The following is a 57,449-nucleotide window of genomic DNA, read 5'->3' on the forward strand; positions in this document are numbered from 1 at the left end:
GGAGTCCGGTTTGCAGTGACCAAATGGCGCTTTACAATGAAATGCTGAAATATTTTACAAAACAGGATGCTCAGATTTTTGGTATCTCCGTTGACAGCGTTTGGTGTCATTTAGCTTTTGAGCAAGACCGCAAACTACATTTTCCATTACTAGCTGACTTCGAACCAAAAGGAAAAGTATCTAAGGCTTATGGCGTTTACGATGAGGAAGTGGGCGAAAGCAAAAGAGCTTTATTTGTAATTGATAAAAAAGGCAAAATTGCCTGGAGTTATTTGTCGCCAACTGCGGTTAATCCCGGCGCTGATGGTATTTTAGATGCTTTAGAAGAACTTAACAAAAAATAATATGAGCACATTAAAACCTGCGGTTTCAGAAAAAGATCATTTTGAAGGCGGAAAATCTGCGTCGATAGAAATTGTTGAATTTGGCGACTATCAATGTCCGCATTGTGGCCATGCTTTTCCAATTATTAAAAAGATTCAGAAAATTTTTGGGGAGCAGATAAAATTTATTTTCAGACATTTTCCACTTCAGGAAGCACATGAATATGCTTTTCCGGCGGCTGTTGCTGCAGAAGCGGCTGCATTGCAAGGCAAATTTTGGGAAATGCATGATGGTCTTTACCAAAATCAAAATCAACTCGGAGAAAATCTTTTTAATGAAATTGCTGAAAAGATAGGCTTAGATATCGACCAGTTTAAAAAAGATTACAGCTCTGGCGATTTAACTGAAAAGGTCGAATCAGATTTTGAAAGTGGCATAAGGAGCGGTGTAAATGGTACGCCATCATTTTATGTAAATGGAAGTAAATTTGATGGTGGCGCCGAAGATTTATTAGCAATGCTGAAAGAAAGTGCGGAATAAAAAAACCTGATGTATTTTGCAATACATCAGGTATCAGATAAGGGTAACCGGAAAACTAAAAAACTAATTATGTTTTTAGAATTTAACAAAATAGAAATCGCTTCATGTTTTGTTATTTCAAAGGTGCATTTCAATTATGAAGTTTTAGTGAAGAAATATTTAGGATTAAAGATTAAGGAACAAAGAGTAAGGATATATTGCTCAACACTTTACTACAATTAAGCATTTTTTGTTCTTTTATCCTTGTTCTTTCATCCTTTTTCTTATCTACAAATTCCCTCTCAATTCTTGCTCTCTCTCTAATGATTCGAAAAGTGCTTTAAAATTGCCTGCGCCAAAACTTTGTGCGCCTTTGCGTTGTATAATTTCAAAAAATAAAGTTGGTCTGTCTTCAACTGGTTTGGTAAAAATCTGCAATAAATAACCTTCTTCATCGCAATCAACTAAAATGCCTAAATCTTCAAGAATTTTAATTTCCTCATCAATTTTGCCAACTCTTTCTGGCATCATATCGTAATAAGCTTCTGGTGGCGCACTTAAAAACTCAACGCCTCTGGATTTTAATTCTTTAACTGTAGTCACAATATCTTTCGTTGCAACAGCAATATGTTGTACGCCTTCACCTTCATAATATTCAAGGTATTCTTCAATTTGCGATTTCTTTTTACCCTCGGCAGGCTCATTAATGGGGAATTTTGAGAAACCGTTGCCATTACTCATCACCTTACTCATCAATGCAGAATATTCGGTGTTGATTTGTTTATCATCAAAAGAAAGAATATTTACGAAACCCATAACATCTTCATACCATTGTACAGCCTCGTTCATTCTATTCCATCCCACATTTCCAACGCAATGGTCAATGTACAATAATCCCGCATCAGCAGGTTTATAATCACTTTCCCAGGCACGATAACCAGGCATAAAAATACCGTTATAATTTTTTCTTTCGATAAACATATGAACTGTTTCACCATAAGTATAAATACCACTCATTTTCACTTCACCATTTTCATCTGTTAGTGTTTGCGGCTCTAAATAAGGTTTTGCACCACGTTTTGTCGTTTCCTCAAAAGCACTATATGCATCATCCACCCAAAGTGCCAAAACTTTAACACCGTCACCATGTTTTTTTACATGTTCAGATATTTGATGATCTGATTTTAAAGCGGTTGTTAATATCAGTCTGATTTTGCCCTGCTGCAAAACATAAGATGCTCTATCACGTACACCAGTTTCTGGCCCGGAGTAAGCTAAACTTTGAAAACCAAAAGCGGTTTTGTAGTAGTGAGCCGCTTGCTTAGCATTACCCACATAAAATTCTATATAATCAGTTCCATTAATTGGCAGAAAATCTTGTGCCTTGGATATTTTTTCTGCGAATGTTAGTGTTTCCATTTTTGTTGTAAAGTTGAATTTGTTTGAATGTTGTTAAGTTGAAATGCTATGCTCCCCAATCATGCAAATCCTAAAATCTTGTTAATCCTACTAATCTTGCTCTTTCCAGCTTTTATAGTAGTTTTCATCTTCAATATCTAATGCTTCTTGCGTTAACATTAAAGGTTTAAAAGGGTCAATCATTACGGCCAGTTCATCTGTTTTTTCTTTTCCTATTGATTTCTCTACCGTTCCGGGATGTGGACCATGCGGAATTCCACCCGGATGTAACGTTATTTGTCCTTTAACTACACTTTTACGGCTCATAAAATCGCCGTCAACATAATAAAGGACTTCATCGCTATCAACATTGCTGTGGTTATAAGGCGCTGGAATAGAATCGGGATGGTAATCGTATTTTCGAGGAACGAATGAACAAACCACAAAATTATGCCCTTCAAAAGTTTGATGAACGGGAGGTGGTTGATGCAAGCGTCCGGTTATCGGCTCAAAATCGTGTATCGAAAATGCATAAGGATAATGGTAGCCATCCCAACCAACGTAATCAAAAGGATGTGTTCCGTAACTGTAAGGGTAAATTAATCCTTGCTTTTTTATTAAAACTTTAAAATCGCCATATTCATCGTGTGTTTGCAAATTTTCTGGCAATCGTAAATCTCGCTCACAATACGGCGCATGTTCCATTAGCTGTCCGTATTGGTTTAAATAACGCTTTGGTGCTCTCAGCGGACTAAAACTCTCCACTATAAACAAACGATTTTCTTCTTTATCAAACTCCATTTGATAAATTGTACCTCTCGGGATGATTAAATAATCACCATAAGCGAACTTAATTTCGCCGAAGCCGGTTTTTAACTTGCCCGAACCTTCGTGTACGAAAATCATTTCATCAGCCTGACTGTTTTTATAGAAATAATCCGTCATCGATTTTCTCGGTGCAGCCAAAACAATATGCAAGTCGCTGTTCACTAAAACGGCCTTTCGGCTCTTTAAAAAATCATCTTCAGGTTTAATTTTAAAGCCAATTAAGCTGGTGTGTTTTAAATGTTTTTCGCGGGCAATTTTTGGCTCAACATCGTAAGGTTCGCCTAAATGTTTTACAATTGTAGGCGGGTGGCAGTGGTAAACCAACGAGTAAAGGCTTGAAAAACCTTCGGTTGATACCAATTCTTCAGCATATAAATTTCCATCAGGTTTACGAAAAACCGTATGACGTTTTGCAGGAATTTGCCCTAATTTATGATAAATAGGCATATTGATTATGTTATGGTTAGAAAAAAATCTCAAGAAATAAACAATTAAAACGGGAATGCGTTTTAATCAAAAAGAATTGTAAAAGAAATTACAAAGAATATTGAGCCATGATTAATTTAGATAGCATTTTATAGCGACGAGCAGCGATGGCATCGTTTACTAAATTGATATGTAATGCTTTTAAAATCATGGTTTTGATTCAGCTAAATTACAGATTTTATTTTGAAGATAAAATTTTACAACTTCAATAAAAAATAATTTATAGTTTTATTATACGGCTAATTATTAGCTTTACCACGTATTTTAACCAAATCGTATATGAAATTCGTATCCTACAAAACCGAAGACCAAGAGCATCTTGGCATTTTCAATAACGGGCATATTTATAATCTTAATAGTTGCGATAAGCTGATTCCAGATAATATGAAGGATTTTTTGGAAGGTGGCGAAGTATTAATGGAAAGAGCTAAAAAAGTAGATGCTGAAATTAAAAACGGTACAATAAATGCCAAAGAAGAAATTTTCTACGAAATTTTAGCGCCAGTTCCGCACCCTACAAGTTGCAGAGATGGTTATGCATTTAGACAACACGTTGCGGCGGCTCGCAGAAACCGCAAGGTTGATATGATTCCGCAGTTTGATGAATACCCGATTTTTTATTTTACAAACCATAATGCCATTCAAGGAACCGGAGAAATTGAGTGTATGCCTGACCATTTCGATAAGCTTGATTTTGAATTGGAACTGGCTATCGTAATTGGCAAAAAAGGCAGAAACATTAAGGCTTCAGAAGCTGATGAATACATTGCGGGTTACATGGTGATGAACGATATGAGCGCCCGAACTTTGCAAATGGAAGAAATGCTGTTGAATTTGGGGCCAGCGAAAGGCAAAGATTTTTCTACCGTTATTGGCCCTTGGTTGGTTACGCCAGATGAATTAGAGCAATACAAAGTGGCTGCAAAAGATGGTCATGTAGGTAATGCTTACAACTTAAAAATGACCTGCCGAGTTAACGGAATTGAAGTTTCTAAAGGTAATGCTGCTGATATGGATTGGACTTTCGCCGAAATTATAGAGCGCTGCGCTTATGGTGTGGATATTCTTCCTGGCGATGTGATTGGCTCTGGAACTGTTGGTACAGGCTGTTTTCTTGAATTAAACGGTACAGGTTTGCTAAACGATCCAAATTATAAAACCCAATGGTTGCAGCCAGGCGACGTAGTTGAAATGGAAATTACCGGTTTAGGCGCTTTAACGAATACCATTACAAAAGCAAATACTGATTTTTCAATACTGGCTTTGAAGAAATAAAATAATTTGAAAAGCAGGCTTCGGTTTTCATCGGTTTTGAAAGCCCTGCCATTCGCTTTACTTCATTACATTTCGTGCTCGCTGCTGTCAGGTTTAGGCTACTTAGGTTAACCTTAATATTATAAACCCGACAACAGCGATAATACTTTTTCAATGTAAAAACTTTCAATTGTCCTGTCATGCTGAGGAACGAAGCATCTGTAACCTATGAAATGGATACCTCTTAGCTCAGCATTTCAGAAGTTGAAAAAGATTGTAGCAAATGGCGGGGCTAACTTTAAAAGTAGCATCTGTCATTGATTTTCAAAATAATAATTTAAAAAAAATAATCGTGCTAACCCTTAAAACTGAAGATTTATCTGCTGTACAGCTTCAAGATTATTTGCAATATGCAATTGCACCCCGACCAATTTGTTTTGCATCCACAATTGATATTGATGGCAATATTAATTTAAGCCCGTTTAGCTTTTTTAATATGTTTAGCACGAAACCGCCGATTTGTATTTTTTCGCCGGCCAGGAGAGTACGAGACAATACAACTAAACATACGCTCGAAAATGTTTTGCAAGTAAAAGAATGCGTTATCAATATTGTTAATTACGATATGGTGCAACAAATGAGTTTGGCGAGCACGGAATATGCGAAAGGCATTAACGAGTTTGAGAAAGCTGGTTTTACAATGCTCCAATCTGATTTAGTTAAACCTCCTAGAGTCGCAGAAGCGCCAGTTCAATTTGAATGTATTATTAATCAGGTAATTCCGTTGGGCGAAAACCATGGTGCAGGCAATTTAATTTTGGCAGAAATAAAACTAATTCATATTAGCGAAAATATTTTAGATGCCACGGGAAAAATTGACCAGGAGAAAATTGATTTGGTTGCCCGTTTAGGTGGCGATTGGTATTGTAGAGTTACAGCAGATAATTTATTTAAAGTAGCCAAACCATTAGCAAAATTAGGCATTGGTGTTGATGCTTTGCCACAATCGGTTCGTTTATCAAAAGTTTTAACCGGAAATGATTTGGGCATGTTGGGCAATGTAGAACATTTGCCAACTGATGATGAAATCGATTTGGTGAGTCAACTGGCAGAAGTTAAAGAAGTTTTAGATGCTACGATTGGTGACGCAAAGAATAGAGAAAGAGAATTACATGAATTGGCTCAAACTTTTTTAAATAAGGGCGATGTAGCGCTTGCGCTAAAAATTGTTTTACTGTAAAATAACCCATCATGAAAACCATAGTTGCTGTAGACCACTATATTGCCAATGCTGCCACATTTGCCATTCCAATATTGGAGCATTTGCGAGATTTGGTGCATAGAGCGGATAACCGTGTAGAAGAAAGGATGAAGTGGAGTATGCCATTTTTTGAATATAAGGGTACGGTTTGCCACATGGCAGCTTTTAAAAATCATTGTGTATTTGGTTTCTGGAAGGGCTCTTTGATGGCAGACGAGTTCGGTATTTTTAAAGAACGAAATGAAGCAATGGGTTTCTTAGGTAAAATTAAATCGTTTAATGATTTGCCTGAAGATGATGTTTTGATGGCTTATATTCAGCAAGCGGTGCAACTAAATGAAGATGGAATAAAATTGCCTGCAAAACCAAAAGCAGCTCAAATAGAGTTAGTAGTGCCGCAATATTTTATCGATGCGCTGCAAGAAGAGCCAAAAGCTTTAGCGGTGTTCCAAAACTTTAGTCATTCAAATAAAAAGGAATACGTAGCTTGGTTGGAAGAAGCAAAAACCGAAGCAACTAAACAGCGAAGATTAGAAACCGCATTGGAGTGGATTGCAGATGGCAAACCTAGAATGTGGAAATATATTAAGAAGTAGGGGACTATAAAATACTTACAACTTTCATAAACCGGGTACGGTAATGTCCATCCAAATCGGTAATGGTTACGCCTCGTGATTTACCGGATGATGAATGAATAAATTTAATGCCATCATCATCAATAGAATAAATAATACCTACATGGCCAATTCTTCTCACTCTCGAGTTACTTCCAGTAAATAAAAGGACATCGCCAACTTTAGCATTGCTAAGTGTTGTGGTTTTACCTGTTGTGCTAAATTCTCTGGATGAACGCGGTACTTTAAATCCAAAATTGCTAAAAACATAACTTACAAATCCGGAGCAATCAAAGCCAACTTTTGGATTGCTGGTTGCATACCGATAGGGGATACCTAACATGCTTTTTGCAAAATCAATAAGACTTGTAGAGTTTGTAGAGTTGGGGCTTTTTTGAGCTTCCTCAAGGTTTTTTGGGAGATTTTCGCTTAACTTTTTAACCAGTTCCTGGTATTGGACTGGCAATTGGGTTTGGGCTTTTACTGCAGTTGCAGACAAAATGAAAAACGAAATTACTACTAATATTTTCTTCATATGTTGGTCGCAAATATATAAAAAATATTTTAGGCCGATTAAAATGTTGAAAATGAGTGTAAAAACTACACTCAGAATCTGACTGATTTAGAGTGTAGTTATGAGTAAATTATATGCTTGGGAACATTGCCTGCGCTCTTTCGCCAATAAATGGAATTGGTTTTTTTTCTCCGTTAATTGCGCCAATTAAACCAATAATCCACAAGATTAAAAATCCAATTTGGATGGCTCTTAACACATAATAGATTGAAAAACCTCCTGTGGTAAATATTAAAAGACCAAAAAGGATACCCAAACCCCAACTGATAACGGTTGTAGCAATATGAAATAATAGTGTTTGCCTTAATTGATAACGGGCCAATTCGGTTTTGTTATCTTTATACATGGCAAAATAGGCAATTAACCAGCCAATAAACCAAAAATAGCTTACAATTGAAGCCGTTTTACCATTATCTGTTGATACTGGATTTGTTTGAAAGGGATTATTTGTTTCCATAATTTAAATTATTGATTATCAATACTCTAAATAACAAATAATTTTCAATATTTATGCAATTAAGGAGTAGTTACTGCAACGGGCAATATCTTTCCATTAAAAAATTTATGTCCGGTTTTTGCAAAATCAGCTACATACTTACCCATTTCAAATGCCATAACCGGGCTTTCATAACCTGGAAAAGCTGCTTCTAACATTTCTGTTTGTGCCGAACCTAAGGCAAGACAATTCACTTTTATTCCTTTTTCGGCAAGCTCAAAAGCTAAGCATTCGGTTAAAGTATGTAAGGCTGCTTTACTTGCAGAATAGGCTGATAAACCCGGAAATTTAACGCTGCCTTGAAAACCACCCATACTGCCAATATTTACAATATGTGTTCCAGCCTGCATTAAAGGAATTGTATTTTGTATCATCCTGAAATGAGCAATTACATTGCTTTGAAGCATTTCGCCTAAATCTTCTTCAGTAGTTTCTAGAAACGGTTTGTTTATTAAAGCACCTGCATTGTTTATTAAAATATCAATCGTGCCTAAACGCTCCTTCAAAAAAGGAATTAATGCCGCGTAATCATCGTTCACAATATCGAATTCAACAGGAAACAAAATACAATCGGGATTAATGCTTCTTGCAATTTCTAAAAGTTTACGCAGTTTATCAGCTGTACGGGCAATTGCTACAATTTTATTGTTGTTTTGTAAACTAAGTTCTAATGCGGTTTCAAAACCAATACCACTGCTTGCACCTGTAATTATAATGTTCATCTTATTTCTTTATCGTAAAATGCAAAGTTAACTATTCGCCAATAAGCTGCGAAACTGGATTTTTAATAACATGCAAACCATCGTGAATTAATTTAGTAAGTTCTGGTTCTTTACCAGCTTTAATTTCAAGGTAAATGATAATTTCTTTTTCGAGTTGATGATAAATCTTTTTATGAAAAACCAATTCCAGAATTTCTAAACTACAAAGCCAGTCTTGTCTGTGCTGCGTTTTTAATTCTTCAAAAATTGAACCTAGCTTTTCTAAGTCGGTATTTGATGCCCTGATTGCTCTAACTTGTTTGTACAGTTCGTGGAGTTTAACGGTTTTATCATCGTAATAAACTATGTGCGTTTTCTCCTGACTAATCAAAGTAATTTCTTCGTATGCATCTTTATCCGCTGCACCATTAAAAACCGAGACAATTTTTTCGCCAACCGCCATATCGTAATTGCCCCATTCTGGTTTAAACAAAATGTTACCTTTTTCCTCTGTCACCGTGCAATTATCGAAAGTTATTAATATGATTTTACTATCAGTAGTTAATATGTTTTTTACAGTTCCTGTTAGTTTAATGCCACTTTCAAAAACTAAAATAACTTGCTGGTTTAATCGTATTCCTGCTGATTCTAAGTCCGCTTCTGTATAATCTTCTAATGGTTTTAAACTGTTTTTGAGCTTACCAACTGGCGATGAAAAACCATCAGCATGATAATTTTTACCATGGTTTTCTAACTGCTTACCATTTACCGATAAAGCACTTGCGCCTGTCGTTTTTATGAAAGTTAACTCATCAGTTGCATCTACACCAACATCAGTAAAAACACCGCTAACCTGCAAGCCAGAACTGTAAACAGCCGTTGCAATATTTTTGCAAGCGATGGCTTTCATAATACTTTCCGTGCCACCTCGTCTAAATGCCATTGTATCGGCAAAGCTTTCTAACACATCAATCAGGTTTTGGAAAGTTGGCGTAACAAAAAGCTGTGGTTGTGTTTTTGTAATATCATATTGATAATTTATTGTATCGATATTGTACAACAACTTTTTCACATTACTTTGCATGCACGAAGCACTTTCGCCGATTGATGAAAGCAAACCCGCCCCATAAATTTTCGGGTTTTCTAAAGTTCCGATTAAGCCGTACTCAACCGTCCACCAATGTAAGCGTCCAAGCAAAGCCATTTCTGAAGGTTCGCCCATGTTTTCGTTAATAAAACGCAATTCTTTTTCTGCTTTGGCAATTTGCGCATCATCCGCATCCGAAGCTTCTTTTAAAATCGAAAGTTTTCTAATGGCTTCGTAAAGCTCAAAATCTTTTGCCGAAAACATGGCTTTTGCGCCAATTGAGCCAAAATAACTTAAGTAATTATTATAATCGGTGTCGGCGATAATTGGTGCATGTCCGGCACTTTCGTGTATAATATCTGGCGCAGGTGTATATTCGATGTGGTTAATCTGGCGAATATCGGCAGCGATAACCAACACCCGGTAAGCCTGATATTCCATAAATGCTGCTGGTGGAATAAAGCCATCAACTGTAACAGCACCCCAACCAATTTTGCCCAAATTATCGTTCATGGTTTGCAAATCGGGGATGTACTCTATACTTAAACCAGCTCTTTGCAAGCCTTTTATGTAGGGGTAATACGCAACATTTTTAAGGTAACTATAATTCTGGCGCATTACATAACGCCACACAGCTTGGTCGATAGGTGTATATTTTTCGTAATTCTGGGCAACAATAAACTGCTTTAAATGATTGGGCAATTTTGCTACCTGCGCATTATTAAAATCGTTAAAATGGCTCATAGGTATTAAGAAAATAAGTTGGTCGGTTGCTAAGTTATGATGTTGATTTTATGTTATCAAGTAAGTTTAAGGCTAAATTTAACACCTTGAAGTAATAATGCTTGTTTAGGAGTTTTTGTTTTAGGAAATGCATGCCCGTAGTTCTTGGGCATTGCAGCCGGGCTGTTCGCTAAATCTTTTTCGCAAAAAAGCTCAAAAGGATACCGCTACCATCCCGTTTAATGTGAACGTTTGTGCAGTAGCCAAATAAACTTACAAAGTATATTTACTCAGTGCTCGGGAGAATTCGAAAGGTTTACTAGACTTGAAAATAAAAACGGAAATAGTAGCATTATTTGCGCCACTTAAACCCGACCGAAGTGAGAAAGCCCGCAAGGCGAGGTACGAGCCGCGGACTTGAAACGGGGGCGGGATTGCGCTTACCTAAAAGCTCAAAATTTGCTTTACTAATAAATTTAATGCTTCTTGTTTTTTTTCTTCTCGCCAATTTTTTTTACGCTAAATGTAAAGTAATGCTGATACAAATAGCTAAAACCTGCAATTAAAACCGAGACAGCAACTTTCGAAATTGTTGGATAAATGCCCAATATTTCGATAAAGAATTTTTGCATTACATAGGTTAGGAGAATGTTTACAAAATTCAAATTTAAAAACCTAAGTAGCTGAATGTGCGCCTTAACTTCGCTATGGGTAAATATTACGTATCGGTTTAATAAAAAACTGTAGGGAATAACCACCATAAAATCTACAACAAGCGCTGCGGTTTCCCTCTTTAGGGTAAAAAGTGCAAAGTTTACATCTTCTGTTAAAAAAAAATAGTGAAATGCCAACCAATAAACCACAATTCCTAAAAGCCAAGTGCTGCCTCCAGTTGCCAAATACCTAAAATTATGCTGAGAAATAAAGCCTTTAAATGGCGGATAAAAAAAATCGATAAAGGCTAAAATGAATTTACGCATTTGTTGTATTTGAGATTGCAAAGGTAATTTTTTTAAATTCTTATTATAATTTCAAAATAAGAAAGTCTTAGTTTTAGAAACCAAGACTTTCAAAATATATAATAATTAATTGTTTGTTTACAATTTTTATGAAGTGTAGAGACGTAAACTTTGATTAAGTTTTTATTTGCCATTTGTATAAGTTGGCGGTTCGGCTACAAAATCGATAACAGCGCACCAGCTGTAAGATGGATGCGGTTGAATGCTTATGCCAACGGTATTAAGCTTATACTTTTGGTCGAGGAGGTTTAATCTGTGCCCCAGTGAGGGTACGCCACAATCTAATAATAAATGGCAAACGATATCCAAACTGTTTGAAAAACCAAAATCTATATTCTCGCTTATTGCTTTTTTTGGGAAATGTTTTGATACTCTGCTGGCAAAAGATTCGCCATTGCTGCTTTCGTGTGTATCAATATTATTCCGGTTTAAATCTACAGCGTGACTTCTGCTAATTGAACTTAATTTTTCGTTAGGATAAAACATTGGCAGATTTTTAACTGCCTTTACCTGTTTAAGTAACGAAGTATAGTAAGAATTGTTTCGGGAAATTTTAAGTTCGTTGTAATTGCGGTACTTTTTAACTTTTTCGTTGTAATTATTAATGTAATCTTCTAAAAAAGTGTAGTAAAATTTTTCTCCATCTATACGAATCAGGTTCATATATAGAAGCGTGTTTTTTTCTTCGCTGGTTAAATATTCGGCATTTGCTCCGGTATTTGCCCTTCTAAATTCGGCATCTGTCCAGCGTTGTGCAATTGCTACGTTTGCAGTAATAAATGTTAACAGGGAGAATATAAACAGACGTAACATGATTGGTTTTAATCAATAACGCCATGAACTTTTATTTATTTTCTGTTGAGCGAAAACAGTATGCATTTTAATAAAAAACCTCATTTTATAATTTAAAAATGAGGTTTTCTAAAATTAATTCATTACAAAAACATACCGCCCGATGCTTCGATGCGTTGTGCATTAATCCATTTAGATTCTTCGGTACAAAGAAATGCCACAACCGGACCAATATCATCTGGTAAGCCAACTCTTCCCAGTGCAGTTTGAGATGCAATTCCTTTATTCATTTGTTCATTATCACGAACAACACCTCCGCCAAAATCAGTTTCGATAGCTCCTGGTGCAACAATATTTACATTTATGCCCCTTGCGCCCAACTCTTTAGCCTGATATTTAGTTAAGGTTTCCATTGCGCCCTTCATAGATGCATAAGCTGCGTAACCCGGCAATGCAAAACGAGCCAAACCAGTAGAAACATTTACAATACCACCGCCATCATTCATAATTGCAAGCACTTTTTGAGTTAAAAAGAACACACCTTTAAATTGAATGTTTAACAAGGTGTCGAATTGTTCTTCAGTAGTTTCTTCGAACGATGCATGAATGCCAATACCTGCATTATTTACTAAATAATCAACTTTATTAGCTTCGAATTGAGATTTTAAAACAGCTTTAACTTCGTTGATAAAACCGTCAAAACTTTTAGTATCAGCAACGTTTAGCTGTAAAGCGGCTGCATTAACACCAATTTTTTGAATTTCCTCTACAGTCTCATCTGCATCTTCTTTTTTTGATTGATAAGTTAGGATAACATTTAAACCTTTTTTAGCTAAATGAATCGCTGCATTTTTACCTAAACCACGACTTCCGCCGGTTACAAGTACAATTTTATTTTGTTTTTCCATTTTCTTTTTAATTTGATAAACAAAGTTAAATTGAAAATGGCTGCAAAAATGGTGATACGTTAAGGAAAAATGGTGAGCATTTAAGTTTTATATGGTGATAATTTCCTTTTTTACGGACAAAGACTGAAAATATGCTTCGCGGTATTGTTTTGGGGTTTGCCCAGAAAAGTGTTTGAAGAACTTAGTAAAGTTTGATGGGTCATAGGTTAAAATCCTTGCAATTTCAGAAATTGGTGTACTAACATTTTGCAACATCGATTTAGAAATTTCCATTAATCGTTCTTCGAAAAAGAAGCAAGGCGAATGACCAGTCGCCGATTTTATGGTATTGCTAAAGTGAGTCGGATGAACGTGTAATATTTCGGCAAAATTCCTAACTTCAAACATTTCTGTAGCTCTGCCTGAAACAATATCATCGAGATGTTTATCTAATTCTATTAAATAATCAGCAGCAATTTCGTGTTGACGTGCAAAGAATTTTTGAGGGATTTTCATATTCAATTCCGCTTAATGTAAGTCAAATATAATATGTAACCATATAAATCTAATCGCTTACTTAAATTTTTTACCTGTGCCTAACCAAATCAAACTGTTTAAAATCATTTGGTTTTGGGTTTCATTATCAAAAGTAAAAGAGAGCGTTTTATTTGTGTTGTCATATTTATGTTCATAATCCATATCATTATGTCCCATGTTTACGTAAACCATTTTGTATTTCTTATTACTCCAAGCTACAGGATAATAGCCCTCGTGCCATATTTCATGTGCTTTTGGCCCAGTTCCTAACGGAAAACTTGTCGAATCAATGGCTAATAAAATGTTAATGTCAGGATTTTTTCTTAGGTCATTTTGCCAGCGATACCATTCATTAGGTTGAGCCTTGAAGGTAATAGGTAAATTTTTAACCACAGGGTGATTTTTGTTTTCTACTCTGAGTATTGCCGAAGTAGGTCGCCAGGTATTACTGCCATAGGCACCAGAACCTAGAAAGGTATTATGGTACCAATCCCAATTCATATCGTATGCTGATTTGTTGAGCGCAAATGCAGCAAAATGAAAACCTATCCAGCCACCGCCATTTTCCATATATTTCTGGAAAGCTTCTCGTTGCGCTGGTTGTTCTGGTCTGGTATCTAAAAATAAAACTACCTGATATTTAGATAGGAACTCTGCATTGAGATTATCCCAATCAGAAGTAGATTCATAACTGAAATTATTTTGCAACGCCATTTCAGGAAAACGCTTATTCGCTTCATTTACAAAGCTGATATGAGCTAAATCACTTTTTGCCGTGTAGAATGCAATAACTTTAAATTTTGGGTTTTTTGATTGAGCAAAAACTGTAACAAAATAAATTAGGGAAAAAAGTAGCGTTAAAAATGTCTTTTTCATTTGGTTAGATTATGATTCTAATTTAATGAATGTGTCGACAATATTCTCACCGCTACTATTTAAAACCTAATTTGTTAGCTTTGGCGATATTTCAATCGATTGATGTTTTCTTAATATCTCAGAAGGAAAAGACTAAAGTTTAGAATACTTCATTTCAAACTCACCTTCAGTAACAGTTCGCTTTGTATTGATGCGTGAATCTTGATTTGGTGCAACAAACTCAAAGGTTCCCTTTATAGTAGTTGACGTAGCAAGTGTTACCGTGATTTTTCCGTTTACATCATCAGAAAATGAGCCTGTTGGTGTTTTATCCTGGCCATAATGACCTTGCCCCATACCTTTGCTAAATTCGTAAACACCCACGCCCTTATATTCAAACATGCCGATACCAATTGTTTTCTCACCATTTACACCTGTGATCGACATAAGGTTTCCAACAGAACTAATTAGCTCTGCCTGGGCAGTAAAGAGGGTTTTTGTTCCGTCAATTTTTGCACTCATGTTTGCGGTACTAACAATTGTTTCAGGAATTTTAACCGGTACTAAATTAATGCTGAATTTGCCTTCGGTAATAGTCTTTTTTGTTGAGTTAGAAAAATTCTCGGCTTCAAATTCAAATGTTCCGGTTATATTTTTATCTGCGGTGTAGCTGGTAATTTTTACAGTTCCTTTTTCAAAACCCATAAATGTACCCGTTCCGGTTACATTAGTTAGGTAAGTGCCAATGTTACGGTCTGAAATTGAATAGGTACCAACTCCTTTAAAATCATCAATTAATAAATTGAAACCAAACTCACCTTTGTTTCCTAAAATTTGTGCGGTTGTTTTTGTGCCATCTGGGAAGAAACTAGCTGTTGCGATTGAACATTCCAATAAAACACCATCAACTTTTCCACTCATTGATGACTTACTCCATTCAGGGTGATAATCGATTTCTTTTTTACAAGATGAAAGGGTTACACTGAAGATAATCAGCGCACATACAAGGAATTTAATTTTTTGCATAGAGGCGTTTTTTTGACGACCGAAGATACTAGAAAGTTCGAAAACAAAAAAGTCACAGGCTATAAACCTGCGACTTAAATATTTATTTCGTGTAATGATGCTGAACGAAATTCAGTGTGACGTTCACACTTAAGCCAATAAATTCTTCCAGCTCACTTGTTTATTTACAATATTTCCCAAATCAGCAATCGCAACACGTTCTTGCTCCATGCTATCGCGATGGCGGATGGTAACGGTATTGTCCTCTAAACTTTGGTGATCTACAGTAATGCAAAAAGGTGTTCCAATCGCATCCTGACGGCGGTAACGTTTGCCAATAGCATCTTTCTCTTCGTAAATACAGTTGAAATCAAATTTTAACTCATCCATAATTTCACGAGCTTTCTCTGGTAAACCATCTTTTTTAGTCAATGGGAAAACCGCAACTTTATAAGGGGCCAAAGCAGGGTGCAAGCGTAACAAAGTTCTGCTATCCTGTTTATCCTCGGTGCTTAAATCTTGTTCTTCAAAAGCATTAATCATCGTTAGCAAGAACATACGGTCTAAACCGATTGAAGTTTCGATAACATAAGGAACATAATTTCCGTAAGGTTTACCATCTTCATTCAAATCGTTATCAAAATATTGCATTTTCTTGCCAGAAAATTCCTGGTGCTGCGTTAAATCGAAGTCAGTTCTACTGTGAATACCTTCAACTTCTTTAAATCCAAATGGGAATTCAAATTCGATATCAGTCGCAGCGTTTGCATAATGCGCTAATTTAACGTGGTCGTGGTAACGATATTTTTCTGGAGAAGTTCCTAAAGCCTTGTGCCATTTTAAGCGGGCTTCTTTCCAATATTCAAACCACTTTTTATCTTCTCCTGGGCGAACAAAGAATTGCATTTCCATTTGTTCAAACTCACGCATACGCATAATAAACTGGCGGGCAATTACTTCGTTGCGGAAAGCTTTACCAATTTGCGCAATACCGAATGGAATTTTCATCCTACCCGATTTTTGAACATTCAAAAAGTTTACAAAAATACCTTGCGCCGTTTCCGGACGAAGATAAACCTCGTCACTTCCCTCAGCCATTGCACCAAATTGTGTGCTAAACATTAGGTTAAACTGGCGAACATCAGTCCAGTTGGAAGTTTTAGAAATTGGGCAAATTACTTTATAATCTACAATTAAATCTTTCAGCTGAGCTAAATTTTCAGATTTTAATGCAAGGTTCATTTCAACCTCTAGCGCTAAACCTTTTTTAACAAATCTCCAGCTGGCTTCATCAACAAACGGATATTTAGCATTATCTAATGCTTCATTTTCGTTTTTAAATCCTGAAATCCAACCAGACTGATTTTCATCGCTCCAAGAAAGTATATTTTGCTGAAATTCTTCAAATTTAGCTTTGTTCTCTGCTGAGAAATTAGCTAATTCAGAATATAACTCATCAATTTTGTTCTCTAATAATTGGTCGGCACGGTAGCGTTTTTTCGAATCCTTATTATCAATCATCGGGTCGTTAAAACCATCAACGTGCCCACTTGCTTTCCAAACTTTCGGATGCATAAAAATTGCAGAATCAATCCCAACAATATTTTCATGCATTTGCACCATGGCTTTCCACCAATAAGTTTTAATATTGTTTTTCAACTCAGCACCCAATTGGCCGTAGTCGTAAACGGCACTTAAGCCATCATATATTTCGCTGCTTTGGAACACAAAACCGTATTCTTTAGCGTGTGATATTACATTTTTAAATTGTTCGTCGTTATTCTTTTGAGCCATAATGGAAGCAAAGATAATTATTTTGAGCTTAAAGACTAAGGCTGAAAGATTAAAGTAAAATGCTAGGCTTAGATGCTCTTATAATCATTAGATGGTTCAAAAATTTTTAGAAAAGCAAATACAGTACTTATCGGTTTTTTCAGTCCCGCTTTACGCTTTATTTCGCTGCGCTACATGCTCGCTGCAATCGGGTTTATGTGGCACAGGCTATGCAATTATTAATGGTCATCTAAAGCCTAAAACAAAAAACGATGTTGCAGATTATACAACATCGCTTTAAAATTTATCAAAAATGGTTTAGGCTAAATGTTAACGTCCCTTTCTTCCTCAACACTTAATACGCCATTAATTTTTTTTACATCTGCTATTTTCTGGTTTGTTGGTACAATCATAATCACACCGATAGATTCAAGCGTTTCTACGCTTTTAACACCTAGTTTTTTCAGCTGATTTGTTACTGTTTCTAAGCTACCATCCTTAACAGATATTAACCATTTCGATTTCATCTAATTATTTTTTCAATAGGTCCAATTGGGTCGATAGGGAATCTTGGATTTACCAAAATCGGAACTTTTTCTAGTGGAAATCTATCAATCGGAATCCTGTCAATTGGAAATTTTATTAACCTGTTTTTTGTTGGTGCTTGCACTAAACCTGCGCCAACATCTCTTGCAGGCGAAGATAATGCTTTTGCAGTTGAAGTTAATTTTCTCCATAAGTTAATACCACGCAAACCCGATGCCTGTGCCCAAAGCGCCGCAATTCCTGCAACGTGAGGTGTAGCCATGCTTGTACCACTCCAGGTTGCATACTTAGTTGGCAGTTTTGTAGACGAGTAAACGCCAACACCTGGTGCAGCAATATCAACGGCGCCATAAGTAGGGTATAAGCCACCGTTTGAGAAACTGGCTACATTCATATTTACATCAACAGCGCCAACAGCCATTATTGATGGACAATTTGCTGGGTGCATGACTTGCCTTACAGTTCCTGGTCGGGCAGAATCGTTACCAGCGGCAGCAATAATTAAAGTGCCTTGCGCTAAAGCTCTTGCTGCAGCAGTTTCAAAAACAGCTGAGTAACCTGTTCCGTTTACAAGTCCTCTTAATGACATGCTTACCACTTCACAACGGTTCGCAATTGCCCAATTAATGCCTGCAAGAATACCTCCATCGCCACCAGAACCACCGTTGCTCAGCACTTTACCAATGTATATACTAGCCGCATAAGCAATACCGTATCTTTCAGATGCAGATGGCGAATTTAACGGGCCGCAAGCTGTTCCTGTACAATGCGTACCATGTCCGTGTCCATCTTGTGTAGCTTCACCAGCGATAAAACTTTGGTGTACAACCGGGCGACCAGCAAAATCAGGGTGTGCAAAATCAAATCCTGTATCTAAAATTGCAACTTTGATACCCGCACCATTGTAAGGATTGTATTTTAAAAAGCTTGTTGGTACAACATTGGTTGCCTTTAAACCCCAGGTAGCACCAACAGATTCAACTTCAGATTCTTGTTCAGTGTAACTCGATTCATCAATTTCTTGTCCAACTAAAACATTTGCAATTTGGTTTATCGCATCTCTGTAGCCTTCAACATAATTTTGGGTACTTTCATCAAGCATACCAATTGCATAAACAACAGTTTCTTTTTCTACAATCATTTGGTTTTCGCCAAAACTGCTGATGTTATTTTCAAGCTTTGGTTTCTCGTTAACAATTGCTATTCCTAGTTTATCTAAGATAATACCATCAGTTTTAGCAAGGTCTTTATCGGTAAAAAACTCGTTTTCAAATTCTAATGAGCTTTTTAAGTTTAAACCACTAATCGAATTAATCTGGTTAATAGAATCCGATGTGTTAGAACCTTCTGGCAAAAGCACAAGATACCGACCTGTGTACTCTACCTTTTCTTCTTTTTTTAAAGTTTTTGACATGATTTTTTAGTTTAAGATTGTTGCCTACTCTGTTTTGGATTTTCAGCCTGCTCCTTAAAATTTTGTGATATTTAGTAGAACCAAAATTCTCTTAAACGGCGATTAAATTTGGCAGGTAATTCACTAAAAATCAGTAGGGAAAGCAACAATTCTACAATTGGTGAAAACAACGATAGAAATATGGGGAAAACCCCATGTTTTATGCATTAAAGTTTTATCACATTTGAGAATAAAAGTTAACTTTAATAAAAACCAAAAACTATGGAATCGAACCCAACATTTAGTTACATTATTGCATTCGTTTTAGGAGCGATTGCCCTTTACTTAATTCAGAAACTTTTCGGCGGCACAAAAAAAGAACATGGTACTACAAAGCCTAATACGATGTCGCAAAAGGCCATTCATAAAATGGTAAATAATTATCGAAATGTTCAGCTGGAGCTGATAAATAAAACGCTGGGCATAAATGATGCGCATTCTGTTTGGTTTGATTTTAAAACTTTAAAGAAATTTATTGCTGATATTGAAATAGAAAGCACAAAAGTGCAACAACACATTACCGACGATAGGCTTGGATTGCGTTTTTATTATGCCGCTTATCCAAAAATTGAAGATTGGGATGTTTTGGGAAATGATAGTTCCATTCCGAAAGATTTTGCAGAGAAACATACCTTAGTTATGATACCCACATTAAAAATTAAAAGTGTTGATGGTGGATATTTGGATTATGATTTTAATCCCTTGGATGAGACAACTTACTCGATTGATAGACGTGAAAAAAATCAAGCGATGCGCATGATGTCAATTAGCAATGATAATGAAACGCAGGCTTTACAGGTAATGGCACAAAATCACGGACAAACCATTCCTCCGGCTGTAACCGTTGTTGAAGACTATTAATAGCAATGGAATTAAGTAATTTTCAAAAGTTTTTAAGCGAAAGCTTTCTTTATGTAGAAGGTTTGGCCGCTTTTATCGCCATGCTTAATTTTAAAACTTTAAAAAATCAGTACTGGCGATTTTTTATCTATTACTTAGTCTTAATTTTTTTAAGCGAAATTATTGGTAAATGGGGTGGTTTGTATTTTAGCTTTTCCAAAGCAAAATATTACAACTATCTCGTTATTCCATTTCAATTTATATTTTTTTACTGGCTCTATGCAGTCAAATCATTTAATAACAAAGCACTATTTTACTCATTTTCGGTGCTGTATTTGGCTTCATTTTTAATTAGCGAAATCTTTTTCAGCGAAAGCAAAATATATTTTTCTTTTAATTATACGCTCGCTTGTTTATTGCTGATGTTTTTAGTGCTGAAAGAATATTATAACCAGGTTAACTCGGTAAATATTCTTAATTTCAATAGGAATAAAATGTTTTACATCAACCTTGGTGTAACGCTATTTTACATTGGCACACTGCCCTTTTTTGCATTCTATTCCTTATTAAAAGATTATATAACCATATGGGATATCTATTATGATTACTTCTTAATTTCTGGGGTAGTGATGTATTTACTCTTTTCAATTTCATTTATATGGGGAAAACAGAATTATTGATTACGGTTATTTTGTTTAACCTGTTTTTTGTGAGCTTTACTGTTGCCATAATGGTTTACATCCGTAAGTATAAATCAAGAAAAAAGGAATATTTAAACGAGATAAAAATTAACAACGAAATACACCAAAAGGAATTGTTAAGCACCCAATTAGAGATTCAGCAAGATACGATGCAACAAATTGGTAGAGAATTGCATGATAATATCGGTCAGAAATTAACTTTGGTTAGTTTGTATGCACAGCAGCTTGTTTACGAAAAGAAGGTGCCGCAAGCGAGTGAAAAAATTGAACAGATTTACCAGATTGTAAATTCTTCACTGCATGATTTACGAAGCTTATCAAAAAACTTAACCAATGATAATATTAATACGCATGAAATTGTAACTTTAATACAGGATGAAGTGAATACTTTAAATGCGTTAAAAAGATGCGATGTTTTGTTTAATCATAACGGTGATGATTTTAATTTAGATTTTGTTCGGAAAAACGTTTTACTTAGGATTACACAAGAATTCCTTCAAAATAGCCTTAAACATTCAAACTGTAGCGAAATTAAAATTGGGTTGCATTCTGACAATGATGCTTTTTTAAAACTTAAAATTGAAGATAATGGCGTAGGGTTTGATTATTTGAGGAGTAATTCTGATGGTATTGGATTGAAGAATATGAAAAAACGGGCAGAAATTATTGGCGGACAGTTCAGTTTTGAAAGTAAACCAAATCACGGTACATCACTTACTGTTATTTTAAATGGCTAATCATGAAAAAAACAATTGTTATTGTAGATGATCATATTCTAATTGCAAAGGCTTTACAAGGTATTATCAATAATTTTAGTGATTTTGAGGTTATCTACGTTTGCGAAAACGGTAAGGATTTAATTGATAGGTTTGTTAACGGAAGCAAAATTCCTGATATTCTATTGTTAGATATTAGCATGCCCGTAATGGATGGCTTTGAAACCGTAACTTGGGTAAAGCTCAATCACCCAGAAATATTGGTTATGGCTTTAAGTATGCAAGGCGAGGACAAAAGTGTTATCAGAATGGTTACCAATGGGGCAACTGGCTATCTTTTAAAAAATGCTCACCCAACAGAGCTTGAAAATGCTTTGACCAAATTAGCCACGAATGGATTTTTCTATCCCGAATGGGCATCAAAAATTATATTTTTTAGCTTGAATAAGGCAAAGGAAGCTGAAATAAAAATCTCCGACCGGGAAAAAGAATTTCTAAAATACACCATAACCGAGCTTAATTACAAAGAGATTGCCGATAAAATGTTTTGTAGTCCCAGGACTGTTGAAAGCTACCGCGATAATCTTTGCGATAAATTAGAACTCAAAACCCGTGTTGGTTTGGCGGTCTTCGCTATAAAAAATGGATATGCGTAGAGGAGGGTTAATTGCTTGATTGTTTATTTGTGAAATTGGTCAACTGTTCAAGGCTAGATTAACCAGTTTAACATTGAACCAACAACCTCATTTGACCAAAAATCATCCAATTTACCTTTGCCATTTTCCATTTTTTCCTACTTTTGAATCATGAAATTCCATTTTTTACTTTTCTTAACCGTTTTAACGGTGTTTTTATCGTGTAAGCAAGAAGAAAAAGTTCATCATTATATTAAATTTGAGAATACTAACGAGCTGTATCAGTTTTTAAAGTGGGCGCCAGAAAATCGTTTTCCTTTAATTAGTGCGCATCGTGGCGGTCCAATGCCTGGTTTCCCAGAAAATTGTATCGAAACATTTGAAAATGCCACCACTTATAATCCAATGGTTATTGAATTTGACATTGCTTATAGCAAGGATTCTGTTTTAGTAATTATGCACGATGATAAATTGGATAGAACCTCAACAGGAAAAGGACCAATTGGCGATTACACTTACGATGAACTTAAAGCATTTAATTTGAAGGATGATGAAGGGAAAGAAACGAATTTTAAAATACCAACTCTAGATAGCGTTTTAAGCTGGAGTAAAGGAAAAGCATTGTTAACTATTGATTTAAAAAGAGGTGTTTCTTATGCAAAGGTTATTGAAAAGGTTAAACAATATCAGGCAGAAAGCAATTCGATTATTATAACTTATACTGCAAATCAGGCTCAGGAAGTACATCAATTGGCACCAGATTTAATGATTTCGGCATCAGTACAAAAGAAATCAGAATTGAAAAGACTTAATGGTTTGGGTATACCAAATAATAGGATTGTTGCTTTCGTTGGTGTTAGCGCACCCGATAAAGATTTGTATAAATATCTGCACGATAAAGAAATTACAACGATTTTAGGTACAATGGGTAATATTGATAAAAGCTCAATAGCTAATCCGGCAAAAAATGTTTACTATCACTTGGTAAGTAATGGTGCTGATATTTTATCATCAGATAATATTGCGCAAGCTGCGGAGCAACTGGATAAGTTTCGATACAATAAAAAGCTAAGTTCGGCATACATTAATTAAAAATATCATCATTGCGAGGCAATGACGACTGACTAATTAGAAACACAATGAGTATTTCAGTAAAGAATCTTTCCAAGCATTACGGTAAACAAAAAGCGGTTGATTCTATTAGTTTCGATGCAAAACCGGGTCGGATTTTGGGTTTTCTTGGTCCGAATGGTGCGGGTAAATCTACCACAATGCGTATGTTAACCGGATATTTGGAGCCCACATCAGGTCAAGCTAAAATTTCTGAAAAAGATATCGTTACTCAATCAATTATAGCTAAAAAACATATTGGTTATTTGCCGGAAAATACACCGCTTTATACAGATATGTACGTTAAGGAATTTCTAAGCTTTGTGGCTCAAACCTACGGGTTAAAAAATATTTCTGAGCGAGTTGAAGAAGTGATTAAAATGGTTGGCTTAACTCCGGAGCAACATAAAAAAATCGGAATGTTATCCAAAGGTTATCGTCAACGTGTGGGCTTAGCTCAGGCGATCATCCATAATCCAGATGTATTGGTTTTAGATGAACCAACATCGGGCTTGGATCCAAATCAGTTGGTTGATATCAGAGCGTTGATTAAAGCGCTTGGCAAAAATAAAACGGTTATTATTTCAACACATATTATGCAAGAGGTAGAAGCCATTTGCGATGATATTATCATCATCAATAAAGGTAAAATTGTTGCAAACGATACGCTTGAGGGTATTAAAAAGGCAAATAATCAAAGTTCATTGGAAGATATTTTTAGAAAACTTACTGCTTAATTTATGTTGAAATACTTTTTTTTGTTATTCGCTTTATTATTTTTTTCAACTCTAAGCTTAAAGGCTCAAAATACAACTAATCTAAGTGTAGGTGCAGAAATCGGTCTTCCATCCGGTAATTTTTCAGGTATTTCTGCAATTGGAACAGGTGCTTCTATTAAATTAGATTTACCGGTTTCCAATCAATTTGCATTAAGCTTAAATGCTGGTTTTATGAATTTCTTTGGAAGAAGAAGTCAAATTCTTACCGTTAAAGATTTGACATATATTCCTATAAAAGCAGGTTTAAAATATTATTTAAGTGAAGGTTTTTATGCAGAAGCCCAAGCAGGAACTGGCTTGCCAATAAACGAAGGACAAAAAATATTGTTTGTATGGTCGCCGGGTGTTGGAAATATTTTTAAACTCCGTGGTAAAGGGTTGCTTGATGTAGGTTTGAGGTACGAAGGCTGGACGGGTAGAAATGATGAAATACAATTTCTGAATAGATCAAATTCAAAGGGCTTTGCAGGTTTAAGAGTAGCTTATGCATTTGAACTTTAGAACAAGACCTCATGTTAATTTTTTATTAAATCAACTAAGGTTTTCTTAGTTGATAGAAGTTTTTGCTATTTTACTGGTATCAAAAAACTATCTATGAAAAAGCTAATTTTAACACTCTCTTTTCTGACTGCATTTTTTGCAGCATTTTCACAAACGAATCAAGTAAAAGTGGGCATAAAAGCCGGACTTACATTGCCAACCATTTCGGCAAATGGTGGTGCAAGTGCTTATGATGGCCCGGAACCGCCAGATTACAAAATGAATCCCTCATTTTACATTGGTGGAATTGTCGATTTTCCAGTTTCAAGCTTTTTTTCTATGCAGCCGGGTGTTACATTATTAAATAAAGGTGCAAAATATGGTCATCGATATAATTTGGGCCCAGATGTGTATCACTTTGATGGCAAAGTAAATCTGATGTATATTGAAGTTCCGGTAAATGGAATATTCGCCATTGAGGTTGGAAAAGGAAAGATATTGTTAGGCGGAGGACCATATTATGGTATGGCAATTAGTGGGAGAAATAAATTCGAATCTACTATTACCGTAAATGGTAGTACAACGACTACTACCAGTGATAGGAAATTGGAATTTGGTAGCGGTAAAGATTTTCAAAAAGATGATTATGGCTTAAATCTTTTAGGTGGTTACGAATTACATAACGGATTAAATATTCATGTGGGTTATGGTATAGGTTTTAGAACAATAACAGGTGGTAATAGCAATTTTTATCAGGAAAAAAATAATGTATTATCGGTAGGTTTTGGTTTTTCTTTGTAGATAATTCTAAACTATGTTGCAATATTTCTTTTTTATAATTCTTTATCCAGCTTTGCTGATTGTAAGTATTCTGGTTGGTGCCAGATATGCTTCTTATCGGTTAAATCTAAATAAATCCTGGAAGAATATTGGATTGGAATCTAGCTTAATGAGCATTTACGCTTTGTTGCTTTCGTTTTCACTTGCCGGCTCAAGTAACAATGCAGCCGAACGGAATGAGGAAATTTATGATGTTGCAGACCGACTATCTTTAGTGATTAAAAAATCGAAATATTTTGAACCAGAATTACGCAGTGCTATCCATAAATATTTAAGAGATTTTTTTGATATTCACGAACATAACCTTAATGCAAATGCGGCCGCATCGGGTGAAATCGTTAAAAAAGTTATCGCGAACGACCAAAAACTAGATGAATTTTTGATTGAATATTTGGTCAAAAATCCTGTATATAAAAATGAAATTGGCGAGATAACGACCAATACAAGCGGTTTGCGCTCTGCTTATATTCGCTTAACCCAAAACTACGGTAAAACCACACCATCTTTGATAATTGCAATTTTAATTCTGTATTCTTTTATGATGGGGTTTCTTATCGGATTTATGAAGAAATTCCATTCGAATGAAACTTTTATAGTTTCTACCATATTTGTAATTATAAGCGCAGTTATGATTGGTGCAATTTGGGATCAGGACCATCCGGGTATAGGTTTTGTTAGACCAAACTATGAAAGTATTAATGATGTAAGCAATTTATTTAAGGCTTATTTAACACGCCATCATTTATAATTTGCCTTAATATTTTATTAACTTCGGCATTTAAATTTTGTTATGTACGCAGTTTTTAAGCGCGAATTATATAGTTTTCTTAGCTCGATGGTTGCCTTTATCACTATCGGCATTTTTCTATTGGTTTCTGGGCTATTACTATGGTTTTTCCCTGATACATCGATACTCGAATATGGTTATGCAGAACTTGGTGGTTTCTTTAGTTTAGTGCCATATCTTTTCATGTTTCTAATTCCGGCAATTACCATGCGTTCATTTGCTGAAGAAAAAAAAGAAGGAACATATGAGTTGTTAATTACCAAGCCAATTACCCTTTGGCAAATTATTTTTGCTAAATACTTATCTTGTTTGGTTTTGGTACTTTTTTCTTTAATACCAACAACCATTTATTATTTCTCTATTTCAAAATTAGGTTTGCCTGAAGGAAATATCGATTCCGGAGCAGTAATTGGTTCCTATGTTGGATTATTTTTGCTCGGAACGGCTTTTACAGCTATAGGCATTTTTGCTTCATCAATTACAAAAAATCAAATTATTGCATTTGCAATTTCTGCTACTATTTGTGCATTTGCATTTTTAGGTTTCGATTATACCAGTCAACTTTTTGCATTAAGCTCATTCGAAACTATACTATCATCTATTGGGATAAATGAGCACTACCAGTCTATTAGTCGGGGCGTTTTAGATACCAGAGATTTGATCTATTTTCTGAGCTTTTCTTCAGTCTTTTTATTGTTAACAAACTTAGCAGCAGGAGGGAAGAAATAATGAAGAATAAAAAAAATTGGATAACCATAGTTGTAGCTATATTAATTCTTTTTGCGGTTAATATTATCGGTAGATATATTTTTCATCGGTTTGATTTTACGGCTGATAAAAGATTCAGCCTAAACGATAAAACAAAAAATGTTCTAAAAAACACGCAGAAACCGATTTTAGTTACTGTGTTTTTAAATGGAGAATTGCCATCAGCATTTAAAAGATTGCAAACATCAGTAAAAGATTTGCTGAGCGATTACAAAGCTTATTCCAATGCCGAGTTAAAGGTTGTTTTTGTAGATCCTTTAGAAGGTTTAAATGGTGCGGATCAGGATATGGTTATCAATAACCTTTACCAACATGGTATAGAAGCCACAAATTTGAGTGTTAAAACAGAAAGCGGTTTAACTCAAAAGCTGGTTTACCCAATGGCGATGATTGAAACTGATGGTAAAGAGTTACCTGTTAAACTTTTTCAAAATCTTGATGCCAGCGGAAATTATGAGGATAACATCAACCGTTCAATCGAGAATCTGGAATATGTATTTACTTCAGGTATTAAAAAAGTCGTAACTGGCAATAATCCCCGAATTGGTTTTACCGAAGCAAATGGCGAACCATCTGATTTAGAACTTTATGATGCAATTCATACACTTTCCAGTAGTTATGAAGTTGGACGGGTTAACTTAAATACGATTGATAAAGCAGGGCTTGATAAGTTAAAAATGTTGGTTATTGTAAAACCGCAACAAGCATTTTCCGAAACCGAAAAATATAAAATAAATTACTTTGTGATGAATGGGGGCAGGGTGCTTTGGAGTATCGACCAGGTTTCTGCCGAGTTGGATAGTTTACGTGGGAAAGGTTCTCAAATGGTTTTCAATAAAAACTTGAATCTTGACGACATGTTATTTATGTATGGTGCAAGAATAAACTATAATGTTATTGCTGATAAAAACTCTGCTGAAATTCCGGTTTCAACAGGCGTAGTTGGCGGACAAGCGCAAATTCAGCTGGTTCCTTGGATATATTACCCTATTCTACTGCCCGATACAGCCGCAAGTTTAGTTAAAAATTTAGATGGCATAAAAGCTGAATTTCCGAGTACAGTTGATACAATTGGTTCAAAAGGTGTTAAGAAAACGTACATTTTAACTTCATCTTCTTTTAATAAGGTTTTTAATGTGCCAAAATTATTTTCGTTGCAGATGGTTGCCGAACAACCAGATCCGAAATCATTTCAAAATCCGCTACAAAGTGCAGGGGTTTTGTTAGAAGGGGAGTTTCCATCAGTATTTGCCGGAAGACATCTACCAGCCCAAATTACAAGTGCTTTCACAAATGTAAGTGTTAGTAAAAATTCGAAAATGGTTATAATTGGTGATGGAGATATCTTTAAAAATCAGGTAATTGAAAAGGATAACTCGCCATTGCCACTTGGTTTCGATAGGTACACTCAGCGCACTTATGGAAATAAAGCTTTGTTGCTCAATATTGCCGATTATTTTACAGATGATGATAATCTTATCGTACTGAGAAACAAAGAAGTTAAAATTCGTTTGCTTGATAAGGCAAAAATTAAGCTCGAAAAAACCAAATGGCAGGTTATTAATGTTATACTTCCGTTATTATTGTTAATATTCTTCGCAATTTTTCAACATTATTACCGCAAGTACAAGTACGCTAAATAATTTTTCTATTTTTGAAGAAGAACTTAATGATATCATGAGATTTATAGTATCCACATCAACTCTATTAAAACACCTACAAACTGTAAATGGTGCATCTAGCAGCAGTACGGTTTTACCAATATTAGAAAATTTTCTTTTTGAAATTAAAGAAGGCAATTTAACAATCTCTGCAACCGATTTACAAACCAGCATGACCACTGCTTTGGCTGTTGAATCAAAAGAAGAAGGTAAAGTTGCAGTTCCATCTAAAATTTTATTAGATACACTTAAAACATTACCGGACCAACCTATTTCATTTAATATTGATGATGCAACATTCGCAATCGAAATTAGCGCTGGTGATGGAAAATATAAACTTAGCGGCGAAAATGGAGATGATTTTCCAAAAATTCCGGTAGTTGAAAATGCTTCTTCTGTTAATTTACCTGCATCTGTTTTAACAGAAGCCATTACAAAAACAATTTTCGCAGTTAGTAATGATGAATTACGTCCGGCAATGACGGGTGTTTTTTGCCAGTTATCGCCTCAGCACATTACATTCGTAGCAACCGATGCACATAAATTGGTGCGTTACCGTCGTATGGATAGCAAAGCTGATAAAGCAACCTCATTTATTCTGCCTAAAAAAGCTTTAACACTTTTAAAAGCCGCTTTACCATCAAATGATATCAATGTATCGGTTGATTATAATGCAACTAGCGCTTTCTTTAAGTTTGAAAATATCAATTTGGTGTGTCGTTTAATAGATGAACGATATCCTGATTATGAGGCAGTTATCCCTCAGAATAATCCAAATAAACTGGTTATTGACAGAAGCTTGTTTTTAAATACACTTCGTCGTGTAGTAATTTTTGCAAACAAAACTACGCATCAGGTTAGGCTAAAAATTAACGGAAGCGAACTAAATATTTCATCAGAAGATTTAGATTTTGCAAACGAAGCACATGAGCGTTTAAGCTGTCAATATGATGGTGAAGATTTAGAAATTGGGTTCAATGCCCGCTTTTTAATCGAAATGCTTAATAATTTAAGTGGTGATGAAGTTACTTTAGAACTCTCTACACCGAACAGAGCAGGATTGTTAATTCCACAAACCAATGATGAAAATGAAGATGTTTTGATGTTAGTGATGCCGGTAATGTTAAATAACAGTTACTAAATCGCTAAATTTTTAGTTAAACATATTAAGAATGGCTTGGTTTTTGACCAAGCCATTCTTGTTTACTACCAAATACATCCATCTTATGAAAAGCTCTACTCACACTACGCCAAAGGCGTCTATTTTTCTGTTTTTGTTATGCTCGATGTGTTTTATGTCCTGTAAAAAACACGATCCGAATGTTGTGGTACAAGGGCAAGCGAAACTAAAAGTAATTAACGCTGTACAAAGTGATACCAAGGAAGAAGTTTATGTAGACAACTCAAAAATGACAAGTGCAGCTCTATCTTTCGGAGAAACAAGCGATTATGTTAAAGTTTCATCGGGAAGTAGATTTATCAGTTTTGTTGGTTCTAACACCTTAAATACTGATACTAATTTGAATTTTAAACCATCGTTAACTTACAGCACCTTTTTAATTGCAGATAGAGACGGAAAAAAGGAAATTATCAATTACAAAGATAATTTAAGTGTTTCTGATATGACAGCTGCAAAAATTAGAGTTGTAAATTTAACTCCTTATTTTACTACAGGTATTAACGTTAGTATTCAAACGGGTTCACCATTTATTAATGCGATAATGTTTAAAGAAGCTTCTAACTATTTTACAGTAGAAAATGGTGCAGCATTAAGATATAACGTTGTAGGTTCTGGAAACATTAAAACCATTGCTGCAACCGATTTATTGCCGGGTAAAATCTACACCATTTGGCTGAGTGGCCTAACATCGGCATCACTCGAGGCACATTTAATAGTTGATAATTAGTTGTAGACTATTAATTACAAAGGCTATCTTTGAAAATATTATTTTAATAAACACGCATGAAAATTAAATTATCGGCGTTTCTCAAGCTTTCGTTAACATTTTTTGCAGTTGCATTACTTCTGGTAAGTTGTGTTAAAAATGACAACCTTGATTATGATACTAAAGTTCGTTTTTTCAACACTGTTGATGAGAAAGCTCAGGATTTTTATTTAAACGGACTAAAAATTGCACCTTCAATTACTTACGGTACAAACAGTAGTTACATAACTGCTGTTGGAGATAAGGAATACAATATTTTTGCCAGGAACACCAATACTAGTCAGATTAGTGATTCTATAAAATATTCACTAAAGGTTGGTCGAAATTACTCAGTTTTCTATTCCAAAACTTCGGCAACCGATTCTGTTTTAACTGTTTTGGAAGATGATTTAACACGAGATACGGCTCAGGTAACGCTATTTTTTATTAATCTAGGTCATACTTTAGGCTCAAAGGTTAGCATCAGAAACGAGTCTTCTACTCTTGTTAGGACCTTAGGTTTGGGAGAAAATTCAGGTTATATAAAAATGCTTCCTGGTAAAAATTCTAAAATCTATTTAAACCTTTTGGATTCCTTAAATGTAATTGATACCATTTCATATACGAGTTTTACCAAAGGTGTAAAATATACAATTCTGATTGATGGCGTGAATAAGGGTTCGAGAAAAGGGAAATTAAAGGAACGCTTAATTGTCAATAGTAATTAAATTTCTGCTAATAAATTCAGAATAGTCTTTAAATCAAATTCATATTCCTATTTTTGCCCAAAATCATACAAATTGGAATTACTACAGCAACTCTTAGATTTTATTCTTCACATTGATGTTCATTTGGCTCAAATCGTTAACGATTACCAAACATGGACTTATTTAATCTTATTCCTTATTATTTTTGCTGAAACAGGATTAGTGGTTTTACCATTTTTACCTGGCGATTCTTTGCTGTTTGCAATGGGGGCATTAATTGCAGGTGAGCATGAAACAGGTTTAAGCATCTGGGTAATGTTAGTGATTTTAATTGTTGCTGCGATTTTAGGTAATACAGTTAATTTCAAATTAGGAAGTGTTTTAGGTGCAGGTGTTTTTAAGGAGGAGAATAAAATTTTAAAACTAAAATATTATCATCAATCTCATGAGTTTTTTGAGAAACACGGTGGTAAAGCCATAATTTTTAGTCGCTTTTTGCCAATTTTCAGAACAATTGCTCCATTCGTAGCTGGTATAGCAAAGATGCCTTTTGGTCGCTTTACATACTTTAATGTAATTGGTGGTGTTGCATGGATATTTTCTTTATTAATGGGTGGTTTTGTATTAGGCCAAATTCCAATTATAAAAAACAATTTTGAGCTTGTAATCGTATTTATTGCTGTTGTTACGTTTGTGCCAGCAATATGGGCAGCTATTAAAAGTAAAATGCAGCCTAAAAAGATTGAAGAAATTATCGAAGGCGACGATTCAAAATAGATTGAGCAAGCACATTATATAAAGGCAAGAATTTATTCTTGCCTTTCTTTTTTTCTCAAATGTCTCTACCAATAGGAAGTCCTTTTTGATACTTCCTTTCTACATCGTTTTCTGTTTTCTTTTCGTCAGGTTTTAATTCAACCTTAAAGAGATTTTTCAGTTCTGGCTGTCCAGCATCGACCCAAGCCGAAAACCAAAATGAACCAATTTTTAATATTGCAGAACGCATTTGTCTTTCTACCATATTATTCATTTTATCGTGGTAAGCTTTAGAATAAGCCACGGAATATTGCTTTAAAACAGTATTATTTCTTTCTGAGAAACTGTATTTATTATCTGATGGAAAAGATGCCGCAAGTTGTGCCTCAAAAGTTAAAACCGTGTCAACCAAACTTCTTGTATGCTTGATTATTTTCCAAGTCTCTCTTAGTGGATTTTCGATATAGGCTGCTTTCCCAACCACGAAATTGTAATTAGAAGAAAATAATTCAGGTAACCTGCTTTCCCAAAAGGCATGGATGCCAACTTGGTTAGTTAGCTGACCATTATGGTTTGATGTGGTGTGAAGTGGTACATGCGCATCGCCAATGTAATGCCCTAAATCAGCAGAATACTTTAAGATTTTTATTGAATCTCTGGCTTCAAAAGCTTTAACCAAACTATAATAAGTGCGTTGAATTTGCCAGGGCACAATGCCATTTTCATTTAGGTGCTTTTGTCCGTATTTAGCTAATGCATCATTCCATTTTTCGGGAATACTGTCGATGTTTTTTTCATAGTTTTCTACATCTAGATAATGTCGAGGTGCTTCTAAAGTATCTGCATATCTTCTTTTATCAGGGTCTACAGCATGTTCGGTAATGTATTTAATATTCTTCTTGTAGAAAAATAGCATCCCGGTAGGCAAAGTAAAAACCGCCAGATTATTTATTCTTTGATGGGCAAAGAAACCCCAGGAAGTGCAGAGAAAAATAGGGATGATTAACGCTAGAAGAATCGTTAATCTTTTCATTTGTTGATTTGTAATATATATTAAACGCCAAACTGATTTAAATGATGGTCTAGATGTTTATAAAACATATTGTTCCATTCTATTTTGTTGAGCTTACCAAATGAATGAGACTCTTTTCCGTCGAAATGCGCTTCTCCTAATCCTTTTGTTTTATTAATATATTCAATTAAACGGACTTTTTCTTTTTCAAATTCTCTTTCATCTACAATGATAAAAGCTGGCGCAGTTTGACTGCTTTTTTTATATGGTTTTTCATTAACGACAAGATTTTTAACTAACGCTTTCATAATAAATTTCATAAATGCATTTGGTTTTGGATGGATGTTATCGTAAACCAATTCATAACTCACATTGCAATGTGCAAGCATTTGAGCCACGTTCATTTTGCCCCAAAGTTGGGGTGTTTCAGGCTTTAAATTGTTAATTCTACCAATTATTTCGTCGGTTACTGTAGATTGAAAAATGTTCTTCATTTTTAAGGTTTACGGTTATTTTAAGGTTTAATTCTTTAACATTTTAAAAGAAAACCAACCTAAAAGCGCAATAATTACAGCCATCAAAACCCAAAGCCAGGCTTTGTTTTCAAATAATGGTTGCTCACTTTTTATGGAGTATACAGGGTTTTTCTCTTCTGCACCGATATTAACAGAAGTTAAATTAGCTGGGATTTTACTTTCAAAATTTGCAATATCATAATTTGGAGATGCTGCATTTTTGTTCCCATAGTATAAGGAATATTTTAGGTTTGGCTCATCAAAGCGAGTAACCATTTCATAAATATTTCCTTGTAAGTTAACGCCAATAATGTTTAAAGGTAAGTTGTCGCCGTTATCTATTGTAACCTTTAGTTGCGATAGGACGGTATTGTTAAAGCTGTAATTTGCCTTTTCTAATGAACTGAAAGTACCTTCAAAAAGCGTTGCATATTGATATTGCATTCCCTTATCCGTTTTAAAACTATCAGTTGCATATTCAATTTTTATCGGGCGAAAAAAATCATGCTGACTAGCTTCTTTTAATTCAAGATTTGAAATTAAAGAGGGCTGCTTTATGGAAATCGTTACTTCAGATTTTTTAGTCTGTTCGTTATTTACGGTTGAAATTTGAGTAGGCAGATAAGTTTGATAAATTCCTTTTGTGGTATCGCTTTGCTTTATTTTTGCGCTTATTAAATTGGGTGCAGTGTTACTTTTAACGCTTAATCTATAATAAGCATATTTAGCATCAAAAAAGGAAAGCTTAGTAAAACTATAGTCGGTATTGGTGTTTTTTATGCTTAATATCCGACTATCCTTAATAATGCTAAACCATTGCTTATTGTCATTACTTCCTTCCAACGTAGCTTTCCAATCAAAATTTTGCTGTTTAAAATTCAGGTCGATTTTATTAATTACCGATAATTTGTTTGGTTGAAAGGTGAAAAAATAATCTCCATTACTAGAGCTTTGGTTTAGCAGTTTAAAATCTACATCATGCGTCTTAACTTCATCACTGCGTAGTTTAAGTATGTAAGGCATTTCAAGCGTATCTTTTCCCTTAATGCCATAAATTCTCAAATCACTTAAGTCAGTATTTATGGTTTTGTAGATATCGTTAGGCAGCTTTAAAATATGCCAATTGCTATTTATATGCTCAAGTTTGCGCTGATATTTATATTGATTGGTTTGCCCAAAGGCGACATTTCCGCAAAGCAAAATCAAAGCAAATATTTTAATTTTCGGGTTTAGCATCATCAATAATTAGGTGTTTGTATTTGTTGTACAAAAATGAAATAATGAGTAAGAGCACGCCAAGCGACACAAATACAATTGTTTTTGCGATTGTGCCAAGTGTATAAATATCATAAAAGAATAATTTTATCAAAGTAATGCCGAATAAAATCATAGCACCAATGCGCAGGTGTTTTTTGTTTTGCGCTAATCCGATACTTATTAAAATAAGCGAATAAACTCCCCATAAAATGCTCAGTCCCAACTTATAGGTTTCTTGTGTTCCTGATAGTTCTAAAAGATTAATCAATTCGCTGCTGATAATCCATAAAATTGAAATATAGAGTAAGAAATCGAACATGGTTTTTAAGTTTTGTTTTAATAAACCTGAACGAATGAGTTTATAACATTGAAAAATTAGTAAACCAAAAAAGACGAACGATAAGTATCTAATGCTAATATTAAAACTGCTAATCGTAAAAAACTTACTTTCGGGATGCAAATAATTATCCCTCAGTTCGCTTAGCGTATAAAGTCCGTGAGTTAAAAAGAGTACAACAACTAATAAATTAATAACCAGATTGGCCACAGCTAATTGTCCGTTCTTAATTCTTTTTATGTTGAAATAAGTAATAACTGCTGCGAAGAACAGGGTGTAAATATAAATCCAACTGGTTTGAAGCTTTTGATAATTATAGTTGTATTGATAATTTTCGTAACCGACCTTCCCGTTTGGATTTGTCGTGATTCTGCTCAATTCAAACATACTATTAAAGTATTTCGATATCTCCAATCTAAAGGTTATATATATAACGAATATTAAAATTGTGGGAATCGAATAACTTAGAAATTGCCTCATCCAACCCCAATCAATAGGTTTTTCTGTTTCTTTTTTACTGATGTAAAACATCCACGTAAAACTTGCAATGAAAATAATTGAGGTTAAAAAACCAACATTTAATATTGGCTTAACTAAGGCTGAACCATAAAATACGTCATAACTAGTCCAATCCTGCAGTAAACTTAAAAACGCTAAAAATATCAATGGAAACGACAGTTTTTCGTAAATAGCAATGGCTTTTACTCGTCCGAGGTAGAATAAAACAGCCGCCTCAACGGTCCAGAAAATAGTAACCCAGCCGCCATTTAGTTGCACTGGTGCAGCCATTGTGATGAAAGTAATTACCATCGCTAAAATCAGGTAGAAAAGGTTTCTATCCGCTAATTCTTTTTTATAAATAATTAAACTTACCACAAAGTGGATAACTGCATTTGCCAATGTGAATAAGCCTAGTAATCCTACACTATTTTTATTTCCCGATAGGATAAAATAGCCAATTCCATAATAAATGAATGAATTTAGAAGAATGATAACCACATCACTCAAGCCGAAAATTTCCTTTTTTGTTATTTTATAGGCAAGGTTAGTGATGTAAAAAATAATAAAGAAAATTGTAGAAAAAAGCAGTGAAAGATTGAAGAAACGATTGTCAAAACCTAAATCCAATCGCCAGCTTAAGAAGATAATCCATGTTAAACCAAACGATGCGTAAAAAAGTGGTTTCCAATATTTTTTAAAACTTAAAATTAAGATTCCAATATTGATTATGGCCATATAGGTGAATAATACGCCAACTTTGCCTGAACCATCACTCAATAAAAATGGAACAGCATAAGCACCCACTAAACCAATATGCGCAATAACTTGCTTATTATATTTGATAGCGGCGATAACTGTAAAAGAAGTGAATACCACCATCAGCGCAAAAGCTAAAACCTGTGGAATGAGGGCATAAAAATCGTAAGCGGCATAGGTAATAAAATACATTATGGCAATTGCACCGCTTACTAAAACTGCCGAGAAATTTTCATACTTTTCCTTTAATTTGATTGCAAAAGCCATTAAACCTCCGCCAACAGCATAACCTAAAATTATGCGTGTTAAAGGGCTAATCATATCATGGTCGATTGCATATTTTGCGCCAATGGCTACACCAATAATTAAAATCAGGATCCCGATTTTGCTGATTAAATTTTCGCCAATAAACTTTTCGAAATCTGATTTAACCATGTTTTCACGTTTAAATCGCTCTGCGAAATTAGCTTGAGGTTGATTTAAATTTGGTTGTGGTGTACTCTGAAAAGGCTGAGGTATGCTATTGTTTTGTATTACCTGACTTGGAGGCGTATTTCTTGGTGGTGGAGCAATTACTGGTTCGTTTACAATTGGAATTTGGGTTGGTGCTGCTCCAGAAGATTGTAGTGCTTTAACCTCATCTCTTAAATTCTTAATTTCAGCATCAAAACTTTGCTGCCTTAACAACAGGTTTTCGAGCTTTATTAAAAGTAGATTTATCTTTTCGGAATTATCCATTCTATATTTTTCGTAGGTTTTTACTTATTAAATATAGGGATGAATTTTTACAAGGTTAAGGAAAAATTATTTATTGATATTTACAGTTTAAAATATTTATATAAAATATGGAATTATCTTGCCCAATATCTGCAGAACGTATTAATGAAAACGTGGTTAGAATTATTGCTTTTATGGTTGCAATGAAAGCAATTTTTTGCATTTCATTTTCAAATTACTGGGCTATATTATTTCTTACTTTCGATTTTGGGATGAGGGCATTTACAACCGGAAAATTAAGCTTGCTGAAATTTATCGCAATTAAAATTTCTAAAGGGATGGGTTTGAATCCTAAAATGACCGATTTGGGACCAAAAAAATTCGCGGCAACCATGGGCTTTATTTTTTGCCTCTTGATTACCGCGACATTTATGTTCAACTTTCTTGAAGGAACAATTATACTTACATCAATTATGATAGTTTTTGCTTTGCTTGAAAGTTTATTTGCTGTATGTATTGGTTGTTACGTTTATACTTTTTTACAAATATTGAAAAAGGATAAAGTCTAATTATTTCTTCAATGCTTCTTTAACTTTTGGCGCAATCTGGGTTCCAAAAATCTCAATTGATTTCATCATGGCTGCATGAGATGGTCCGCCGACATCCATGTGCGCAGAGAAACGAGTTAAACCGAAAGTTTCTTCCATTGCTAAAATTTTATCAACAGATTGATTAACATCGCCAATAATTAAAGCGCCTGCTTTATCTATTCCCGCATCAAACTGGTTGCGTTGGTAAGGTGCCCAACCACGAGTTCGCCCAATTCTGTTCATTTGAGCAGAATACAATGGATAGTAGTAATCCGCAATTTCTTTACTGTTGTCACCAAACAATGAGTGCATGTGTACGCCAACTTCAAACTTATTCATATCATGGCCATAAGCCTGATAAACTTTTTTATAGTAATCGAAAAGTGGTTTAAATTGTATTGGCTGTCCGCCGATGATGGCGAACATTACTGGTAAACCTAATCTGCCGGCACGTTCTACCGATTCTGGTGTACCACCAACTGCTACCCAGATTTTTAAATTATTATTAACTGCTCGAGGCAAAACTTCCTGATTGACCAACTCAGGACGAAATTTGCCTTTCCAACTTATTTTTTGTTCTGAATTGATTTTTAAAAGCAGCTCTAATTTTTCTTCGTAAAGTTCATCGTAATCTTGCAGGTTAAAGCCAAATAATGGGAAAGATTCAATGAAGCTACCTCGGCCAGCCATTAATTCGGCTCTACCATTGGAAATTAAATCTACAGTTGCAAAATTTTGGTAAAGTTTTACCGGATCAGATGAGCTTAAAACCGAAACCGCACTACTTAATTTGATGTTTTTGGTAACTGTTGCAGCAGCAGCTAGAATAATTTCGGGACTAGAAACTGCATAATCAGGGCGATGGTGTTCGCCAATACCATAAAAATCCAAACCCACTTCATCCATGAGTTTAATTTCTTCGATAATTTCTTGTAGTCTTTGTTGTGCGGGTTGAATTTCACCTTTTGCATTTACTTGCAAATCGCCAAACATGCCGATACCTAGTTCCATAGTGCTATAATTTATAACGTAAAGTTAGCAGGTTAGGAGCAGAGAATTTTTGATGTATGGTAAGAAAAGATGGTAATTACTATGAAAAGAATTGGTTATTCGTTCGTCATTGCGAGGCACGAAGCAATCTCTCTCAATAAGTAGATTCCTTCTTGCCTCGCAATGACGGTAAATTTTAAATTCCTGATTTACTCTATTTTCTTTCCCTTCATTGCGGTAGAAATCGCGGCGTCCATAACACGCTCTGCAAAGGGACGGGTGAATTCGTTCAATTCATCCGCTTTTTTCAGAATTGAATCTTTATCTTGAGTAGCCAAAGCAGCTTTTAAAGCTTCGAAATGAACTTTAGTGTCCGAAATTTCTTCTGATGATAAATGCTCTGCATGTTTTTCGATGAAGCGTTCAGCCGTGTAAAGTAATTGTTCGCCCTCGCTTCTGGCTTCTATCAGCATGCGTTGCTGAACGTCACTTTGGGCATGCTCAATGCTATCTAAAAGCATTTTTTCAACTGTATCATCGCTCAAACCATAACTTGGCGTAATTTCGATTTCTTGTTTTATACCTGAACGCAACTCAATCGCCTGAACGGTTAAGATACCATCGGCATTTAGCAGGAAGTTAATATCTACTTTCGGTAAACCAGCCGGCATGGCGGGAATACCCTTTAAATCGAACTCTGCAAGTTTACGGTTTTCCTTTACCAAATCGCGTTCGCCTTGGTAAACCGAAATTTTCATGTTTACCTGACCATCAATAGATGTTGTATATTGGCGACCCGCTTTCGTTGGAACTTTGCTGTTGCGGGCAATAATTACGTCCATCAAACCGCCCATTGTTTCAATGCCAAGCGAAAGTGGCGTAACATCAAGCAATAAAATATCAGAACGGTTTCCGGCCAAAACATCAGCCTGAATGGCGGCGCCAAGGGCTACAACTTCATCAGGATTGATATTATCCTGTGGTTTTATACCAAAGAAATTCTCTACCTGTTGTTTCACGAAAGGCGTACGGGTAGAACCACCGACCATAATTACCTCATCAATATCGGTTGCAGTTAAATCAGCATCTTTTAATGCGTTTTTGCAGGCGGTGATGGTTTCTTCAACCTTTGCAGAAATCAGTTGCTCAAAAGTTTGTTTATCTAGTGTGCACCAGATTTCGCCAACTTTCTCGTTGTATAAATTTTGACTTGATAATGCCTTTTTTGCAGCTTCAGCTTGTAAACGCAAGGCTTGCATTAAAATATTATCATTAGATAAAACTTTAATATCCAGATTGTTTTTCTCAATCCAGTGGTTTAAAATGGCTCTATCAAAATCATCGCCACCTAAATATGTATTTCCATTCGTTGCCAAAACTTCAAAAATTCCATTCTGGATTTGAAGAATCGATACATCAAAAGTACCGCCGCCTAAATCGTAAACGGCAATGGTTTTTTGTTGCGATGGGTCTAAGCCAATTCCATAAGCCAAACTTGCGGCAGTTGGCTCATTTACAATACGCATTACATCTAGGCCTGCAAGTTTTCCGGCATCTCGTGTTGCTTGTCGCTGACTATCATTGAAATATGCAGGAACAGTGATCACCGCTCTGTTTACAGGTGTTTTTAAAGCATGTTCTGCTCTTGCCTTAAGTTCTTTTAAAATCTCAGCCGACAATTCAATTGGCGTGTAAAAGCGATTTCCAGCTTGAATTTTTACCAATGAATCCGTATCGTCGTCAATTATTTTATAAGAGAAAATATCCTTGTGCTCTGCAACGTCTTTGTAGGACCGACCTAATAATCGTTTTACGGAAAAAATCGTATTTGCAGGGTCGGTAGTTAAAAACTCTTTTGCCTCGTTACCTACAACAGTTTCGTTTTGATTGTTGAAATAAACCACCGACGGCACCAATAATCCTTTACCGGAATCGTTAATTACTTGTGGATTTTTTTCTGGATTGATGAAAGCAACCAAACTATTCGTAGTGCCTAAATCGATTCCAACTATAATTTCTTCCTTTTGAAACGAACCTGTAGCAAGGTTAATTGATATTTTTGCCATGGGGCGAATTTACGGAGATTGTATCAATGTTTTAAGATTGAAATGTTTTAATGTTGTAAAGAAGTTGGAGGGCTAAATTGTTGGAATGTTTGATAAGCTGGAAGTCTATTAACCAATGAACCAATCTTACAATCTCATCCCTCTTAAAAAATCTTCAATCAACATCCGTTTCTTGCCTTCGTACTGAATATCTAAAAGTTTAATAAAACCATCTTTTGTGGCAAACTTTAAATAAGTTTTTCCATCAGTTAAAAAACCTCCTGCAACAATTGCGGCTTCTTTTTCTTCAATTTCTGCCTTGAAGATTTTTAGTGTTTTTTCATTTAACAAAGTAAATGCAGTAGGATAGGGGCTTAAGCCGCGAATTAAATTAAAAACTTCTACAGATGATTTGTTCCAATCGACTTTACAATCTTCTTTGAAAATTTTAGGGGCATGTTTTAAAATATCACTTTGTGGTTGTGGTTGCTCTTTATAATTACCTTCAGCTATAGAAGTTACAGTTTTTACCAATAAATCTGCGCCAACATTCATCAATTTGTCGTGTAAATCTCCGGCATTATCGTTGTCTGCAATTTCAACAGTTGCACTTTGAATAATATCTCCAGTATCAATTTCATGGGTTAAGAAGAAGGTAGTAACGCCACTTTCTTTCTCTCCATTAATTATGGCATGGTTAATTGGTGCAGCACCGCGATATTGCGGCAACAAAGAACCATGTAAATTTATAGTTCCTTTTGCAGGCATTGCCCAAACAACTTCTGGCAACATTCTAAATGCAACAACAACTTGTAAATCGGCATTGTAAGATTTTAGTTGAGCCAAAAATTCGGGATTCTTTAGTTTTTCGGGTTGTAAAACCGGAATGCCTTTTTCCACAGCATACTTTTTTACGGCACTTTCGCTTAATTTTTGTCCGCGTCCGGCAGGTTTATCGGCTGCGGTAACAACGGCAACAACATCAAAATCTGCTTCAACTAAAGCATTTAAAGAAGCAACTGCAAAATCGGGCGTACCCATAAAAACTATTTTCATCTGAGATATGTTGTGTTTGTAAATTAACGCGAAAGGCTCCCGTTAGGTTTTGCAAAATAACTAAAAAATAAACCATAGTTTATAGTTAAAATGATACAAGGGAAAGATGTAGTAAAAGCAAACGGACTTGTTTATGTTACCGATTCGATGCCTGGGATTTACAGAAAAGGTAAAGCTGGAAAATTTCATTTCGAGGATAAGAACGGCTCAAAAATTACGGATGAAAAACATCTGGAAAGAATAAAAGCATTAGTAATACCACCTGCCTGGCAAAACGTGTGGATTAGCCCCAAACCTAATGGCTATTTGCAAGTAACCGGAATTGATGCCGCCGGAAGAAAACAATATAAATATCATGCAAAATGGACTTCACGTCGTTCTGAAGATAAATATTTTAGATTATATGAGTTTGGAAAAGCTTTGCCCGAAGCCAGGAAAAAACTTGCTAAAGATTTAAAACGCAAAGATTTAGACGAACGAAAAGTACTGGCAATTTCTGTTGATGTTTTGCAAAAAACATTAATCCGGATTGGTAACGAAAATTACAAGCAGCTTTATGGTTCTTTCGGTTTAACAACCTTAAGAGATAAACACGTTAAAATTAAGGGCAGTAAAATCAGCATGGATTTTATTGGTAAAAAGGGCGTAAAACAAAATGTCGAGCTTAACGACCGCTCATTAGCTAAACTGGTGAAAAAATGCAGGGATATTCCCGGACAAGAACTTTTCCAATTTTATTCTAACGGGAAAGAGCATAAAAGCATCGATTCGGGGAAAATAAATAACTACATAAGGGAGATTACCGGAAGCGATTTTACCGCAAAAGATTTTAGGACTTGGGGCGGCACTTTGGAAGCGCTAAGGCAATTTTCTCAATGTAAAAACGATAAAGATATAAAACTAAATACCAAGAAAACCATAGTAAATGTACTTGATTGCGTGGCGAAAAAATTAGGAAATACGCGAGCGGTTTGTAAAAGCTCTTATGTTTATCCTTTACTACTTACGGCTTTTGAGGAAGATAAATTGGACAAATTTTTGAAAAAAATCCACAATAATAGCTCCATCAGAAAATTAGGTTTAGAGCATGATGAAAAGGTTTTGTTATCTTTTCTGAAATCTACGAATAGTAATTAAATGTAAAAAGCTTTCACAGAACTCGGTGAAAGCTTTTTATTATTCCTTTGGTGCTTTTTTTATAGGGTGAACGGGTTGTTCTTCATTTTCCCTTTTTTTAGCTGGTTCCTCCGTTTTTACTGGCTTCTGTGGACTGCTATCATTTGGTTTTCTAACCGTTTTTTTATCTTCAGGTTCTCTGCCTTTTGGCACTTCTTCCTCATAGTTGCTACCAGGTTTATCACTTTTTTCTTTCTTACCGCTCATGGTTATTATAATTGAATGAATGAATTTTGAATGACTGAATTTTGAATGACTGAATTGCAAAACGCAGCATCAAACTTTTAATAATTGAATGAATTTTGAATGATGGAATTGCAAAAAGCAGCATCATTAGAATAACAATCTTTTTAAAGCTATTGTTTGGTTATTCACTCACTCATTCAAAACTCAATCATTCATTCATTCAAAATTCATTAATTATATAACAAGTATTTTTTACGCATCGTTTTATAAGCACTTAGCCCCGGCTCCCATGAAGCTCTTATTTCTGCTTCTGATTTTCCATCGATAATTTGCTGTCTGAAATCTCCTACACCAATTAATTTTTCGACAGGCATAGTTTGATTACTCAATTTAGAATTAAAGAAATCTTCTTTTTTAGGCGATGCTTTATACAATTCTATAACCCAACCTAAGTTAATTTGTCCTTTTTTTCTTAAGATAGATGTATCATAATTTCTCAAATCGATACCAAAACATTCTTCATCTTTAAAAATTGGTGTTTCTGCCATACCTTTTATTCCGGTAGGCGTGTAAGAAAATTTATAAATTCCTTTTAGATATGGTGCCCCAATAATAGTAAAAGGGAATTGTGTGCCACGACCATGATTTAGATAAATTCCTTCGAACAAACAAGTAGATGGATAAAGCAAAATCGATTGTTGTGTATTCAAGTTTGGCGATGGTTTAACAGGCAAAGTATACTCTAAATCGTGGTTATAATTTGCATTTTTAATCACTGTAATTTTGCATTTTAACTTGTTTTTTAACCAACCTTCGCCGTTAAGCATTTGTGCATACTCGCCAATTGTTAGGCCATGCGCAATTGGAATCGGCTGAATACCTATTCCAGATTTAAATTTTGGGTCTAATATCGGACCATCAATTAAATAACCATTTGGGTTTGGTCTGTCTAAAATTATTAAAGGTTTATTGTTTTCAGCACAAGCTTCCATTACATGTTGCAAAGTATTAATGTAAGTGTAAAAACGAACGCCTACGTCTTGAATATCGAAAATCATAATATCAATATCGGCCAAATCTTCTTTAGTTGGCGTACTGTGTTTTCCGTAAAGTGAAACTGCTTTTATGCCGGTTTTTTCATCTACGTCATCGCTCACTTTTACACCAGCACTTGCATTACCTCTAAAACCGTGCTCCGGACCAAATATTTTCTGAATTTTAATCCCCCTTTTTAATAAACTATCAACAGAAGTTTGTTTGCCAATAATTGATGTCGGATTAACAACCATGCCAACGCGTTTGCCTTTTAGCAGGGGTAAATATTTTTCGGTTTGCTCTGCTCCGGTTTTAATTGAACTTGCAGGTAAATCATTATTTGAAACTTTTACGGTTTCGTTTTTCTGATTTTCCGTTTCGGTCGGTTTGGGTGCTTGTCCGCAGGCAGAAAGTGCAATAACACTTAATAAAGCAAAGCTGATGTACTTTTTCATATTAGATATTTTCGGTAGTTCAAATCAATAATTAAACAATTTAGTAATTTTTATTATTGTTATAAATATTGCGGTTTTACTATTGGTTATTTATCATCAAAAATGCCATTTTTAAATAGTAATTAAGCATTTTTGTAGCATATAAATTTATCAAAATTGAATTTCGAATATTTCATAGCAGGTCGCATTTCCTTAAAATCAGAGCGTACTTTTTCAAAGCTTATTGTACGGATTGCCATTGCGGGCGTAATGCTCAGTTTGGCTGTTATGATACTATCTATCGCGATTATTAAAGGCTTTAAAACTGAAATTCAAGATAAGGTTAGAGGTTTTTTAGGCGATGTACAAATTACCCGCTACGATTTAAATAATTCTTTCGAACACTCGCCATTTATTCTTGATTCAGAAACTGAAAAGCAACTCAAAAATAACCCAAACATCGAATATTTTTATCCATTCGCCACAAAGCCTGCAATTTTATCAGCCAATGAAGAAATCGAAGGCATCAACTTTAAAGGCGTAGATAAAAATTACAATTGGACATACATTAAACAACACATCATAAGTGGGAGAGTAATTGATTTTGCGGATTCTACAGCTGCAATGCAAGAATTGCTGGTTTCAAATTACACTGCAAAACGCTTAAAATTAAAAGCCGGCGATGATTTCATCATGTATTTTGTTCAAAATCAACTTCGTCCCAGAAAATTTAAAATTGTTGGTATTTACGATATTGGTGTAGAGGATATTGATAAAGGTTTTGTACTCGGAAACCTGAATATTGTAAAACGACTAAATAACTGGAAACCAAATGAAATCGGTGGTGTAGAAATCCGCACGAGAGATTTCAGCAAAATAAAGCTTGTTGCCGATGATATTTTCGAACAACTCCCACAAAATTTGCGCTCATTTTCCATTAAAGAAAATTTCGCGAATATTTTTACCTGGCTTGGCTTGCTCGATGTAAATACCAACGTTTTATTAATACTAATGTTAATTGTTGGCGTAATAAATATGATAACTGCTTTGCTTATCATGATTTTGGAACGTACAAATATGATCGGAATGCTAAAATCATTCGGCGCAAGCAACTGGAGTATTATGAAAATATTCTTGTACAACGCCGCTTATCTAATTGGTATTGGTTTATTATTGGGTAATATTTTAGGTTTGGGATTAGGATTTTTTCAGCAAGCAACACATATTTTTAAGCTAGACCAAGCCAATTATTTCCTTGCTTATGCCCCGATAGAATTTCATTTTATCGATGTACTGGCGCTAAACGTAATTACCGTTGTGGTTTGTTTAACCGTGTTGATTATCCCTTCATTGCTGATTAGCAAAGTGTCGCCGCTCAAAGCCATTAGGTTTAAATAATTAAACTTACAAAGTTTAATTTTATGGTGCTTTAAAGACTTCGTAAGCCTAGATAAATTACACAGAAATCCACTTTGTGCCTTCCAAAGCCGATAAAAATTCTGTTCGGGCTGGTAAGTTTAGGTATGGGTAAGTAACCTTTGATAAATAAAGTCCGGTTGGGTGCGCCGGTTCTAAAAGTTTAGGCATTTCTAAGGTTGCCAGATGGTGCTCAAACTCTGCAACCGATAGTTCTCCTTTACCAATTTTTAAGATTTTGCCCATTAAAATCCTAATCATTTTACCTAAAAACCTATTGCTAGCAATGTGGAAGCGGATTCTATCGCCTCTTTCATTTACGAAAATATCTGCATCCATCACATTACAGATGGTGTGCTCATACTTATCAGGATGTGTGCAAAACGGACGATAATCTTTATATTTTGGTAATAATTTTGCAGCCGCTTTCATTTGCACAACATCAAGCTTTGGCAATAAATAAAAAGAACTTTGCTGACTTAAAAATGGGTCTTTATAAGTATGTAAAAAATAATCGTACTTTCTTTGAACGGCATCAAAACGGGCATGAGGCAATCCTTCCATTTTTATAATATCAAAGATTGCAATATTATAAGGCAATATTTTGTTCATCCTAAAGATTAAATCGAAATCGAATTCAATAGGAATATCAGCATGAAAAAAAAATTGGCTTGCATGTACATGTGCATCGGTTCTACCGCAACCAATTATCGGGATTGGAAACTTAAAAATTTGCTGTAACGCATTTTCTAAAACTTCCTGAACGCTTTTAGCTTTTGGTTGTTTTTGCCAACCGCTGTAATATTGACCGTGATATGCAATGTGAAAGAAATACCTCATTTTTCGATTGCAATTTTACGCAAATTTTAGCGCAGGAAATATAAATTTCTAATTTTGCCATCAAATTTTACTGATGAATATTTCAATCTGTCCTTGTGGAAGTGGTTTAGTATACGAAAATTGCTGCAAACCTTACCATTCGAAAACAAAAAATGCACCAACCGCTGAGGCTTTAATGCGTTCTAGATATACTGCTTTTGTTTTGGGTGATGGTGCTTATTTATATGAAACCACGCACATTAGTAAACGCAAAGGAAATTCGGCAGATGCTTACACCAAAAGCGCAAAAAATACGAAATGGATTAAATTAGAAATTGTTTCCGCCGAATTTGATAAAGTCGAGTTTAAAGCTTTTTATTTAAATCACAAGTTTCAAACTGAAGTTCTACACGAAAAATCAAACTTTAAATTGGAAGATGGGATGTGGTATTATGTTGATGGAACGTTTTATTAGGCGCTCGTTAAGTTTAAATATCAATATCCAACGTAACTTCTATCATGCCAGAATCTGTTTTGTAAACATCTAAAGAAACTAAATCCAATCCGTTGATATCAACTTTCTGTGCTTTTGAAAACACTAAAAATTTTTCTCTTATCGAGATTAGTAATTGCTTTCTGGTAAAACCAGTTAATGACTTTATAGAAAATATTTCCGGATTGTGGAGTGGATAATCCAAAGAAATAGTAACCTCATTTTCATTAATTACGATTTCATCAGCGTCAATTAAATTTAATATTTCTTCATTAGCATGGGCAATATTTATCCATGGAATTATGCCATCGTCACCAACAGTTTTGGTTGCCCGCACATTAAATGTGATGATGTTAAGTAGGTTTTTGGGTAATTGATTTCCGTTATCTTCTGCACGCATTATTACAATTTCTTTGCTTCGTTCCAATAAATCTCCATTTCAGCAAGTGTCATATCAGCTAACGCTTTGCCATTTTCCTTCGCTTTGCTTTCTAAATATTGAAAGCGTTTGATAAACTTTCTATTGGTTTTTTCCAGCGCATTTTCTGGGTTGATGTTGATGAAACGAGCATAATTTATCAGTGAGAAAAGCACATCGCCAAATTCTGATTCTGCCTTTTCTATGTCTATTGCGGTATTATCGGTAACATTAAATTCGCTTTTAAATTCCTGTAGTTCTTCTTCAACTTTTTCCCAAACCTGGCTTTTATCTTCCCAATCAAAACCAACGCCACGAGCTTTTTCCTGAATGCGAGATGCCTTAACCAATGCAGGAAGTGATGCAGGAACTCCAGCTAAAACCGATTTATTGCCTTCCTTTAATTTAATCTGTTCCCAATTACGTTTTACATCTTCTTCGTTTTGCACTTCAACATCTCCATAAATATGCGGATGGCGGTTTACCAATTTATCGCAAACACCATTTAATACATCAACAATGTTGAAATCATTGGTCTCAGAAGCAATTCTCGAATAAAAAACCAAATGCATCATAACATCGCCCAGTTCCTTTTTAATTTCGTTTAAATCACCATCCAAAATTGCATCGCTTAACTCATAAGTTTCTTCGATGGTTAAATGGCGCAAGGTTTCCATGGTTTGCTTTTTATCCCACGGACATTGCGTTCTCAGCGTATCTAGAACGGTAAGCAAGCGGTTAAAGGCATCGGCAGGATTATTTGCAGTTGCAGGAATTGGATTATTCGGCATGGTTCTAAATTTATTGTGCGCTAAATTACCAATACCAAACCACTAAGAAAAATCTAATCTTTTTCTTCCAGCTTTATCTTATTCGTAAGTCGATAAACCCGCTTTTTCTTTTCAGGTTTATGTTCTTCGCCCATTAATAAACCCCAAGGTTTCAAGTTGTCAACTCTATCGAAAATGATTTTAAGCATAGCCAAATACGGGATACATAAAAACATACCCGAAATTCCCCAAATCATTTCGCCAACAACTATACCGATGAAGGCAATTAATGCATTTATTTTAACTTTCGAACCAACAACCAATGGCATTAAAATATTTCCGTCAATTGCATGTACGCCAACAAAAGCGATAAGCACTAACAAAACTTTACCAGCCCCCGCTGTTGCGAAAGTGATTAAACAACTTATCAGCAAAGCGAAGAAAATTCCTAAATAGGGCACTACGTTAAATATACCTGCAACTAAACCTAATAACACGGCATATTTAACACCCAAAATGCTTAAAACGGCAATCATTAAAATGGTAACAATTAGCATTTGTAAAAACAAGCCAATGATGTATTTTTTAATGATGTATTGAATTTGTGATACGATTTCGCTCACCTTTTCTTTATGTTCTTCTTTAAAAACCGAAGTTAAAAATGTGAAAAGTATGCGTCTGTAATTAAGTATGAAGAACGTAAATAGCAATGTAAAACCTAGAAATAATAGGGTAGAAGATAATGTTGCAAGCGTTGTGGCAACTATTGTAGCACTTGTAGCTAATGCCTTTTCTGTACTGTCATTTAAATAATCTAACTGCTTTTGGGTATTCACATGAAAAGTTTTCGAAATCCATTTTTGCAGTTCTGTAAAAGATACGTCGGCTTTTTCTTTAAGTAGTGGCCAATCTTGCCATAAATCACTCAGTTGGTTTCCAAAAAAATAGATAATGCCTCCAATCATCGCTACCATAACAATTACGGAAACTGTTGTAGATAAACTTCTCTTAAATTTGAGTTTATGTTCTAAAGTATTAGCGAACGGCAATAGCAAAATTGCCATTAAAAAAGAGAAGAATAGAGGCGCTAGCAGCGATTGCCCTAAAATTGCAATATAGGTTAAACTGATTATACAGAATAATACCAGGGCTAATTTTGGTAAAAAAGAGAGTTTGTCTTTCATGGTTTAATAAAATCCAAATTAATACAAAAATGCCCGAAAAATGTTTCATTAATCGGGCATTTAAATATATTATTATTCTGTTAATAAATACTCGCTTTATCTAAAATTGATATATCCTCGGGTGTTAATTTTAAATTTGCCGCTTCCGTAAAAGATTTTAGCTGACTTAAATCGGTTACACTTGCAATCGGCGCCGTTACGGATGGATGATTAATTAACCAAGCCATTGCCACCGAAGCTTGCTCTATATTATGTTTATTGGCAACAGCATCAAGTGCATCCAAAATTTTGAAACCACGTTCAGTTAGATACTTTTTAATGCCGCCACCACGTTTACTTTTATCTAAATCAGCTTCGCTTCGATATTTTCCTGTTAAAAAACCACTAGCTAACGAATAATAAGTAACAACGCCTAAACCGGCTTCCAAACAAATTTTTTCGTGCTCTTGCTCAAATTCTTCTCTGTCGAATAAATTATAACCAGGCTGATAAACTTCGTAACGTGGTAAATTATTTTCTGCCGAATGGATTAAAGATTCCTTTAATCGCTCTGCAGAAAAATTTGATGCGCCAATCCATCGGATTTTTCCGGCTTTTATTAAAGTTTCGTAAGCAGCTAAAGTTTCATCAACAGGCGTCTGCTCATCATCAAAGTGAGAGAAATATAAATCGATATAGTCAGTTTGTAGTCGCGAGAGCGAATGTTCAACCTGATTAATAATGTAATCTTTTCTTAAAGATTTGCCATCACCCATATCCGACCCAGCTTTGGTTGCAATAATTACATCGTGTCTTTTATTTTGCTTTTTAAGCCAATTACCAATAATTGTTTCCGATTCGCCACCTTTATTTCCAGGTACCCAACGCGAATAAACATCGGCAGTATCAATAAAATTAAAACCACTATCAACAAATTGGTCTAAAATTTCGAACGATTTTTGTTCGTCGATTGTCCAGCCAAAAACGTTTCCTCCAAATACAATAGGCGCAATATTTAAATCTGTTTTTCCTAAAATTCTTTTCTCCATGATGTGAAATGTTATGTTAGTTTAACAAAATTAAAATGCACTGGTTTTTTCTAGTGGTCGTAATTTTGTCAGATTAATATTGTTTTGAAAAGCAATCGACCAATTCTTATTAAAGTTAGTCCCGTGTTCCGCTGTATCTTTTAACTGCATTTCGCTACGCTCAATTTTGTTAAAAGTATGCCGCTTCACCCGGGTTTAGGTACTAAAGATTTTGCAGCTATTAAAGTTTCCCGGCAATATGCCCATCATTCGTCTACATCAACTATGCTACATTTTAATAGCCCTTAACATTTCCCTTTTTCCAGGAGCGCCTGGCAATTTTTCTATCGTAAAATTACAGGCTTTAACCGCACGTTTAAGTTTTCCGGTAATTGCGTAAGTAACGAAAGTACCGCCAGGCTTTAATAAGTTGCAAGTATGTGTAATAATTTCATCGCTCCACATTTCGGGCTGATGTTGTACAGAAAATGCATCGTAATAAACCAAATCGAATTTTTTATCGGTATTAAATTCGGCTAATTTAATATGTGGAATTTCGAGCGTACAAAGTGGAGCAATATCTGTAGGTTCTTTCAAAGCCTTATTGTAATTCGAAATAAAATCTGTCCAAACTTCCTTAGATACATATTCTGAATAGCCGGTCTGATTTATTACTTCTAAAGTTAAGGGAAAAGCTTCGAGGCTGGTATAATTTAATTTTATGTTATTTTTTAAACAATATTCAAAACTTAAAATAAAATTTAAGCCCGTTCCAAAGCCAACCTCAAAAATTGAAATTTCTGATTTTCCCGCTGAAGCAAATTTTAACCCGGCTTCGATAAAAACGTGCTTACTTTCCTGAAGTGCGCCATGTTTGCTATGGTAATGTTCACCAATCGTTTCGTTGTATAAAGTGTTCGAACCATCAGCAGTTTGGGTAATAATATTCATAGCAAGGATTTTTGAGCAGGATTAAAGGATTACAAGATTTTAAGGATTAAAATGTAAAGATATACAGGATTTAATAATTGACAGTAGTTTTAAATTTAAACTGCTGTATATCCTTAATTCTTTTAACTTTAAGCTTTCTATCTTATCTTTGGTCTTTCAGCTTTAATCTTTCAGCTCAATGGACATCGAATCTTTCAGAGAATATTGTTTAAGTCTGCCTGGTACAACCGAAGGTATGAAGTGGGACCATCTTTGCTTCATGATTGAAGAAAAAATATTTGTTATAGCAGATATTGATACAGGGAGTAGGTTTTCTATAAAATGTAATCCTGATGATTTTGATGCACTAACGGCAAGGGATGGCATTGCACAAGCTTACCATTTGGCAAAAAGACAATGGATTCAAATTGAAAATCTTGATGTTTTGAACGATAAAGAACTAAAAGCCAGGGTTGCAGATTCTCGTGCGTTGGTACTGGCAAAATTGCCAAAGAAAATACAAGCTAAATATATTTCAGAATAGTTCGGGTTTTTAGTTTTATAATCTGAAATAGACGACAAAATCGTCATTGCGAGGTACGAAGCAATCTTTATTAATAAGACACATCGCAAAGAGATTGCTTCGTACCTCGCAATGACGGCAACAATATCTTACTGTTTACTATCGTCTTTCTTAATGCCTTTATCCGCATTTATTTCCTTCGATTTCATAATATTGAAGCGGTACATTTCTTCGATTCCAACAAGTTTTCTGCTGCATTTTTCAATATCCGTTCCAGCTTCCCATAAATATGGTCTGAAACTGTATGTTTTTGTGCCTTCCAAATTACCAATAAACTGATCCCAACTGCTCCAACGCAAGCCTTTGTAAAATTTAGAAAGGTCGCTATCGAAGCAAAATACTAAGAACTCACCATAACCTGCACCTAAAGGCTGCCAGGTTAAGCTATTTGGTTCAAGGTAATACATGTTTTTTACATCCTTACCTAAACCTCCATAATTAATGGCGAAAAATCCACCTATTGCATCATCAGCAACTAGAAGATAAGGAACATTATCGCCGTATTCTTTTATCGTTTTTCCTTTGTTCCATTCTGCAACATCCCTTTGCAAACGTTCGCTTCCAGAGCCTAAAATTCTTATCCAGCCATTATCAACCATAATTCCTCCCGTATTGTAAATTACAGAGCCAAGCGTTGCATAAGTTGTCATTTGCGCATTGTATAAAACCTGATTCGCTTTAGCAGAATCTACGGGTAAAACTTCAACTTTATTCTTGGCAGAATCAATCCATTTTTTAACCAAAGGCCACGCTGGGTCGGTTTTATTGATTAATTTATCCAAACTAATCAACTGATTTTGTGCCGAAGTATTTAAAGAAAATAGAAATAAACTGATTATAAATATGAGTTTTTGGGTGCTTTTCATGCTAGGGTTTATATTTTTCAAAGATAGAATGATAATTAAGAATAGAAAATGCTTCAATTTGTTTTGACGTAAAAAAAACGTCCCGATTTCTCGGGACGTTTTTTAGGTTTGATATTCCTCTCTGGGATGAAAATCATTGCTTGTTATATTAAAGTTACGAATTATAAATCTTTAACTTCAAATTACCACATTCTAATTCTATCCTCTGGTTTTTTGTATAATTTATCACCAGGTTTAACATCGAAAGCAGTATACCAGGCATCCATATTAACAGGTGCACCAATTGTACGGTACGGGCCTGGAGAGTGTGGATCAGTTTTAATTAATTGCGCTGCGCTTTCTGGTAAAATATTACCTCTCCAAACTTGTGCCCAAGCCAAGAAGAAACGTTGATCTGGTGTAAAACCATCAATTTTTTCATTGCTTTGTCCTTGTTTAGTCATTTTGAAAGCAGTATAAGCTGCATTTAGGCCACCTAAATCGCCAATGTTTTCGCCCATTGTTAATTTTCCAATTACGTGAACCGTATCTAAAACCGTATAAGCATCAAATTGCTCGCCTAAGGCTTTGGTTTTTTCTTCAAACTTTTTGCGGTCTTCAGCAGTCCACCAGTTTTTTAAGTTACCTTTTGCATCGTATTGGCTTCCGCTATCATCAAAACCATGACTCATTTCGTGACCAATAACAGCGCCGATACCGCCATAATTCAAAGCATCATCAGCATTTGGGTCAAAGAATGGGAATTGCAAAATTCCGGCAGGGAAAGTAATTGAATTCATTGTTGGGCTGTAAGACGCATTTACAGTTGGAGGCGTCATACCGAAACGTGTACGGTCTACCGGTTTACCCAATCTGTTAACATTTTCGTTATAACCCCAAACACTTGCATTACGTAAGTTTTGGAAATAGGTAGCTTTGTTAATGTTTAAGCCTGTATAAGTTTCCCACTTGGTGGTGTAACCAACTTTTGGTTCAAATGCAGCAAGTTTTTCAAGCGCTTTAGTTTTAGTTTCAGCACTCATCCATTCTAAACCTTTAATTCTGATTTCAAAAGCCTTGCGTAAATTCACAATCATCGCATCCATACGGGCTTTTGCTTCTGGTTTGAAATATTTAGCAACATAAAGCTGACCCAATAATTCGCCAATAGTGCCATCAGTTAAAGATGACATGCGTTGCCAACGTGGTGTTTGAACTTTTTGTCCGGTTTGTGCCTGAGTGAAAGCGAAACTTGCTTTAACAAATGGAGAACTCAAACTTCCGGCAGAACTTTTTAAAACATTCCACTCTAAGTAAGTTTTCCAATCTGCAACAGAAACAGATTTTAACATGCCATCAACGCTCGTCATAAACTTGGGCGAAGAAACCAAAACGGTATCTTGTCCTTTAATGCTGAATTTCGGTAAATAAGTAGCCCAGTTAATGCCAGGTGTCTTTTTACTTAAATCGGCAACGGTAAGTTTATTGTAAGTAGCGTATGGGTCACGCATTTCTAAGCGGCTCATTTGCGCTTCAGCAAATTGCTTTTCAATTTTAAAAACCGTTTCGGCTTTTTGTTTTGCTACATCAGCGCTGCTACCCGTTAAAGTAAATAAGGTAGTCATATAAGTATTATACGCTTCGCGGATTTTAACACTACGGGTGTCATCTTTCAGATAGTAATCGCGATCTGGTAAAGTTGTGCCACCCTGACCGATGTTAACCATGTATTTATTAACATTTTTACGATCTTGGCCAACACCAATGCTAAACATAGAGCCACCGATGCCATTTACACGCATATAAGCAGCTTGGTCTAATACGCCTTGAATGTCTTTAATCTGTTTGATTTTCTCCAAATCGGCTTTAATTGGCGTGTAACCTAATTTTTCAATGGTTACCGTATCCATTGCTGCGGCAAAGAAATCACCAACGCGACGCTTAACTGAACCTGCAGGCGCAGATTTATCAGCCGCGGCTTCTTCTACTAAAGATTTTACAGCATTAATGTTAAAATCACGAAGTTCATTAAAAGAGCCCCATCTGGTTTCTTTGGCAGGAACAGGATTATTTTTTATCCATGTACCGCTGGCGTATTGATAAAAATCATCGCCTGGCTTAACCGACAAATCCATGTTTGCAGGGTCGATGTATTTTTTTGGTGCTTGTGCATTTGCAGAAAAGCCCGCCGCAACTATACCAAGTGCAGCAAAATATCTTTTCAAATTTTGGTATTTCATTCGCTTAAATAAGTTAGTTATTTGAGCGAAATTTATGAAATACTAATTAATACTGAAACAATATATTAGAAATATTACTTGTTAAACCAGTAGTAAATTTTAGTTAAACCAAGTCGTCTTAAGAATTCGCTTGGCGAGAAATGGAACTTTAGAGATTTCATCTTTTTTAAACTTAATTACACTATTAACATTTTTTAACATAATTTATTGTGCACAATCAAAAATTTTAATTATTAAGAACGATTAAAAATAAAACGCAATTTAAGAAATATTGTATATGTAAATATACGTAATTTGAAAAAGAATGTGTAGTGTTTCATTGGTTCTTCAATCCCGCCATATGCTGCAATCTTTGGCTTTTAACACTTACGAATTTTGATGAACTGTTTTTTAAGTATAAACTTCGTAAGTTTTGCCAAAGTATTTCCGCTTCTGTCGGGTTTATTTTACTTTTGATAGTAAACGATTAGTGCCACCTAAACCCGACAAAGTAGAAAACCCGGAAGCCAATTTTTCTTTGGCTGAGGATTTGCAGCGATGGCGGGAAGAAAGAAACCGAAATGCACCTAAAATTGCTTTTCAAAAAAATAGTCTAAATGAGTCATCCCCACGATAAAGAAGATAGCTGTTGCAGTAGCAAGGCGCATAAACATACTCACGAGCACGCACACAGCCATGAAGATGGCGATGAACATGATCATGACCACGGTGGCGACCCATCTGCATTTAAAACTTACTTGCCCGCAATTGTAACACTTGTAATGTTACTAACCGGGATTGCTTTTGATAATCTTTTTAACCTGGGAGCTTTTAAGCTAATCAGGCCGTATTGGTATATTCTGGCCTATTTGCCGGTTGGTATTCCGGTTTTGAAAGAGGTTTGGGAAACATTTAAGGCCAAGGAATTTTTTACTGAATTTTCCTTAATGTCAATCGCCACGATTGGTGCTTTTGCCATTGGAGAATATCCTGAAGGTGTTACCGTAATGTTATTTTACACAATTGGGGAGCTTTTTCAAATGGCTGCGGTTAATCGAGCTAAAAGAAATATTTCTGCTTTGCTTGATGTTAGAGCAGACATAGCCCATGTTTTCAGAAATGGGAAATACGAAAACCTCAATCCTGAAAAAGTAGAAATTGGTGAAACCATACAAATCAAAGCAGGCGAAAAGATTCCTTTGGATGGAGAATTATTATCAGAAAAAAGCAGCTTTAATACAGCAGCTTTAACAGGCGAAAGCAAACCAAAAACTATAAATAAAGGTGAAAATGTTTTAGCCGGAATGTTAAATATCGACTCGGTTGTAGAAATAAAAGTAACCAAAGCATTTGCCGATAGCGCATTATCGAGAATTTTGGAAATGGTGCAAAACGCAACTACCCGCAAAGCAAAAACCGAATTGTTTATCCGCAAGTTTGCTAAAATTTATACGCCCATTGTGTTTTTTCTGGCTTTGGCTTTGGTTACCATTCCTATATTAGTTTTGGGTAACGAGTATAATTTCCAAACCTGGCTGTATCGCTCATTGGTATTTCTGGTGATTTCTTGTCCCTGCGCACTGGTTATTTCCATTCCATTAGGTTATTTTGGCGGTATTGGCGCTGCTTCGGCTAACGGAATTTTATTCAAAGGATCTAACTTTTTAGATTTAATTACAAAGTTGAATACCGTTGTGATGGATAAAACCGGAACGCTTACCAAAGGTGTTTTTAAGGTTCAGAAAATAGAAAGCAACATTGATGAAGCCGAATTTTTAGGCTATCTGGTATCCGTTGAAGCAAAATCTACACATCCAATTGCCAAGGCTATTGTTGAATATTATGGCGAAAAGGAAATTCATCACGCAGAAAACATAAAAGAAATTGCCGGAATGGGTTTACAAGGCATGGTTAATGGCAAAGAAGTGCTTGCCGGAAATACTAAACTACTTGATAAATTTAACATTGATTACGATAAGAAAATTAATGATTTTGAAGAAAGTATTGTTGTTTTAGCTGTTGATGGTAAGTATGTTGGTTATGCATTAATTGCTGATGAAATTAAGGAAGATGCTGTAGATGCTGTGAAAAATCTTCATGCCAATGGTATTAAACAAGTGGTGATGTTGAGTGGCGATAAAATATCTATTGTTAAAAAAGTTGCCGGGATTTTAGGCATCGATTCATTTTATGGTGATTTATTGCCCGAAGACAAGGTGAATAAACTAGAAGAAATTAAACAAAACAAACAAAATGTTGTGGCTTTTGTGGGTGATGGAATTAATGATACGCCTGTTTTAGCCATCAGCGATATCGGTATT

58 protein-coding genes (2 of these 58 cut by a window edge) are annotated in these 57,449 nt (G+C 35.1%); 26 read left to right on the forward strand and 32 right to left on the reverse strand.

The window, feature by feature from the left end; all coding sequences use genetic code 11:
- Positions 1 to 344: the 3' portion of a redoxin domain-containing protein gene (locus tag R2Q16_RS08290; RefSeq protein WP_316736397.1), read on the forward strand. It extends 118 nt beyond the left edge of the window; only the last 344 of its 462 coding nucleotides appear in the window; its start codon lies off the left edge, out of view; it ends in the stop codon at positions 342 to 344.
- Position 345: 1 nt separating this feature from the next.
- Complete coding sequence (locus R2Q16_RS08295) at positions 346 to 864, forward strand: DsbA family protein (RefSeq protein ID WP_316736398.1); 519 nt, start codon at positions 346 to 348, stop codon at positions 862 to 864.
- A 267-nt stretch (positions 865 to 1,131) separates the two neighbouring features.
- On the opposite strand, the gene hppD is transcribed toward R2Q16_RS08295, so the two are convergent.
- Together hppD and R2Q16_RS08305 are read right to left on the reverse strand one after the other, a co-directional pair.
- Complete coding sequence (gene hppD, locus R2Q16_RS08300; RefSeq protein ID WP_316736399.1) at positions 1,132 to 2,262, reverse strand: 4-hydroxyphenylpyruvate dioxygenase; 1,131 nt, start codon at positions 2,260 to 2,262, stop codon at positions 1,132 to 1,134.
- 90 nt (positions 2,263 to 2,352) lie between these two features.
- Positions 2,353 to 3,516 (reverse strand): homogentisate 1,2-dioxygenase, encoded by a 1,164-nt coding sequence (locus R2Q16_RS08305; protein ID WP_316736400.1) that lies wholly within the window; start codon positions 3,514 to 3,516, stop codon positions 2,353 to 2,355.
- A gap of 318 nt (positions 3,517 to 3,834) precedes the next feature.
- Between R2Q16_RS08305 and R2Q16_RS08310 the strand changes: the two genes are divergently transcribed.
- The 3 genes from R2Q16_RS08310 to R2Q16_RS08320 all read left to right on the forward strand — a co-directional run bounded on the left by R2Q16_RS08310 (position 3,835) and on the right by R2Q16_RS08320 (position 6,666).
- The gene (locus tag R2Q16_RS08310; protein WP_316736401.1) at positions 3,835 to 4,830 is read left to right on the forward strand and encodes a fumarylacetoacetate hydrolase family protein; all 996 of its coding nucleotides are present in this window, start codon (positions 3,835 to 3,837) and stop codon (positions 4,828 to 4,830) included.
- Between the two features lie 331 nt (positions 4,831 to 5,161).
- Positions 5,162 to 6,049 carry a flavin reductase family protein gene (locus R2Q16_RS08315; protein WP_316736403.1) on the forward strand — a complete coding sequence of 296 codons (888 nt, stop codon included), beginning with the start codon at positions 5,162 to 5,164 and terminating at the stop codon, positions 6,047 to 6,049.
- A gap of 11 nt (positions 6,050 to 6,060) precedes the next feature.
- Entirely contained in the window at positions 6,061 to 6,666 is a 606-nt protein-coding gene (locus tag R2Q16_RS08320) for a YdeI/OmpD-associated family protein (protein WP_316736404.1), read from the forward strand.
- Between the two features lie 4 nt (positions 6,667 to 6,670).
- Here the strand turns inward: R2Q16_RS08320 and R2Q16_RS08325 are convergent, their stop codons facing one another.
- From R2Q16_RS08325 to R2Q16_RS08385, 13 genes are all read right to left on the reverse strand, one after another.
- Positions 6,671 to 7,219, reverse strand: coding sequence for a C40 family peptidase (locus tag R2Q16_RS08325; RefSeq protein WP_316736405.1), 549 nt, complete (start codon positions 7,217 to 7,219; stop codon positions 6,671 to 6,673).
- A gap of 109 nt (positions 7,220 to 7,328) precedes the next feature.
- On the reverse strand, positions 7,329 to 7,715 hold the full coding sequence (locus R2Q16_RS08330; RefSeq protein WP_316736406.1) for a DUF4870 domain-containing protein: 387 nt from the start codon (positions 7,713 to 7,715) through the stop codon (positions 7,329 to 7,331).
- Positions 7,716 to 7,774: 59 nt separating this feature from the next.
- Positions 7,775 to 8,476 carry an SDR family oxidoreductase gene (locus tag R2Q16_RS08335; RefSeq protein WP_316736407.1) on the reverse strand — a complete coding sequence of 234 codons (702 nt, stop codon included), beginning with the start codon at positions 8,474 to 8,476 and terminating at the stop codon, positions 7,775 to 7,777.
- 31 nt (positions 8,477 to 8,507) lie between these two features.
- Positions 8,508 to 10,286: an aromatic amino acid hydroxylase gene (locus R2Q16_RS08340; RefSeq protein ID WP_316736408.1), complete on the reverse strand. Its 1,779-nt coding sequence runs from the start codon at positions 10,284 to 10,286 to the stop codon at positions 8,508 to 8,510.
- 455 nt (positions 10,287 to 10,741) lie between these two features.
- Positions 10,742 to 11,245 carry a GtrA family protein gene (locus R2Q16_RS08345; RefSeq protein ID WP_316736410.1) on the reverse strand — a complete coding sequence of 168 codons (504 nt, stop codon included), beginning with the start codon at positions 11,243 to 11,245 and terminating at the stop codon, positions 10,742 to 10,744.
- A gap of 162 nt (positions 11,246 to 11,407) precedes the next feature.
- Positions 11,408 to 12,097, reverse strand: a complete 690-nt coding sequence (locus R2Q16_RS08350; protein ID WP_316736411.1) for a CAP domain-containing protein — start codon at positions 12,095 to 12,097, stop codon at positions 11,408 to 11,410.
- Positions 12,098 to 12,219: 122 nt separating this feature from the next.
- Positions 12,220 to 12,984 carry an SDR family NAD(P)-dependent oxidoreductase gene (locus R2Q16_RS08355; protein ID WP_316736412.1) on the reverse strand — a complete coding sequence of 255 codons (765 nt, stop codon included), beginning with the start codon at positions 12,982 to 12,984 and terminating at the stop codon, positions 12,220 to 12,222.
- 87 nt (positions 12,985 to 13,071) lie between these two features.
- Positions 13,072 to 13,479, reverse strand: a complete 408-nt coding sequence (locus tag R2Q16_RS08360) for an AraC family transcriptional regulator (protein ID WP_316736413.1) — start codon at positions 13,477 to 13,479, stop codon at positions 13,072 to 13,074.
- A 57-nt stretch (positions 13,480 to 13,536) separates the two neighbouring features.
- Positions 13,537 to 14,376: a ThuA domain-containing protein gene (locus tag R2Q16_RS08365; protein ID WP_316736414.1), complete on the reverse strand. Its 840-nt coding sequence runs from the start codon at positions 14,374 to 14,376 to the stop codon at positions 13,537 to 13,539.
- Between the two features lie 132 nt (positions 14,377 to 14,508).
- The gene (locus tag R2Q16_RS08370) at positions 14,509 to 15,381 is read right to left on the reverse strand and encodes a DUF6252 family protein (RefSeq protein ID WP_316736415.1); all 873 of its coding nucleotides are present in this window, start codon (positions 15,379 to 15,381) and stop codon (positions 14,509 to 14,511) included.
- 129 nt (positions 15,382 to 15,510) lie between these two features.
- A complete protein-coding gene (locus R2Q16_RS08375) occupies positions 15,511 to 17,154 on the reverse strand; it encodes a glycine--tRNA ligase (RefSeq protein ID WP_316736417.1) in 1,644 nt (547 codons plus the stop codon).
- Between the two features lie 302 nt (positions 17,155 to 17,456).
- The gene (locus tag R2Q16_RS08380) at positions 17,457 to 17,660 is read right to left on the reverse strand and encodes a hypothetical protein (RefSeq protein WP_316736418.1); all 204 of its coding nucleotides are present in this window, start codon (positions 17,658 to 17,660) and stop codon (positions 17,457 to 17,459) included.
- A complete protein-coding gene (locus tag R2Q16_RS08385; RefSeq protein ID WP_316736419.1) occupies positions 17,657 to 19,093 on the reverse strand; it encodes a S8 family peptidase in 1,437 nt (478 codons plus the stop codon). Before R2Q16_RS08385 ends, R2Q16_RS08380 begins: the two co-directional genes overlap by 4 nt.
- A gap of 261 nt (positions 19,094 to 19,354) precedes the next feature.
- Here R2Q16_RS08385 and R2Q16_RS08390 point away from each other — a divergent pair, with 261 nt between their 5' ends.
- The 15 genes from R2Q16_RS08390 to R2Q16_RS08460 all read left to right on the forward strand — a co-directional run bounded on the left by R2Q16_RS08390 (position 19,355) and on the right by R2Q16_RS08460 (position 31,858).
- On the forward strand, positions 19,355 to 19,993 hold the full coding sequence (locus R2Q16_RS08390) for a hypothetical protein (protein ID WP_316736420.1): 639 nt from the start codon (positions 19,355 to 19,357) through the stop codon (positions 19,991 to 19,993).
- Between the two features lie 5 nt (positions 19,994 to 19,998).
- Positions 19,999 to 20,652, forward strand: coding sequence for a hypothetical protein (locus R2Q16_RS08395; RefSeq protein ID WP_316736421.1), 654 nt, complete (start codon positions 19,999 to 20,001; stop codon positions 20,650 to 20,652).
- Positions 20,631 to 21,410, forward strand: coding sequence for a sensor histidine kinase (locus R2Q16_RS08400; RefSeq protein ID WP_316736422.1), 780 nt, complete (start codon positions 20,631 to 20,633; stop codon positions 21,408 to 21,410). Before R2Q16_RS08395 ends, R2Q16_RS08400 begins: the two co-directional genes overlap by 22 nt.
- Before the next feature lie 2 nt (positions 21,411 to 21,412).
- Complete coding sequence (locus R2Q16_RS08405; RefSeq protein ID WP_316736423.1) at positions 21,413 to 22,045, forward strand: response regulator transcription factor; 633 nt, start codon at positions 21,413 to 21,415, stop codon at positions 22,043 to 22,045.
- Positions 22,046 to 22,195: 150 nt separating this feature from the next.
- The gene (locus R2Q16_RS08410) at positions 22,196 to 23,116 is read left to right on the forward strand and encodes a glycerophosphodiester phosphodiesterase family protein (RefSeq protein WP_316736424.1); all 921 of its coding nucleotides are present in this window, start codon (positions 22,196 to 22,198) and stop codon (positions 23,114 to 23,116) included.
- Positions 23,117 to 23,163: 47 nt separating this feature from the next.
- Positions 23,164 to 23,871: an ATP-binding cassette domain-containing protein gene (locus tag R2Q16_RS08415; RefSeq protein WP_316736426.1), complete on the forward strand. Its 708-nt coding sequence runs from the start codon at positions 23,164 to 23,166 to the stop codon at positions 23,869 to 23,871.
- A gap of 3 nt (positions 23,872 to 23,874) precedes the next feature.
- Entirely contained in the window at positions 23,875 to 24,414 is a 540-nt protein-coding gene (locus R2Q16_RS08420; protein WP_316736427.1) for a hypothetical protein, read from the forward strand.
- Positions 24,415 to 24,507: 93 nt separating this feature from the next.
- Complete coding sequence (locus R2Q16_RS08425) at positions 24,508 to 25,194, forward strand: outer membrane beta-barrel protein (RefSeq protein ID WP_316736428.1); 687 nt, start codon at positions 24,508 to 24,510, stop codon at positions 25,192 to 25,194.
- Positions 25,195 to 25,207: 13 nt separating this feature from the next.
- Positions 25,208 to 25,981, forward strand: coding sequence for a hypothetical protein (locus R2Q16_RS08430; protein WP_316736430.1), 774 nt, complete (start codon positions 25,208 to 25,210; stop codon positions 25,979 to 25,981).
- A 42-nt stretch (positions 25,982 to 26,023) separates the two neighbouring features.
- On the forward strand, positions 26,024 to 26,749 hold the full coding sequence (gldF, locus tag R2Q16_RS08435) for a gliding motility-associated ABC transporter permease subunit GldF (protein WP_316736431.1): 726 nt from the start codon (positions 26,024 to 26,026) through the stop codon (positions 26,747 to 26,749).
- A complete protein-coding gene (gene gldG, locus R2Q16_RS08440) occupies positions 26,749 to 28,431 on the forward strand; it encodes a gliding motility-associated ABC transporter substrate-binding protein GldG (protein ID WP_316736432.1) in 1,683 nt (560 codons plus the stop codon). Before gldF ends, gldG begins: the two co-directional genes overlap by 1 nt.
- Before the next feature lie 34 nt (positions 28,432 to 28,465).
- Complete coding sequence (gene dnaN / locus R2Q16_RS08445) at positions 28,466 to 29,590, forward strand: DNA polymerase III subunit beta (RefSeq protein ID WP_316736433.1); 1,125 nt, start codon at positions 28,466 to 28,468, stop codon at positions 29,588 to 29,590.
- Positions 29,591 to 29,675: 85 nt separating this feature from the next.
- The gene (locus R2Q16_RS08450; protein WP_316736434.1) at positions 29,676 to 30,356 is read left to right on the forward strand and encodes a DUF4397 domain-containing protein; all 681 of its coding nucleotides are present in this window, start codon (positions 29,676 to 29,678) and stop codon (positions 30,354 to 30,356) included.
- A 56-nt stretch (positions 30,357 to 30,412) separates the two neighbouring features.
- On the forward strand, positions 30,413 to 31,102 hold the full coding sequence (locus R2Q16_RS08455; protein ID WP_316736435.1) for a DUF4397 domain-containing protein: 690 nt from the start codon (positions 30,413 to 30,415) through the stop codon (positions 31,100 to 31,102).
- A gap of 72 nt (positions 31,103 to 31,174) precedes the next feature.
- The gene (locus tag R2Q16_RS08460; RefSeq protein WP_316736436.1) at positions 31,175 to 31,858 is read left to right on the forward strand and encodes a DedA family protein; all 684 of its coding nucleotides are present in this window, start codon (positions 31,175 to 31,177) and stop codon (positions 31,856 to 31,858) included.
- Between the two features lie 55 nt (positions 31,859 to 31,913).
- On the opposite strand, the gene R2Q16_RS08465 is transcribed toward R2Q16_RS08460, so the two are convergent.
- From R2Q16_RS08465 to R2Q16_RS08480, 4 genes are read right to left on the reverse strand one after another with little or no spacing between them, the layout of a single operon-like run.
- Positions 31,914 to 32,870, reverse strand: coding sequence for a zinc dependent phospholipase C family protein (locus tag R2Q16_RS08465; RefSeq protein WP_316736437.1), 957 nt, complete (start codon positions 32,868 to 32,870; stop codon positions 31,914 to 31,916).
- Between the two features lie 20 nt (positions 32,871 to 32,890).
- Positions 32,891 to 33,343, reverse strand: a complete 453-nt coding sequence (locus tag R2Q16_RS08470; protein WP_316736438.1) for a DUF1569 domain-containing protein — start codon at positions 33,341 to 33,343, stop codon at positions 32,891 to 32,893.
- 27 nt (positions 33,344 to 33,370) lie between these two features.
- Positions 33,371 to 34,603, reverse strand: coding sequence for a DUF3999 family protein (locus tag R2Q16_RS08475; RefSeq protein ID WP_316736439.1), 1,233 nt, complete (start codon positions 34,601 to 34,603; stop codon positions 33,371 to 33,373).
- Positions 34,581 to 36,953 carry a DUF2339 domain-containing protein gene (locus R2Q16_RS08480; RefSeq protein WP_316736440.1) on the reverse strand — a complete coding sequence of 791 codons (2,373 nt, stop codon included), beginning with the start codon at positions 36,951 to 36,953 and terminating at the stop codon, positions 34,581 to 34,583. The genes R2Q16_RS08475 and R2Q16_RS08480 overlap by 23 nt, the downstream gene beginning before the upstream one ends.
- Before the next feature lie 107 nt (positions 36,954 to 37,060).
- On the opposite strand from R2Q16_RS08480, the gene R2Q16_RS08485 reads away from it, so the two are divergent.
- A complete protein-coding gene (locus tag R2Q16_RS08485; RefSeq protein WP_316736441.1) occupies positions 37,061 to 37,501 on the forward strand; it encodes a DUF4395 domain-containing protein in 441 nt (146 codons plus the stop codon).
- Here R2Q16_RS08485 and R2Q16_RS08490 read toward each other — a convergent pair whose 3' ends face one another.
- The 3 genes from R2Q16_RS08490 to fmt form a co-directional block, all read right to left on the reverse strand.
- Entirely contained in the window at positions 37,502 to 38,533 is a 1,032-nt protein-coding gene (locus tag R2Q16_RS08490; protein ID WP_316736442.1) for an Atu2307/SP_0267 family LLM class monooxygenase, read from the reverse strand.
- 188 nt (positions 38,534 to 38,721) lie between these two features.
- Positions 38,722 to 40,578 (reverse strand): Fe-S protein assembly chaperone HscA, encoded by a 1,857-nt coding sequence (hscA, locus tag R2Q16_RS08495; RefSeq protein WP_316736443.1) that lies wholly within the window; start codon positions 40,576 to 40,578, stop codon positions 38,722 to 38,724.
- 126 nt (positions 40,579 to 40,704) lie between these two features.
- A complete protein-coding gene (gene fmt / locus R2Q16_RS08500) occupies positions 40,705 to 41,613 on the reverse strand; it encodes a methionyl-tRNA formyltransferase (protein WP_316736444.1) in 909 nt (302 codons plus the stop codon).
- A 90-nt stretch (positions 41,614 to 41,703) separates the two neighbouring features.
- Here fmt and R2Q16_RS08505 point away from each other — a divergent pair, with 90 nt between their 5' ends.
- Positions 41,704 to 42,750, forward strand: coding sequence for a DNA topoisomerase IB (locus tag R2Q16_RS08505; RefSeq protein WP_316736445.1), 1,047 nt, complete (start codon positions 41,704 to 41,706; stop codon positions 42,748 to 42,750).
- Positions 42,751 to 42,789: 39 nt separating this feature from the next.
- On the opposite strand, the gene R2Q16_RS08510 is transcribed toward R2Q16_RS08505, so the two are convergent.
- Both R2Q16_RS08510 and R2Q16_RS08515 read right to left on the reverse strand, forming a co-directional pair.
- Entirely contained in the window at positions 42,790 to 42,996 is a 207-nt protein-coding gene (locus R2Q16_RS08510; protein ID WP_316736446.1) for a hypothetical protein, read from the reverse strand.
- 209 nt (positions 42,997 to 43,205) lie between these two features.
- Complete coding sequence (locus tag R2Q16_RS08515) at positions 43,206 to 44,465, reverse strand: DUF1343 domain-containing protein (RefSeq protein ID WP_316736447.1); 1,260 nt, start codon at positions 44,463 to 44,465, stop codon at positions 43,206 to 43,208.
- 156 nt (positions 44,466 to 44,621) lie between these two features.
- On the opposite strand from R2Q16_RS08515, the gene R2Q16_RS08520 reads away from it, so the two are divergent.
- On the forward strand, positions 44,622 to 45,842 hold the full coding sequence (locus tag R2Q16_RS08520; RefSeq protein WP_316736448.1) for an ABC transporter permease: 1,221 nt from the start codon (positions 44,622 to 44,624) through the stop codon (positions 45,840 to 45,842).
- Positions 45,843 to 45,899: 57 nt separating this feature from the next.
- Here the strand turns inward: R2Q16_RS08520 and R2Q16_RS08525 are convergent, their stop codons facing one another.
- A complete protein-coding gene (locus R2Q16_RS08525) occupies positions 45,900 to 46,700 on the reverse strand; it encodes a tRNA pseudouridine synthase A (protein WP_316736449.1) in 801 nt (266 codons plus the stop codon).
- Between the two features lie 73 nt (positions 46,701 to 46,773).
- Here R2Q16_RS08525 and R2Q16_RS08530 point away from each other — a divergent pair, with 73 nt between their 5' ends.
- The gene (locus tag R2Q16_RS08530; RefSeq protein WP_316736450.1) at positions 46,774 to 47,154 is read left to right on the forward strand and encodes a YchJ family protein; all 381 of its coding nucleotides are present in this window, start codon (positions 46,774 to 46,776) and stop codon (positions 47,152 to 47,154) included.
- 13 nt (positions 47,155 to 47,167) lie between these two features.
- Here the strand turns inward: R2Q16_RS08530 and R2Q16_RS08535 are convergent, their stop codons facing one another.
- From R2Q16_RS08535 to mnmD, 5 genes are all read right to left on the reverse strand, one after another.
- A complete protein-coding gene (locus tag R2Q16_RS08535) occupies positions 47,168 to 47,572 on the reverse strand; it encodes a hypothetical protein (protein ID WP_316736451.1) in 405 nt (134 codons plus the stop codon).
- A gap of 2 nt (positions 47,573 to 47,574) precedes the next feature.
- On the reverse strand, positions 47,575 to 48,381 hold the full coding sequence (mazG, locus tag R2Q16_RS08540; RefSeq protein ID WP_316736452.1) for a nucleoside triphosphate pyrophosphohydrolase: 807 nt from the start codon (positions 48,379 to 48,381) through the stop codon (positions 47,575 to 47,577).
- A 53-nt stretch (positions 48,382 to 48,434) separates the two neighbouring features.
- A complete protein-coding gene (locus tag R2Q16_RS08545; RefSeq protein WP_316736453.1) occupies positions 48,435 to 49,544 on the reverse strand; it encodes an AI-2E family transporter in 1,110 nt (369 codons plus the stop codon).
- Positions 49,545 to 49,624: 80 nt separating this feature from the next.
- Positions 49,625 to 50,572, reverse strand: a complete 948-nt coding sequence (locus R2Q16_RS08550; protein WP_316736454.1) for an aldo/keto reductase — start codon at positions 50,570 to 50,572, stop codon at positions 49,625 to 49,627.
- A gap of 267 nt (positions 50,573 to 50,839) precedes the next feature.
- Positions 50,840 to 51,502, reverse strand: coding sequence for a tRNA (5-methylaminomethyl-2-thiouridine)(34)-methyltransferase MnmD (mnmD, locus tag R2Q16_RS08555; RefSeq protein WP_316736455.1), 663 nt, complete (start codon positions 51,500 to 51,502; stop codon positions 50,840 to 50,842).
- Positions 51,503 to 51,680: 178 nt separating this feature from the next.
- Here mnmD and R2Q16_RS08560 point away from each other — a divergent pair, with 178 nt between their 5' ends.
- A complete protein-coding gene (locus R2Q16_RS08560) occupies positions 51,681 to 52,025 on the forward strand; it encodes an MmcQ/YjbR family DNA-binding protein (RefSeq protein ID WP_316736456.1) in 345 nt (114 codons plus the stop codon).
- A gap of 128 nt (positions 52,026 to 52,153) precedes the next feature.
- Here the strand turns inward: R2Q16_RS08560 and R2Q16_RS08565 are convergent, their stop codons facing one another.
- Both R2Q16_RS08565 and R2Q16_RS08570 read right to left on the reverse strand, forming a co-directional pair.
- Positions 52,154 to 52,930 carry a DUF2625 domain-containing protein gene (locus R2Q16_RS08565; RefSeq protein WP_316736457.1) on the reverse strand — a complete coding sequence of 259 codons (777 nt, stop codon included), beginning with the start codon at positions 52,928 to 52,930 and terminating at the stop codon, positions 52,154 to 52,156.
- A 182-nt stretch (positions 52,931 to 53,112) separates the two neighbouring features.
- Positions 53,113 to 55,149: a M13 family metallopeptidase gene (locus R2Q16_RS08570; RefSeq protein WP_316736459.1), complete on the reverse strand. Its 2,037-nt coding sequence runs from the start codon at positions 55,147 to 55,149 to the stop codon at positions 53,113 to 53,115.
- Positions 55,150 to 55,745: 596 nt separating this feature from the next.
- Here R2Q16_RS08570 and R2Q16_RS08575 point away from each other — a divergent pair.
- Positions 55,746 to 57,449: the 5' portion of a heavy metal translocating P-type ATPase gene (locus R2Q16_RS08575; protein ID WP_316736460.1), read on the forward strand. It continues 276 nt past the right edge of the window; only the first 1,704 of its 1,980 coding nucleotides appear in the window; its start codon is at positions 55,746 to 55,748; its stop codon lies off the right edge, out of view.

This window comes from Pedobacter aquatilis (genome assembly GCF_032678425.1).
Lineage (GTDB): Bacteria > Bacteroidota > Bacteroidia > Sphingobacteriales > Sphingobacteriaceae > Pedobacter > Pedobacter aquatilis_B.

What these genes read in the sequence shown, in the direction of transcription:
- mazG (WP_316736452.1), bottom strand. Translation starts at nt 48,381, where the DNA reads ATGCCGAATAATCCAATTCCTGCAACTGCAAATAATCCTGCCGATGCC.
- R2Q16_RS08340 (WP_316736408.1), bottom strand. Translation starts at nt 10,286, where the DNA reads ATGAGCCATTTTAACGATTTTAATAATGCGCAGGTAGCAAAATTGCCC.
- R2Q16_RS08385 (WP_316736419.1), bottom strand. Translation starts at nt 19,093, where the DNA reads ATGTCAAAAACTTTAAAAAAAGAAGAAAAGGTAGAGTACACAGGTCGG.
- R2Q16_RS08545 (WP_316736453.1), bottom strand. Translation starts at nt 49,544, where the DNA reads ATGAAAGACAAACTCTCTTTTTTACCAAAATTAGCCCTGGTATTATTC.
- R2Q16_RS08380 (WP_316736418.1), bottom strand. Translation starts at nt 17,660, where the DNA reads ATGAAATCGAAATGGTTAATATCTGTTAAGGATGGTAGCTTAGAAACA.
- R2Q16_RS08505 (WP_316736445.1), top strand. Translation starts at nt 41,704, where the DNA reads ATGATACAAGGGAAAGATGTAGTAAAAGCAAACGGACTTGTTTATGTT.
- R2Q16_RS08425 (WP_316736428.1), top strand. Translation starts at nt 24,508, where the DNA reads ATGAAAAAGCTAATTTTAACACTCTCTTTTCTGACTGCATTTTTTGCA.
- hscA (WP_316736443.1), bottom strand. Translation starts at nt 40,578, where the DNA reads ATGGCAAAAATATCAATTAACCTTGCTACAGGTTCGTTTCAAAAGGAA.
- dnaN (WP_316736433.1), top strand. Translation starts at nt 28,466, where the DNA reads ATGAGATTTATAGTATCCACATCAACTCTATTAAAACACCTACAAACT.
- R2Q16_RS08490 (WP_316736442.1), bottom strand. Translation starts at nt 38,533, where the DNA reads ATGGAACTAGGTATCGGCATGTTTGGCGATTTGCAAGTAAATGCAAAA.
- R2Q16_RS08355 (WP_316736412.1), bottom strand. Translation starts at nt 12,984, where the DNA reads ATGGAAAAACAAAATAAAATTGTACTTGTAACCGGCGGAAGTCGTGGT.
- gldG (WP_316736432.1), top strand. Translation starts at nt 26,749, where the DNA reads ATGAAGAATAAAAAAAATTGGATAACCATAGTTGTAGCTATATTAATT.
- R2Q16_RS08450 (WP_316736434.1), top strand. Translation starts at nt 29,676, where the DNA reads ATGAAAAGCTCTACTCACACTACGCCAAAGGCGTCTATTTTTCTGTTT.
- R2Q16_RS08310 (WP_316736401.1), top strand. Translation starts at nt 3,835, where the DNA reads ATGAAATTCGTATCCTACAAAACCGAAGACCAAGAGCATCTTGGCATT.
- R2Q16_RS08480 (WP_316736440.1), bottom strand. Translation starts at nt 36,953, where the DNA reads ATGGATAATTCCGAAAAGATAAATCTACTTTTAATAAAGCTCGAAAAC.
- R2Q16_RS08305 (WP_316736400.1), bottom strand. Translation starts at nt 3,516, where the DNA reads ATGCCTATTTATCATAAATTAGGGCAAATTCCTGCAAAACGTCATACG.
- mnmD (WP_316736455.1), bottom strand. Translation starts at nt 51,502, where the DNA reads ATGAATATTATTACCCAAACTGCTGATGGTTCGAACACTTTATACAAC.
- R2Q16_RS08525 (WP_316736449.1), bottom strand. Translation starts at nt 46,700, where the DNA reads ATGAGGTATTTCTTTCACATTGCATATCACGGTCAATATTACAGCGGT.
- hppD (WP_316736399.1), bottom strand. Translation starts at nt 2,262, where the DNA reads ATGGAAACACTAACATTCGCAGAAAAAATATCCAAGGCACAAGATTTT.
- R2Q16_RS08320 (WP_316736404.1), top strand. Translation starts at nt 6,061, where the DNA reads ATGAAAACCATAGTTGCTGTAGACCACTATATTGCCAATGCTGCCACA.
- fmt (WP_316736444.1), bottom strand. Translation starts at nt 41,613, where the DNA reads ATGAAAATAGTTTTTATGGGTACGCCCGATTTTGCAGTTGCTTCTTTA.
- R2Q16_RS08400 (WP_316736422.1), top strand. Translation starts at nt 20,631, where the DNA reads ATGGGGAAAACAGAATTATTGATTACGGTTATTTTGTTTAACCTGTTT.
- gldF (WP_316736431.1), top strand. Translation starts at nt 26,024, where the DNA reads ATGTACGCAGTTTTTAAGCGCGAATTATATAGTTTTCTTAGCTCGATG.
- R2Q16_RS08565 (WP_316736457.1), bottom strand. Translation starts at nt 52,930, where the DNA reads ATGAAAAGCACCCAAAAACTCATATTTATAATCAGTTTATTTCTATTT.
- R2Q16_RS08345 (WP_316736410.1), bottom strand. Translation starts at nt 11,245, where the DNA reads ATGCGTAAATTCATTTTAGCCTTTATCGATTTTTTTTATCCGCCATTT.
- R2Q16_RS08510 (WP_316736446.1), bottom strand. Translation starts at nt 42,996, where the DNA reads ATGAGCGGTAAGAAAGAAAAAAGTGATAAACCTGGTAGCAACTATGAG.
- R2Q16_RS08335 (WP_316736407.1), bottom strand. Translation starts at nt 8,476, where the DNA reads ATGAACATTATAATTACAGGTGCAAGCAGTGGTATTGGTTTTGAAACC.
- R2Q16_RS08415 (WP_316736426.1), top strand. Translation starts at nt 23,164, where the DNA reads ATGAGTATTTCAGTAAAGAATCTTTCCAAGCATTACGGTAAACAAAAA.
- R2Q16_RS08365 (WP_316736414.1), bottom strand. Translation starts at nt 14,376, where the DNA reads ATGAAAAAGACATTTTTAACGCTACTTTTTTCCCTAATTTATTTTGTT.
- R2Q16_RS08395 (WP_316736421.1), top strand. Translation starts at nt 19,999, where the DNA reads ATGGAATTAAGTAATTTTCAAAAGTTTTTAAGCGAAAGCTTTCTTTAT.
- R2Q16_RS08370 (WP_316736415.1), bottom strand. Translation starts at nt 15,381, where the DNA reads ATGCAAAAAATTAAATTCCTTGTATGTGCGCTGATTATCTTCAGTGTA.
- R2Q16_RS08455 (WP_316736435.1), top strand. Translation starts at nt 30,413, where the DNA reads ATGAAAATTAAATTATCGGCGTTTCTCAAGCTTTCGTTAACATTTTTT.
- R2Q16_RS08515 (WP_316736447.1), bottom strand. Translation starts at nt 44,465, where the DNA reads ATGAAAAAGTACATCAGCTTTGCTTTATTAAGTGTTATTGCACTTTCT.
- R2Q16_RS08295 (WP_316736398.1), top strand. Translation starts at nt 346, where the DNA reads ATGAGCACATTAAAACCTGCGGTTTCAGAAAAAGATCATTTTGAAGGC.
- R2Q16_RS08570 (WP_316736459.1), bottom strand. Translation starts at nt 55,149, where the DNA reads ATGAAATACCAAAATTTGAAAAGATATTTTGCTGCACTTGGTATAGTT.
- R2Q16_RS08360 (WP_316736413.1), bottom strand. Translation starts at nt 13,479, where the DNA reads ATGAAAATCCCTCAAAAATTCTTTGCACGTCAACACGAAATTGCTGCT.
- R2Q16_RS08410 (WP_316736424.1), top strand. Translation starts at nt 22,196, where the DNA reads ATGAAATTCCATTTTTTACTTTTCTTAACCGTTTTAACGGTGTTTTTA.
- R2Q16_RS08390 (WP_316736420.1), top strand. Translation starts at nt 19,355, where the DNA reads ATGGAATCGAACCCAACATTTAGTTACATTATTGCATTCGTTTTAGGA.
- R2Q16_RS08465 (WP_316736437.1), bottom strand. Translation starts at nt 32,870, where the DNA reads ATGAAAAGATTAACGATTCTTCTAGCGTTAATCATCCCTATTTTTCTC.
- R2Q16_RS08420 (WP_316736427.1), top strand. Translation starts at nt 23,875, where the DNA reads ATGTTGAAATACTTTTTTTTGTTATTCGCTTTATTATTTTTTTCAACT.
- R2Q16_RS08430 (WP_316736430.1), top strand. Translation starts at nt 25,208, where the DNA reads ATGTTGCAATATTTCTTTTTTATAATTCTTTATCCAGCTTTGCTGATT.
- R2Q16_RS08375 (WP_316736417.1), bottom strand. Translation starts at nt 17,154, where the DNA reads ATGGCTCAAAAGAATAACGACGAACAATTTAAAAATGTAATATCACAC.
- R2Q16_RS08350 (WP_316736411.1), bottom strand. Translation starts at nt 12,097, where the DNA reads ATGTTACGTCTGTTTATATTCTCCCTGTTAACATTTATTACTGCAAAC.
- R2Q16_RS08535 (WP_316736451.1), bottom strand. Translation starts at nt 47,572, where the DNA reads ATGCGTGCAGAAGATAACGGAAATCAATTACCCAAAAACCTACTTAAC.
- R2Q16_RS08405 (WP_316736423.1), top strand. Translation starts at nt 21,413, where the DNA reads ATGAAAAAAACAATTGTTATTGTAGATGATCATATTCTAATTGCAAAG.
- R2Q16_RS08330 (WP_316736406.1), bottom strand. Translation starts at nt 7,715, where the DNA reads ATGGAAACAAATAATCCCTTTCAAACAAATCCAGTATCAACAGATAAT.
- R2Q16_RS08475 (WP_316736439.1), bottom strand. Translation starts at nt 34,603, where the DNA reads ATGATGCTAAACCCGAAAATTAAAATATTTGCTTTGATTTTGCTTTGC.
- R2Q16_RS08530 (WP_316736450.1), top strand. Translation starts at nt 46,774, where the DNA reads ATGAATATTTCAATCTGTCCTTGTGGAAGTGGTTTAGTATACGAAAAT.
- R2Q16_RS08485 (WP_316736441.1), top strand. Translation starts at nt 37,061, where the DNA reads ATGGAATTATCTTGCCCAATATCTGCAGAACGTATTAATGAAAACGTG.
- R2Q16_RS08470 (WP_316736438.1), bottom strand. Translation starts at nt 33,343, where the DNA reads ATGAAGAACATTTTTCAATCTACAGTAACCGACGAAATAATTGGTAGA.
- R2Q16_RS08325 (WP_316736405.1), bottom strand. Translation starts at nt 7,219, where the DNA reads ATGAAGAAAATATTAGTAGTAATTTCGTTTTTCATTTTGTCTGCAACT.
- R2Q16_RS08550 (WP_316736454.1), bottom strand. Translation starts at nt 50,572, where the DNA reads ATGGAGAAAAGAATTTTAGGAAAAACAGATTTAAATATTGCGCCTATT.
- R2Q16_RS08560 (WP_316736456.1), top strand. Translation starts at nt 51,681, where the DNA reads ATGGACATCGAATCTTTCAGAGAATATTGTTTAAGTCTGCCTGGTACA.